The organism is Flavobacterium hauense, assembly GCF_054457175.1.
The window spans coordinates 1-56504 of record NZ_JBTKVX010000006.1 but is presented as its reverse complement, the minus strand read 5'-3'; the positions used below and the strand labels follow the sequence as shown (position 1 = coordinate 56504).

General features: G+C 39.5%; 57 protein-coding genes, 2 tRNA genes and 1 riboswitch (1 of these 60 running past the window's edge). Of the genes, 33 read left to right on the top strand and 26 right to left on the bottom strand.

The features are described from left to right. The 3 genes in view from ACX0HA_RS05515 to ACX0HA_RS05505 are tightly spaced (at most 51 nt apart) and all read left to right on the top strand, a layout consistent with a single transcriptional unit that may run on beyond the window. Nucleotides 1-559: the 3' portion of a LemA family protein gene (locus tag ACX0HA_RS05515; protein WP_458844271.1), read on the top strand. The gene continues 32 nt to the left of window position 1, outside the view; the window shows 559 of its 591 coding nt (coding positions 33-591); its start codon lies off the left edge, out of view; its stop codon occupies nt 557-559. Between the two features lie 10 nt (nt 560-569). Further along, entirely contained in the window at nt 570-1007 is a 438-nt protein-coding gene (locus ACX0HA_RS05510; protein WP_458844270.1) for a TPM domain-containing protein, read from the top strand. Between the two features lie 51 nt (nt 1008-1058). Further along, nucleotides 1059-1835, top strand: a complete 777-nt coding sequence (locus tag ACX0HA_RS05505) for a TPM domain-containing protein (protein ID WP_458844269.1) — start codon at nt 1059-1061, stop codon at nt 1833-1835. Nucleotides 1836-1888: 53 nt separating this feature from the next. On the opposite strand, the gene ACX0HA_RS05500 is transcribed toward ACX0HA_RS05505, so the two are convergent. From ACX0HA_RS05500 to era, 4 genes are all read right to left on the bottom strand, one after another. Further along, complete coding sequence (locus ACX0HA_RS05500) at nt 1889-4726, bottom strand: outer membrane beta-barrel protein (protein ID WP_458844268.1); 2838 nt, start codon at nt 4724-4726, stop codon at nt 1889-1891. A gap of 90 nt (nt 4727-4816) precedes the next feature. After that, on the bottom strand, nt 4817-7630 hold the full coding sequence (locus ACX0HA_RS05495; protein WP_458844267.1) for an outer membrane beta-barrel protein: 2814 nt from the start codon (nt 7628-7630) through the stop codon (nt 4817-4819). A 148-nt stretch (nt 7631-7778) separates the two neighbouring features. Beyond that, a complete protein-coding gene (der, locus tag ACX0HA_RS05490) occupies nt 7779-9089 on the bottom strand; it encodes a ribosome biogenesis GTPase Der (protein WP_458844266.1) in 1311 nt (436 codons plus the stop codon). Between the two features lie 109 nt (nt 9090-9198). Next, nucleotides 9199-10083, bottom strand: coding sequence for a GTPase Era (era, locus tag ACX0HA_RS05485; RefSeq protein WP_458844265.1), 885 nt, complete (start codon nt 10081-10083; stop codon nt 9199-9201). 184 nt (nt 10084-10267) lie between these two features. On the opposite strand from era, the gene ACX0HA_RS05480 reads away from it, so the two are divergent. Both ACX0HA_RS05480 and ACX0HA_RS05475 read left to right on the top strand, forming a co-directional pair. Continuing rightward, a complete protein-coding gene (locus ACX0HA_RS05480; RefSeq protein WP_458844264.1) occupies nt 10268-10939 on the top strand; it encodes a MarC family protein in 672 nt (223 codons plus the stop codon). A 150-nt stretch (nt 10940-11089) separates the two neighbouring features. Further along, nucleotides 11090-11162: transfer RNA gene (locus ACX0HA_RS05475), tRNA-Met, on the top strand. A 77-nt stretch (nt 11163-11239) separates the two neighbouring features. On the opposite strand, the gene ACX0HA_RS05470 is transcribed toward ACX0HA_RS05475, so the two are convergent. Continuing rightward, nucleotides 11240-12163: an alpha/beta hydrolase family protein gene (locus ACX0HA_RS05470; protein ID WP_458844263.1), complete on the bottom strand. Its 924-nt coding sequence runs from the start codon at nt 12161-12163 to the stop codon at nt 11240-11242. 255 nt (nt 12164-12418) lie between these two features. Here ACX0HA_RS05470 and ACX0HA_RS05465 point away from each other — a divergent pair. The 3 genes from ACX0HA_RS05465 to ACX0HA_RS05455 all read left to right on the top strand — a co-directional run bounded on the left by ACX0HA_RS05465 (nt 12419) and on the right by ACX0HA_RS05455 (nt 13883). Beyond that, a tRNA-Met gene (locus ACX0HA_RS05465) sits at nt 12419-12491 on the top strand. A 61-nt stretch (nt 12492-12552) separates the two neighbouring features. Next, nucleotides 12553-13323: an alpha/beta fold hydrolase gene (locus ACX0HA_RS05460; RefSeq protein ID WP_458844262.1), complete on the top strand. Its 771-nt coding sequence runs from the start codon at nt 12553-12555 to the stop codon at nt 13321-13323. Between the two features lie 110 nt (nt 13324-13433). Next, nucleotides 13434-13883 carry a KTSC domain-containing protein gene (locus ACX0HA_RS05455; RefSeq protein ID WP_458844395.1) on the top strand — a complete coding sequence of 150 codons (450 nt, stop codon included), beginning with the start codon at nt 13434-13436 and terminating at the stop codon, nt 13881-13883. A 60-nt stretch (nt 13884-13943) separates the two neighbouring features. Here the strand turns inward: ACX0HA_RS05455 and ACX0HA_RS05450 are convergent, their stop codons facing one another. The 3 genes from ACX0HA_RS05450 to ACX0HA_RS05440 form a co-directional block, all read right to left on the bottom strand. Continuing rightward, nucleotides 13944-14420 (bottom strand): hypothetical protein, encoded by a 477-nt coding sequence (locus ACX0HA_RS05450; protein ID WP_458844261.1) that lies wholly within the window; start codon nt 14418-14420, stop codon nt 13944-13946. Between the two features lie 86 nt (nt 14421-14506). Then, a complete protein-coding gene (locus ACX0HA_RS05445) occupies nt 14507-14965 on the bottom strand; it encodes a hypothetical protein (RefSeq protein WP_458844260.1) in 459 nt (152 codons plus the stop codon). Nucleotides 14966-14977: 12 nt separating this feature from the next. Beyond that, nucleotides 14978-15445 (bottom strand): hypothetical protein, encoded by a 468-nt coding sequence (locus tag ACX0HA_RS05440; protein WP_458844259.1) that lies wholly within the window; start codon nt 15443-15445, stop codon nt 14978-14980. Between the two features lie 259 nt (nt 15446-15704). Here ACX0HA_RS05440 and ACX0HA_RS05435 point away from each other — a divergent pair, with 259 nt between their 5' ends. From ACX0HA_RS05435 to tenA, 7 genes are all read left to right on the top strand, one after another. Further along, a complete protein-coding gene (locus ACX0HA_RS05435) occupies nt 15705-16130 on the top strand; it encodes a response regulator (protein ID WP_458844258.1) in 426 nt (141 codons plus the stop codon). A gap of 254 nt (nt 16131-16384) precedes the next feature. After that, nucleotides 16385-17185, top strand: a complete 801-nt coding sequence (locus ACX0HA_RS05430) for a TIGR00266 family protein (RefSeq protein WP_458844257.1) — start codon at nt 16385-16387, stop codon at nt 17183-17185. A gap of 169 nt (nt 17186-17354) precedes the next feature. Further along, nucleotides 17355-18197 carry a hypothetical protein gene (locus tag ACX0HA_RS05425; protein ID WP_458844256.1) on the top strand — a complete coding sequence of 281 codons (843 nt, stop codon included), beginning with the start codon at nt 17355-17357 and terminating at the stop codon, nt 18195-18197. 67 nt (nt 18198-18264) lie between these two features. Then, nucleotides 18265-18357, top strand: a riboswitch (TPP riboswitch). 69 nt (nt 18358-18426) lie between these two features. Continuing rightward, the gene (gene thiM / locus ACX0HA_RS05420) at nt 18427-19230 is read left to right on the top strand and encodes a hydroxyethylthiazole kinase (protein WP_458844255.1); all 804 of its coding nucleotides are present in this window, start codon (nt 18427-18429) and stop codon (nt 19228-19230) included. Next, entirely contained in the window at nt 19223-19858 is a 636-nt protein-coding gene (gene thiE, locus ACX0HA_RS05415) for a thiamine phosphate synthase (RefSeq protein ID WP_458844254.1), read from the top strand. Before thiM ends, thiE begins: the two co-directional genes overlap by 8 nt. Beyond that, on the top strand, nt 19855-20688 hold the full coding sequence (gene thiD, locus ACX0HA_RS05410; RefSeq protein ID WP_458844253.1) for a bifunctional hydroxymethylpyrimidine kinase/phosphomethylpyrimidine kinase: 834 nt from the start codon (nt 19855-19857) through the stop codon (nt 20686-20688). Before thiE ends, thiD begins: the two co-directional genes overlap by 4 nt. Continuing rightward, nucleotides 20675-21328, top strand: coding sequence for a thiaminase II (gene tenA, locus ACX0HA_RS05405; RefSeq protein WP_458844252.1), 654 nt, complete (start codon nt 20675-20677; stop codon nt 21326-21328). The genes thiD and tenA overlap by 14 nt, the downstream gene beginning before the upstream one ends. A gap of 149 nt (nt 21329-21477) precedes the next feature. On the opposite strand, the gene ACX0HA_RS05400 is transcribed toward tenA, so the two are convergent. Further along, nucleotides 21478-22857 carry a sialate O-acetylesterase gene (locus ACX0HA_RS05400; RefSeq protein WP_458844251.1) on the bottom strand — a complete coding sequence of 460 codons (1380 nt, stop codon included), beginning with the start codon at nt 22855-22857 and terminating at the stop codon, nt 21478-21480. A gap of 207 nt (nt 22858-23064) precedes the next feature. Between ACX0HA_RS05400 and ACX0HA_RS05395 the strand changes: the two genes are divergently transcribed. From ACX0HA_RS05395 to ACX0HA_RS05385, 3 genes are all read left to right on the top strand, one after another. Further along, nucleotides 23065-23472, top strand: coding sequence for a hypothetical protein (locus ACX0HA_RS05395; RefSeq protein ID WP_458844250.1), 408 nt, complete (start codon nt 23065-23067; stop codon nt 23470-23472). 20 nt (nt 23473-23492) lie between these two features. Beyond that, nucleotides 23493-23858: a hypothetical protein gene (locus tag ACX0HA_RS05390; RefSeq protein WP_458844249.1), complete on the top strand. Its 366-nt coding sequence runs from the start codon at nt 23493-23495 to the stop codon at nt 23856-23858. 120 nt (nt 23859-23978) lie between these two features. After that, nucleotides 23979-24695, top strand: coding sequence for an SRPBCC family protein (locus ACX0HA_RS05385; RefSeq protein WP_458844248.1), 717 nt, complete (start codon nt 23979-23981; stop codon nt 24693-24695). 14 nt (nt 24696-24709) lie between these two features. On the opposite strand, the gene ACX0HA_RS05380 is transcribed toward ACX0HA_RS05385, so the two are convergent. The 6 genes from ACX0HA_RS05380 to ACX0HA_RS05355 all read right to left on the bottom strand — a co-directional run bounded on the left by ACX0HA_RS05380 (nt 24710) and on the right by ACX0HA_RS05355 (nt 26907). Beyond that, nucleotides 24710-25384, bottom strand: a complete 675-nt coding sequence (locus ACX0HA_RS05380; protein ID WP_458844247.1) for an MgtC/SapB family protein — start codon at nt 25382-25384, stop codon at nt 24710-24712. 35 nt (nt 25385-25419) lie between these two features. Further along, on the bottom strand, nt 25420-25569 hold the full coding sequence (locus ACX0HA_RS05375) for a hypothetical protein (RefSeq protein WP_458844246.1): 150 nt from the start codon (nt 25567-25569) through the stop codon (nt 25420-25422). Between the two features lie 19 nt (nt 25570-25588). After that, nucleotides 25589-25783, bottom strand: a complete 195-nt coding sequence (locus ACX0HA_RS05370; protein ID WP_458844245.1) for a hypothetical protein — start codon at nt 25781-25783, stop codon at nt 25589-25591. 11 nt (nt 25784-25794) lie between these two features. Then, the gene (locus ACX0HA_RS05365) at nt 25795-26292 is read right to left on the bottom strand and encodes a hypothetical protein (protein WP_458844244.1); all 498 of its coding nucleotides are present in this window, start codon (nt 26290-26292) and stop codon (nt 25795-25797) included. A 101-nt stretch (nt 26293-26393) separates the two neighbouring features. Then, the gene (locus tag ACX0HA_RS05360; protein WP_458844243.1) at nt 26394-26675 is read right to left on the bottom strand and encodes a SemiSWEET family sugar transporter; all 282 of its coding nucleotides are present in this window, start codon (nt 26673-26675) and stop codon (nt 26394-26396) included. 1 nt (nt 26676) lies between these two features. After that, nucleotides 26677-26907, bottom strand: coding sequence for a hypothetical protein (locus tag ACX0HA_RS05355; RefSeq protein ID WP_458844242.1), 231 nt, complete (start codon nt 26905-26907; stop codon nt 26677-26679). Nucleotides 26908-27044: 137 nt separating this feature from the next. Between ACX0HA_RS05355 and ACX0HA_RS05350 the strand changes: the two genes are divergently transcribed. Further along, the gene (locus ACX0HA_RS05350; protein WP_458844241.1) at nt 27045-27353 is read left to right on the top strand and encodes a hypothetical protein; all 309 of its coding nucleotides are present in this window, start codon (nt 27045-27047) and stop codon (nt 27351-27353) included. 81 nt (nt 27354-27434) lie between these two features. On the opposite strand, the gene ACX0HA_RS05345 is transcribed toward ACX0HA_RS05350, so the two are convergent. The 4 genes from ACX0HA_RS05345 to ACX0HA_RS05330 all read right to left on the bottom strand — a co-directional run bounded on the left by ACX0HA_RS05345 (nt 27435) and on the right by ACX0HA_RS05330 (nt 29500). Then, complete coding sequence (locus ACX0HA_RS05345; RefSeq protein ID WP_458844240.1) at nt 27435-27692, bottom strand: hypothetical protein; 258 nt, start codon at nt 27690-27692, stop codon at nt 27435-27437. 141 nt (nt 27693-27833) lie between these two features. Then, nucleotides 27834-28076 carry a hypothetical protein gene (locus tag ACX0HA_RS05340; RefSeq protein ID WP_458844239.1) on the bottom strand — a complete coding sequence of 81 codons (243 nt, stop codon included), beginning with the start codon at nt 28074-28076 and terminating at the stop codon, nt 27834-27836. A 29-nt stretch (nt 28077-28105) separates the two neighbouring features. Further along, complete coding sequence (locus ACX0HA_RS05335; RefSeq protein WP_458844238.1) at nt 28106-28960, bottom strand: SDR family oxidoreductase; 855 nt, start codon at nt 28958-28960, stop codon at nt 28106-28108. 9 nt (nt 28961-28969) lie between these two features. Next, a complete protein-coding gene (locus ACX0HA_RS05330; protein WP_458844237.1) occupies nt 28970-29500 on the bottom strand; it encodes a YciE/YciF ferroxidase family protein in 531 nt (176 codons plus the stop codon). Nucleotides 29501-29702: 202 nt separating this feature from the next. On the opposite strand from ACX0HA_RS05330, the gene ACX0HA_RS05325 reads away from it, so the two are divergent. Both ACX0HA_RS05325 and ACX0HA_RS05320 read left to right on the top strand, forming a co-directional pair. Continuing rightward, complete coding sequence (locus tag ACX0HA_RS05325; RefSeq protein WP_458844236.1) at nt 29703-30209, top strand: hypothetical protein; 507 nt, start codon at nt 29703-29705, stop codon at nt 30207-30209. Between the two features lie 113 nt (nt 30210-30322). After that, entirely contained in the window at nt 30323-31195 is an 873-nt protein-coding gene (locus ACX0HA_RS05320; RefSeq protein ID WP_458844235.1) for a hypothetical protein, read from the top strand. Here the strand turns inward: ACX0HA_RS05320 and ACX0HA_RS05315 are convergent. Next, the gene (locus ACX0HA_RS05315; protein ID WP_458844234.1) at nt 31181-34912 is read right to left on the bottom strand and encodes a metallophosphoesterase; all 3732 of its coding nucleotides are present in this window, start codon (nt 34910-34912) and stop codon (nt 31181-31183) included. The genes ACX0HA_RS05320 and ACX0HA_RS05315 overlap by 15 nt on opposite strands. 26 nt (nt 34913-34938) lie before the next feature. Here ACX0HA_RS05315 and ACX0HA_RS05310 point away from each other — a divergent pair, with 26 nt between their 5' ends. After that, the gene (locus ACX0HA_RS05310; RefSeq protein ID WP_458844233.1) at nt 34939-36138 is read left to right on the top strand and encodes a Pycsar system effector family protein; all 1200 of its coding nucleotides are present in this window, start codon (nt 34939-34941) and stop codon (nt 36136-36138) included. A gap of 32 nt (nt 36139-36170) precedes the next feature. On the opposite strand, the gene ACX0HA_RS05305 is transcribed toward ACX0HA_RS05310, so the two are convergent. Further along, nucleotides 36171-38558, bottom strand: coding sequence for a GAF domain-containing protein (locus ACX0HA_RS05305; RefSeq protein WP_458844232.1), 2388 nt, complete (start codon nt 38556-38558; stop codon nt 36171-36173). Between the two features lie 159 nt (nt 38559-38717). Between ACX0HA_RS05305 and ACX0HA_RS05300 the strand changes: the two genes are divergently transcribed. From ACX0HA_RS05300 to hemL, 3 genes are read left to right on the top strand one after another with little or no spacing between them, the layout of a single operon-like run. Further along, entirely contained in the window at nt 38718-39608 is an 891-nt protein-coding gene (locus tag ACX0HA_RS05300; RefSeq protein WP_458844231.1) for a 1-aminocyclopropane-1-carboxylate deaminase/D-cysteine desulfhydrase, read from the top strand. A 4-nt stretch (nt 39609-39612) separates the two neighbouring features. Then, complete coding sequence (locus ACX0HA_RS05295) at nt 39613-40485, top strand: glucosaminidase domain-containing protein (protein ID WP_458844230.1); 873 nt, start codon at nt 39613-39615, stop codon at nt 40483-40485. A gap of 1 nt (nt 40486) precedes the next feature. Beyond that, nucleotides 40487-41773 carry a glutamate-1-semialdehyde 2,1-aminomutase gene (gene hemL / locus ACX0HA_RS05290; protein WP_458844229.1) on the top strand — a complete coding sequence of 429 codons (1287 nt, stop codon included), beginning with the start codon at nt 40487-40489 and terminating at the stop codon, nt 41771-41773. Between the two features lie 55 nt (nt 41774-41828). Here hemL and ACX0HA_RS05285 read toward each other — a convergent pair whose 3' ends face one another. Continuing rightward, complete coding sequence (locus ACX0HA_RS05285; RefSeq protein WP_458844228.1) at nt 41829-42200, bottom strand: hypothetical protein; 372 nt, start codon at nt 42198-42200, stop codon at nt 41829-41831. Nucleotides 42201-42296: 96 nt separating this feature from the next. Next, nucleotides 42297-42725 carry a hypothetical protein gene (locus ACX0HA_RS05280; RefSeq protein ID WP_458844227.1) on the bottom strand — a complete coding sequence of 143 codons (429 nt, stop codon included), beginning with the start codon at nt 42723-42725 and terminating at the stop codon, nt 42297-42299. 108 nt (nt 42726-42833) lie between these two features. Between ACX0HA_RS05280 and ACX0HA_RS05275 the strand changes: the two genes are divergently transcribed. From ACX0HA_RS05275 to ACX0HA_RS05260, 4 genes are all read left to right on the top strand, one after another. Beyond that, nucleotides 42834-43205 carry a hypothetical protein gene (locus tag ACX0HA_RS05275; protein ID WP_458844226.1) on the top strand — a complete coding sequence of 124 codons (372 nt, stop codon included), beginning with the start codon at nt 42834-42836 and terminating at the stop codon, nt 43203-43205. A 108-nt stretch (nt 43206-43313) separates the two neighbouring features. Then, the gene (locus ACX0HA_RS05270; protein WP_458844225.1) at nt 43314-44126 is read left to right on the top strand and encodes an MbnP family protein; all 813 of its coding nucleotides are present in this window, start codon (nt 43314-43316) and stop codon (nt 44124-44126) included. Between the two features lie 6 nt (nt 44127-44132). Next, nucleotides 44133-45194 carry a cytochrome-c peroxidase gene (locus tag ACX0HA_RS05265; RefSeq protein ID WP_458844224.1) on the top strand — a complete coding sequence of 354 codons (1062 nt, stop codon included), beginning with the start codon at nt 44133-44135 and terminating at the stop codon, nt 45192-45194. A 4-nt stretch (nt 45195-45198) separates the two neighbouring features. Continuing rightward, the gene (locus ACX0HA_RS05260) at nt 45199-46128 is read left to right on the top strand and encodes a transporter (protein ID WP_458844223.1); all 930 of its coding nucleotides are present in this window, start codon (nt 45199-45201) and stop codon (nt 46126-46128) included. An 80-nt stretch (nt 46129-46208) separates the two neighbouring features. Here the strand turns inward: ACX0HA_RS05260 and ACX0HA_RS05255 are convergent, their stop codons facing one another. Then, nucleotides 46209-47174, bottom strand: a complete 966-nt coding sequence (locus tag ACX0HA_RS05255) for a glycosyltransferase family protein (protein WP_458844222.1) — start codon at nt 47172-47174, stop codon at nt 46209-46211. A gap of 25 nt (nt 47175-47199) precedes the next feature. Further along, on the bottom strand, nt 47200-48894 hold the full coding sequence (gene lysS / locus ACX0HA_RS05250; protein WP_458844221.1) for a lysine--tRNA ligase: 1695 nt from the start codon (nt 48892-48894) through the stop codon (nt 47200-47202). Between the two features lie 156 nt (nt 48895-49050). Between lysS and lipB the strand changes: the two genes are divergently transcribed. Beyond that, on the top strand, nt 49051-49776 hold the full coding sequence (gene lipB / locus ACX0HA_RS05245) for a lipoyl(octanoyl) transferase LipB (protein ID WP_458844220.1): 726 nt from the start codon (nt 49051-49053) through the stop codon (nt 49774-49776). Nucleotides 49777-49786: 10 nt separating this feature from the next. Here the strand turns inward: lipB and ACX0HA_RS05240 are convergent, their stop codons facing one another. Next, complete coding sequence (locus ACX0HA_RS05240; RefSeq protein ID WP_458844219.1) at nt 49787-50404, bottom strand: ribonuclease HII; 618 nt, start codon at nt 50402-50404, stop codon at nt 49787-49789. Between the two features lie 222 nt (nt 50405-50626). On the opposite strand from ACX0HA_RS05240, the gene ACX0HA_RS05235 reads away from it, so the two are divergent. The 3 genes from ACX0HA_RS05235 to ACX0HA_RS05225 form a co-directional block, all read left to right on the top strand. Further along, nucleotides 50627-52567, top strand: a complete 1941-nt coding sequence (locus tag ACX0HA_RS05235; RefSeq protein WP_458844218.1) for a S8 family serine peptidase — start codon at nt 50627-50629, stop codon at nt 52565-52567. A gap of 255 nt (nt 52568-52822) precedes the next feature. Further along, nucleotides 52823-55918, top strand: coding sequence for a SusC/RagA family TonB-linked outer membrane protein (locus ACX0HA_RS05230; protein ID WP_458844217.1), 3096 nt, complete (start codon nt 52823-52825; stop codon nt 55916-55918). A 54-nt stretch (nt 55919-55972) separates the two neighbouring features. Further along, nucleotides 55973-56504, top strand: a 532-nt coding sequence (locus ACX0HA_RS05225; protein ID WP_458844216.1) for a RagB/SusD family nutrient uptake outer membrane protein, incomplete at its 3' end; no start/stop codon positions are given.

Sequence of the window (56504 nt, the reverse complement as noted above, 5' to 3'; positions counted from 1 at the left end):
TGCAGTGATTGTAATAATTGGCTTTTTTTGGGCAATGGGAATTAAGAATGGGGCTTTAGGTAAAAGCCAGGCAGTAGGAAGCGCATGGGGTAATGTTGAAACAGCTTACCAGCGTCGTAATGATCTTATAGGTAACCTTGTAGAAACGGTTAAAGGAGCTGCGAACTTTGAAAAAAGCACGCTTGTAGAAGTTATCGAAGCAAGAAGTAAAGCGACATCGGTACAGGTAAATGCTGCAGATGCAACACCTGAACAACTTGAGGCATTCAGCAGGGCACAAGCTAATCTAATGGGGTCTGTAAATAAACTTATCGGAAACGTTACGGTTGAGAAATATCCTGAACTTAAGGCAAATCAAAACTTCCTTAAACTACAGGATGAGCTTGCTTCTACGGAGAATACTATACAAACTGTACGTACGCGTTACAACGAGAGCGTACAGGATTATAATAACTATGTACTGAGATTTCCTAACTCAATGTTTTTAGGTGAGTATAAAGAGAAACCATACTTCAAGTCTGTAGAAGGTGCTGATAAACCTGTAGAGGTTAAATTTTAAATAAAGCGCTATGCCTGCAAATAATGATTTCCTAACCCCTGCTGACGAAGAAGCTATAGTTTCAGCAATACAGCAGGCCGAAAAAAATACCTCGGGTGAAATAAGGGTACATATCGAAAATCATAGTGAAAAACCTCCTCTCGAAAGAGCTCAGGAGGTTTTTCATCAATTGGGAATGCAAAACACTACCGTTCGCAATGGTGTATTGTTTTATGTTGGAGTTGATGACCATACTTTTGCCATTATTGGTGATGAAGGTATTGATAAGGCTGTAGAAACTGATTTTTGGGATTGTACTAAAGATGCTGTTATAAGTCATTTTAAAGAAAACCGTTTCAGGGATGGCCTTGTTGAAGGAATCCTGAAAGCAGGTGAAAGGCTAAAGACATATTTTCCTTATGCCGATGACGATAAAAACGAATTGCCTGATACTATATCCAGAGGATAAATGAAAAAGACACATCAATTTAATTTTATATTACTGCTAATCGCATTTTTAATGCCTTTAGCAGGATTTGCGCAGTTTGATATACCTAAAAAACCTGATTTACAAACCAGTGTTTATGATTATGCGCAACTTTTAAGCGCATCTGAAAAGAGTGCACTGGAAGAAAAGCTTGTACGATATTCAGATTCTACCTCAACGCAGATCGTTGTCATAACAGTTGAAACGATCAAAGGAGAGAGTATTGGTATACTAACACCAAAATGGGCTCATGAATGGGGTATAGGGCAGGCTGATAAGGACAATGGTATACTGATATTACTGGCCGCAAAAGAACGTGAAATCTGGATATCTCCGGGTTATGGGGTTGAAGACAAATTATCCGCAGGGATAGTTGGACAGATGACACGCGATGTGATAATTCCTGAATTTAAAGCAGGAAGTTATTATAACGGGCTTAATGCAGGTACAGATGCCATTTTTCAGTTGCTGAAAGGCAAATATAAAGAAGAACGCAAGAATCTAAAGAAAGGAGATAAAGATGGCGGAGGTGGTGGTATTTTTATATTCATCATTATATTCATTATCGTCATTGTAATCCTTTCGAAAAGAGGTGGTGGCCGTGGCGGTAACAATGGTGGCGGCTTTGGCTCTACCCTTACCGATATACTAATCCTAAGCAGCCTGGGAAGCGGCGGAGGTTCACGAGGTGGTTTCGGCGGCTTTGGTGGTTTCGGCGGCTTTGGTGGATCAGGCGGCGGAGGCGGAGGCTTCGGCGGCGGTTTCGGTGGAGGCGGATTTAGCGGAGGTGGTGCCGGTGGAAGCTGGTAATACTATGTAAAAAACGAAAGGCTGCAAATTCAATTTGCAGCCTTTCGTTTTTTTTAGAAGAACCAGAAACGGTCTTCATTATCTTTATTGTCTTTTTTAGTGCCAAACTTATCCAGTTTAAGGCTGAGTGAAAACATCACGTAGCGTTTAAGCACTGTATTTTGTGTGTCAGTTACTGAAGTAGGCGATATATAGCGTGAAGAACCCTGGTTCTGATTCAGCATGTCATATACCTTAACTTTAAACATTAGCTTGTTGTTAAGGAAGTTATACCCAAGGCTGGTATTCCATAAAAAGAAGTCTTTTTTGAAGCCGTCTCCCAAATTTGAGTTGTAAGTATAGGTAAAGTCGTTTCCAAATACAATATGTTTTGGCCAATAGCTTGTAGTCTGCAATCCGGCTTTGTGCACAAAGTTTGACTGGAAATCGGTGGCATAGTTAGTATAATGCGTTTCGTTATACTGAAAGCTGTAAATAGGGCTTATGTTAAGCAATTCGCCATAATCATAGGTAAGCCCAACTTTAGGGCCTACAGAGTAGGAATTTGCTTCATATAGCTGTTGATTGGTAATTCCTTTATCAAAACTGAAATTACCATACATTCCTAGATTAATCCTGTATTTGCTGGCACCTTCGGTTTTGATCTGTTTATTCCAGTTTCCTCCCATCCATCCATCATAGGTACCGCTTATGTTGCCATACTGTATCGTCTGTTTGGCACTGTCATCTATATCTGTGATTGTAATTACCTTGCTTGCGTTATAGCTTCCTCCTCCATAAAATGAATAGCCGCTGTTGGTCGCAAAATCATAATCATAAAAGCTTACATAAAAAGAATGCGATTCATTAGGGTCAAGGTTTTCATTACCTATGGTTGTGTACATGGGGCTGCTCAAATCAATTATTGGCAAAACCTGCGAAGCCGAAGGCATACTAACACTATAGTTGTAATTGACATATAATGATTGTGTCTTGGCAAACCTTAGATTCAGATTTGCATTTGCCCAGGGTAATAAATAGTTACGGTTTACAGTATAATCTGTGCCCATATAGACTCCAAAGTTTTTAAAGTCGATTATTGAGGTTCCCAATGATGCCCCAAAGCCATATCTCTTTTTGTTCAGGTTAAAGCCTGCAAAAGGCGTTATATATGTAGTGTTGCTCCTTGTATAATTTGTCAGCTCTTCAGATATGTCTGTATACCCATTTGTGGCATTGTCAAAATTGTAACCTTTACGGTTCTGTATGTTAGATTCAGTTCTATAGGTTGCACCAACTTTAAGTCGCAAAGAGTCTGTAATGGGCTCCGAAAAATTAAAGTTTCCTCTGTAATAATCTCTTGTGTTACCATTTGTTACTAACTGATTCCTTATATCAGCCCGTGTTTCGTCTATGCCGTCACCGTTAGTGTCTTCGTAGAAGAAGGTAGAAGAATTTGTGTACTGGGCAGCATTTTCTTTTTTGTTTTCTGAACTGAATTCAAAACTTACGGATCTGCCTTTTTTGTTCAGCATTTTTGTAGCAGTCAGTTCCGTTTCAAACGCATCGTTATCCGTTTCATTATAGTTAGAGCCATTACTTTCATTAAGCAGTTTTCCATCCTGGTTCTTAGTGTTGCTTAGCGATTCCCCTGATGTTTTTGATTTAGCTTTAGAAAATTTGGGAGCAAAATATACGGTAGTTGTAGAATCTGCCTTAATCTCAAATTCAGTATTTAAGTTATGTGCATACTTAAAGCTATTCATTCTTGATACAGACTCACTGATAAGGCTTTTGTTTACAGGAGTGCCGGGAGTAGGGTTAGCCTCTGTGGGCAGGAAAGTTTCAGACCTTGTTTTGTTATTGTTTTCAGTATCTGCACTGGTGTAGAAATAATTGATGTTCGGGTCAAGGCCTTTAAACCACTGGTCTCCATAAGTAAGTCCAAAAATATTGGTACGCGTAATACCATTGCCGCCGCCAAACTGCATTCCGTTAATCCCGAAGCTGCCATCGCCACTCATGTAGATATTGTTGCCCCTGCCGCCGCTCATGCTGTCAAAAACTTCATTCATGCTAAAGCCGGTAGTGTTTATATTGTTGGATGAAGCCAGCAGGCTTATCTTTCTGTTGCCTTTAAAGTAATTGACTAAGGCATTAGCCTCATAGCGTTTATCGCTGCCGTAGCCGCCAACGAAACGGCTAAAGAAGCCTTTGTTCTTATCTTCGTCAATGGTCAGGTTTATGCTGGCATTATTGCCCTCAGCATCTTTTCCTGTATATTCTTCTTCTTTTGTCTTTGTATCGGTTACCTGGACTTTATTGATTATTTCGGCGGGCAGGTTTTCGAGGGCAATTTTGCCGTCTTTGTCAAAGAACGGCTTGCCATTTACCAGTATCTGGTTTACTTCCTTTCCGTTTACTTTAATTTTGCCTTCGTCATCAATGGTTACTCCGGGCAATTGTTCCAGTAGGGTTTTTACATTGGCATCGGGCCTTACTTTAAAAGAGGCAGCATTAAACTCAAGCGTGTCTTTTTTTACACGGATAGGAGGTATCTCGTTCTCAATTACAAGTTCGTTTAGTTCAGTCGATTTGTCTGCGAGTTTTATGGTGCCAAAATCACGGTCTGCTTCAATGCTTGCGATTTCCTGCCTGTGGTCAGCAAGGCCTATGTAAGAGACCTTTAATAACACGGGGTTTAAAAGTTTACGTGTTTTTAATTCCCAATTTCCGTTCTTGTCAGTTATGGTATAATTTACGATTGAGGAGTCTTTTACCGAAGTGATGTAAACTGTGGCAGCCTCAAGGGCAAAATTTTGGTCATCAGTGATTTTTCCTTTGAGTATAATATTTTGTCCGAAGGCTGTAGCAGCAAACAGGCATAATAAAAGGGTAAAAATTTTGTGCATGTAAAGTGATTTAGGCTGGTTTGGTAGGTTTATACTTATAAACCGCTAAATAAACACTTTAGTATGAATAGTAATGTTAAAATTTTATATTTAATTGAAACGCATTCCTTCAAATCTTCTCTCGGGCCTGTTCTTGTTTTTCATACCTCCAAATTTTTCAAGTTTGTAAGTGAGCGAGAACATAATATAGCGTTTTAGAACAGTGTTTTCCTGATCAACAATGCTTGTTGGGCCAATAGTGCGCGAGGTAGCAAGGTTTTGATTCAAAACGTCGTATACCTTTACTTTAATCAATAAATCGTCGTTCAGGAAATTATAGCCTATGCTGGTGTTCCATAAATAGAAATCCTTCTTATAACCATCAGCAATATTTGAATTGTAAGTGTAACCAAAGTCATTGCCAAAAACTACATGTTTGGGCCAGTAGCTGGTGGTTTGCAAATTAACTCTGTGCACATAATTTGACGAAGAACTTATATTATAGTTGGTGTAATGATATTCGTTATACGTGAAGCTATACGAAGGGTTTATGGTTAGTAATTCTCCGTATTCATAAGTGAAGTTCAGATTTGGGCTAAAGCGTACGGATTCGCTATCGTACAACTCGCCGTTAAGGAAGCCTTTGTCTACATTATAACCTGCAGATCCTGTAAGGCTAAGGCGGTACGTATGTGCGTCCTTTTTAAAAGTTTTGTTCCAGTTTACAAAAAATGAATTGGTCATCACCCCGGACACGTTATGGTAGGTAGTGGTATTCTTTCCACTGTTGTCGGTTATTGTAAACTGGGTAATCTGGCTATCATAAAATGAGGAATTGAATGACACATTAAAGCCTGATTTTGAAGCCATGTTGAAATTTCGGTATGATAATCTCAATCGATGCGATTTATTTGGGTCAAGATCCGGATTACCTATGGTAGTGTTCAAAGGGTTGCTCAGGTCGGCTACAGGCAATACCTGGCTGGCTGAAGGAAAGGCAACAATGTAATTATAATTAAATGACACCGATTCGCTTTTTGCAAGTGAATACCTTGCATTCATCTCGGCAGACGGTAAAAGGTAATCTTTATTAAGTGAATAATCCTGCCCCAGGTAAGAAGCAAAGTTTCTAAATGAGGTTATATTAGTGCCTGCATTAGCATTTACATACAGTTTTCCTATATCGAAACGTAAACCAACCTTTGGTGTCAAAGTTCCCGTTTGCGAGCTGAGGTAGTTTGAAAGAGCATTATTGTAAGCGCTATAATTTCCTGTTGCGGCATCATAATCATACGTGTCACGATTGTCTACGGATTGGCTGAAATCATATCCTGTGCCGATTTCCACGGCAAGTGAATCGTTTATTGGTTCTGTATATTCAAAATCGAGGTTATAGGTGTCAGAATAGCTGTTAGTGTTTAATAACTGATCCCTGTTGTCGATTTCGGTTTCAATATCGTCGCCCGGATATTTATATTTTATAGTGTTAGACTGGTTTAGGGTCCTGTCATCATTTTTAGTATTGGTGTTGCCAAAAACTGCGCTTATGCCCCTGCCTCTGCGTGAGCGAAATTGCTTGTTATAGGTTAGCTGATTGCTAAAAGTGTTTGAATCGGTTTCGCTATTACTTGATGCCGTGCTTTCATTCATGCGTTTGCTATCAGCGATACGGTCTGAAAACTGGCTTGAATCACTTCTTGATCTTGAGTTTGTAGTGTTAAACCTTGGTCCAAAGTGCAGGGTAGAAGTTGAGTCTATCGCAAATTTAAAGTCGCTGTTTACAATGTTTGAATATCTTTCATTATCTGTCCTGGAAACAGATTGTGTAGTGTAGCTTTTATCTATCTCAGTATCCGGATTGTCATCATCTTTACTTACCGGGAGGTAATTTGTCGAGGTTGTACGGTTATTGTTTTCGGTATTTGTGCCGTTATAATTATAGCTTAAGTTTGCATCAAAACCTTTGAACCATTCATCGCTATAGTTTAAACCTGCCAGATCAGACCTGGTAATTCCCCTGCCGTTAACCATATTCATCATTCCCATTGCATTCCTGCCGCTGCCCATACTGTCAAACACTTCATTAAAGGTAAACCCGGAGGAATTGATGTTGTTTGATGCGGCCAAAAGGCTCAGCTTCATTTTGTCTTTAAAATAATTCATGAGGAGGCTGCTTTCATACCTGTCGTCGCTACCATAGCCGCCCATTGCTTTACCAAAAAAGCCTTTATTCTTGTCTTTCTTAATGGTAAGGTTAATACTCGTGTTATCGCCGCTGGCTTTTTGGCCTGCCAGTTCTTCTTTTTTTGTTTTAGTATCGCTTACCTGTACTTTGTCAATAATTTCTGCAGGGAGATTCTTTATGGCAACTTGTCCATCGGCATCAAAGAATGGCTTCCCGTTTACAAGTATCTGGTTTACTTCTTTTCCGTTCACGGTTATTTTTCCGTCCGAATCAATATCTACACCGGGCAGCTGTTTAAGCATGGTTTCTACATTGGCGTCGGGCCTTACTTTAAATGAAGCTGCGTTGAACTCGAGGGTATCTTTCTTTATCCTTATCGGAGGTACTTCGCCCTGAATTACTACTTCGTTAAGTTCGGTCGATTTATCAGCCAGTTTTATGGTGGCAAAATCGCGGTCCTGGTCTAAAGACTGGAATTGTTCTTTGTGATTTTCAAGTCCAACATATGATACTTTAAGAAATACAGGAGTGGTTATTTTTTTTGTTTTCATTTCCCATAATCCTGCTTTGCCGGATATGGTGTAATCTACCACCGACGAATCCTTTACAGAAGACAGGTAAATTGTGGCCGATTCTAAAGGGAAATCCTGAGAGTCGGTGATCTTGCCTTTCAGGCTTATGGTTTGGCTAAAGCAAATGGAGGAGCATAACAACAGTAGTAGCGTGAGTATTTTATGCATAAAATTAACTATAGGTAAGGTTATTCCTTATAAACAGCTAATTAACCATATTAGTGTGTTATAAGCAAGAATACTCATCAAAAGAATGTGTTAAAAGTGACGAATTGAATTCAAAAAAAATACCCCCGACAAAATCGGGGGCAGTATATTATTTCTGGCGGAAATAGATGTCAATCGGTACGCCTTCGAAGTTATAGATCTCACGCATTTTATTTTCAAGAAAACGCTTATACGGATCTTTTACATACTGTGGCAGGTTACAGAAGAACACGAACTGTGGGGTAGGTGTTGGTAACTGCATACAGAACTTAATTTTCACATACTTACCTTTAAGCGCCGGTGGTGGCTGATTCTCAATAATCGGAAGCATCGTTTCGTTAAATTTAGAGGTAGAGATGCGTTGTTTTCTGTTCTCAAATACTTCTACTGCTGTTTCAAGAGCTTTTAGCAAACGCTGTTTTGTAAGTGCAGAAACAAAAAGGATAGGCACATCGGTAAACGGCTGAAGCTCTTCACGTATCTTACGTTCGTAGTCACGTGTAGACATAGTATCTTTTTCTACAAGGTCCCATTTATTTACAAGGATAACTACACCTTTACGGTTCTTTTCAGCAAGCCAGAAAATGCTCTGATCCTGGCCTTCAAAACCACGGGTGGCATCTATTACAAGAATACAGATGTCGCTATGCTCAATAGCCCTTACTGAACGCATTACCGAATAGAACTCAAGATCTTCTTTAACCTTAGCTTTACGGCGTATACCTGCTGTATCAATAAGGTTGAATTCAAATCCGAAACGGTTATATTTAGTGTCAATGGCATCACGGGTAGTACCTGCAATGTCAGTAACGATATAACGGTCTTCGCCAATAAGTGCATTGATGAATGATGATTTACCTGCATTAGGGCGTCCTACAACGGCAAAACGTGGCAAGGCAACCTCATTCTCATCCGGAGCAACAGCTTCCGGCATCAGTTTTACAAGAGCATCAAGAAGCTCTCCGGTACCCGATCCGCTCATACCGGCAATGGTATAATATTCGCCAAGTCCAAGATTGTAGAATTCTACAGCATCTTTTTCACGCATAGAGTTGTCTACCTTGTTAACTGCAAGCAGAACCGGTTTAGTAACTTTTCTAAGTAATTTAGCGACTTCATCATCCATTGGGGTAATGCCTTCTTCAACATCAACCACAAATACGATAATGTCAGCCTCGTCAATAGCAAGCTCTACCTGACGGCGTATTTCGGCTTCAAAAACATCTTCAGATCCCTTGATGTAACCTCCTGTGTCTATTACAGAGAATTCTTTGCCATTCCATTCACTCTTACCATAGTTCCTGTCGCGCGTTACCCCACTAACAGAATCTACAATGGCTTCTCTTCGCTGTATCAGTCGGTTAAAAAAAGTAGACTTACCTACATTCGGCCTTCCTACAATAGCTACTATATTATTCATTACTATTTTTAAATTTTTTGCAAAAGTACGTATTATTAAGTTTATAAAGTCATAAAGTTGAAAGTCTAAAGCCGTTTATGACTGTAAACTGTAAACTGATGACTGAAAACTATTTTTGGTCATATCCAAACCTGCGCAACTGGTAAGCATTGCTTCTCCAGTTTTTGTTCACTTTTACAAAAAGCTGCAGGTGTATTTTTTTACCAAAGAATTTCTCAAGGTCAATCCTTGCTTCCATGCCCACCTTCTTAAGAGCGGCACCTTTATGGCCAATGATGATTCCTTTTTGGGTATCGCGCTCCACCATAATTACAGCACCTATACGTATGATGTTGTCGTCTTCAAGAAACTCTTCCGTTTCAATCTCTACAGCATAGGGTATCTCTTTGTCGTAATGCAAAAGGATTTTCTCGCGGATGCTCTCGTTTACAAAGAAGCGCTCCGGTTTATCGGTAAGGGCGTCTTTAGGATAGTAAGGAGGAGACTCCGGCAATAATTCCAATATACGGTTGAATACTTCTTTAACATTGAAGTTCTCAAGGGCAGAGATAGGATAAAGTTCGGCATTCGGTACTTTTTCTTTCCAAAGCTGTACTTGCTCTTCAAGCTGTTCCTGAGACGATTTATCTATTTTGTTCAGCAGTAGCAGTACTGGTATTTTAGAGTGTATGATCTTGTTGAAAAAGGCTTCATCTTTCAATTCCTTTTCGCCTGTTTCCACCATGTATATCAGTACGTCAGCATCTTCAAAGGCAGATTTAACGAAATCCATCATGTTCTTTTGTAATTCGTAGGCCGGTTTGATGATACCGGGAGTGTCCGACAGAACTACCTGAAAATCTTCGCCATTAACGATACCTAATATACGGTGGCGTGTAGTTTGCGCTTTTGAGGTAATGATGGATAAACGCTCACCTATAAAAGCGTTCATAAGGGTAGATTTACCCACATTTGGGTTACCTATGATATTTACAAAGCCTGCTTTGTGTGACATGACTGAATGTTTTTAATAGAAAAAGCCATTTATGTATGGCTTTGAAGTAAGCTGCAAAGGTAGCTAATAAAATTGATATATGATTTCAGGTTGTTAATGAAGCTGTAAAAAACGAAAGTGTGAGAGGATATATTAATAAATGTTTTATACATTTAGTTCTTTCAATATCCTATGATTACACTCTATGTTTAACGACAGTATTTTCCATAACTCATTTGTCAACCTTATATTTATAGGTATAATAGCATTGTTCCCTGTAATAAACCCCCTGGGGTCTGCTTTTTTAATAAGCCCGTACCTTAAGAACCTGACACTGGCACAAAAGAAAAATGCCGTAGGTAAGATTACGTTTTATGCATTTAGTTTTTGCGTAAGCATATTGTTGATTGGCCCTTTTATTTTAGATGCATTCGGGATTACAATTTCCATCATTCAGTTAGGTGGAGGTATCATGATCTGTAAAACCGGATGGGAATTTTTAAATTCAGATAGCGGTCAGGCAGCGGAAGAGGCACTTAAGAAAAACATAAGCGATAGGAATATTACCGATAAATTATTTTATCCCATTACTTTTCCAGTTACAACCGGCGCAGGCACCATCTCGGTATTGTTTACGTTGAGTGCACATACCAAAGCAGTGAACCAAAGCGGGTATTATCTTGATCTGGCTGCTATCCTTATAGCAATAGTGATTATGTGTGCTTTGATCTATGTGTGTTATCTTAATATACGCAGGGTATTACATTTTTTAGGTCCCCATGGAGAAGATGTTGTAAAGCGAATATGTGCTTTTCTTATCTTTTGTGTAGGCCTTCAGATAGGATTTACCGGTTTACAGGTGCTGTTGAAAATATAAACAAGGGTTGTTTTTTTCCAATTCATAAAATAATTAATAGATAAAGAAGGGTATATCAGTACTGTACAAATGATAAGGCCGGAAATAAAAGATTTTCCGTTGTTTTACTTGCAGTTGTCAGTAATGGTTGTATATTTGCACTCGAAACATCGCGGGATAGAGCAGTAGGCAGCTCGTCGGGCTCATAACCCGAAGGTCACAGGTTCGAGTCCTGTTCCCGCTACTAAGAAAAGCTTCAGAGAAATTTGAAGCTTTTTTGTTTTAGATAACTGTCCTGCCAGATGGCTGCGTAGGTTGGATTTATCTGGATACTTTAGAATTGTTAATATTCCAAGCTTTCTGTTTTATCCATTGAACTGCAATATCAAAAGGCACTGTAGTATTGCCGGAAGCAGTATTGTGCCCTAATTCTGGAAATAAGGTGTATTCAAAAGGTTTGCCCTGAACTTTAAATGTATTTAATTGCTCTATGCACAATTTTACAGGAATTTGGATATCTTTCTCACCAAAAAGCCAAAGCCCCGGAATTGAAAGTATATTCAAGAATTTTTTTGGGTCAGTAGCAGTAAATTGATATCTATCAGGATCATTTTTGACATGTTCACGAGCATTTGATTCTGTATGGTTTTCCCAAAAATTATTATTTCCGTTAGTATAAAACTGAAATCGAAGTTGCTCCAGAGTCGTAATTGTAGGGCAACTAAATAAAGCCATAAATTCTATTTGTGGATTTTTGCTGGCAGCAATGGGGATTATCCATCCTGCCTGACTGAAGCCAACTAATCCGATAGGTGTTTTTTTATCTTCCAAATAGGTTCGAAATTTATTTACTGCCGCATTTGCATCATCAGCTAATAAATTAAGATTAGTATTCTCAATATTATTCGTACCAACAGAAGGCCCTACATATACACCGCCAGATTCTCCAACTCCACGTTTGTCGTATGTTAATACGGCAACACCTTCTTTGGCGAGACGTTTAGCGAACTCTATTTCTCTTTTTACCGGATCAGACCCATGAACAATTACAACCGCAGCAAATGTTTTTTTAGGTGTTAAAATTGAGCCTGCAAGAGTGACGCCATGGCTTTCAAACTTTACATCCTTAATAGTAAAGTCAGTTGATTGGCAGAATACCATTTCCGGTAAAGCTATTAATGATAACCATAGAAATAAGTTAATGCTCATTTTTAGTTTAATAAGATTTTTTAGAATGGTCTTCATATATCATTGCCTGCAACTGGTTTATATGTGTTACACAATACGCAAAGCTATCTAATTTTTGGCAGCTTTTTTTTGATAAAGCATTATGTTCTTTTCCCATAAACAATTAATATGCACGGAGTAATATTATACTGTCTTCAATAAAACTGGGGGCATATTTGAGTGCTTCCCATTACTAAGATAGAACCTGCCGAAAATAACAATTTAATAATATAGTGCATATATCAATTAAAGTTGTATCTTTGCACCGAACATCGCGGGATAGAGCAGTAGGCAGCTCGTCGGGCTCATAACCCGAAGGTCACAGGTTCGAGTCCTGTTCCCGCTACTAAGATAAGCTTCAGAGAAATCTGGAGCTTTTTTTGTTTAAAAATTTAGCGTTTCATTATATGAAAACAGGTGTTATAGATATAAATGGTCAAAATATTTATGTTGAAAGCATAAAGACCTCCGAAGAAAGACCTACAATCGTTTTTCTGCATGATTCTTTGGGCTGTGTTGCGCTTTGGAGGGATTTTACTAAAAAGGTTGCCGAAGCTACCGGCTGTAATGTTATGGTTTATGACCGTATTGGGTATGGTAAGTCTGACCCCATGAATACTCATATCAGGAAACCCGATTATCTCGAACTTGAAGCCGATACTTTAAATGACCTGCTTGTAGCGATGCAGTTGGAGAATGTTGTTTTATTTGGGCATAGCGACGGAGGTTCCATCGCACTGATCACTGCAGCTAAATACCCTTCATATATTACTGCTGTCATTTGTGAAGCCGCTCATGTTTTTGTCGAAGATGTAACTCTAAACGGAATCGTGGAGGCAATGCATGCCTATGAAACAACCGATTTGCAGGTGCGTCTCCAAAAATATCATGGGGATAAGGTAGATACTCTTTTTAAGGCATGGACACAAACCTGGACCGGCAGCGAATTCAGGCAATGGAATATAGAACACTTTTTAAAAGATATTTCCTCTCCTTTATTATTTATCCAGGGAGAAAAAGATGAGTATGGAACCTTACAACAGGTTGATAAGACAATTGATCAGGTGGGTGGAGAAACGAAAAAATGCATATTATCCGGGGTAGGGCATACCCCTCACAAGGAAGCCCCTGAGGAAACATTACATGCTATTGTTGAATTTTTAAAGCAGTTTTTTTAAGATATTGAGGGCTAATAGTCTGATATTTTTACAATTAATATTGTCAACTCGTTCTATTTTATTACTTTTGCCGCCGCTAACAAAGGCAGAATAACAGGATTTATATGAACATGAAAAAGATTGTTGAGTACAGAAAGTTGCTTGACGTTACAAAAACAGCCACGCTTAAAGAACTGAAAACTATTTACAGGAACAGCATGAAAGATTGCCATCCTGATACTTGCACTACTGACGAAGAGCGCCACGCTGCTGAGGAAAAAAGTAAAGAGATTATTGCGGCTTACCACTTTTTGGTGAGTATAGCTCCTGAAACTGCAGAGAAGAACGCATCTGAGTATAGCAAAACTACTACTACATCAGGTATACTGGATTTCTATATGGAAAATCAGGCACTATACATCAATTTTTTAGACGGAAGCAGCTATGAGTACTTTGGTGTGCCTAAGCAGGTTTATGTAAAAATGATCAATGCTGAATCGCCGGCACGTTTTGCACGTCGCCATATTTATGGTACTTACCTTTACAGAAGTGCTATTAAAATTGTAGCTAACGCAGAATAACACTATTCGTGATAATATATAAAAAAACTCCCCGTTTTTAACGGGGAGTTTTTTTATATATTATTCGTCCTTGTCAAAGGTGAAAATCTTGCCTGTATACTTTTGTTTGATTACTATTTTCCCATCCTTTACAATAACCGGAACTGTACTTTTAGAAGAATCTTTAAACGTTGCAACTACAACCTGATTATTTTTTTTGTCACGGGTAATTTTGAAACTTCCCTTTTGTGTTTTGTCATCAACAAACATTGAGAAATTTTTTCCTTTCACTTCAAGGTAATCATCCGTGTAGTCGGCAGCTTCTCTCTCCATGCCCTCTTTTAGACCTGCGGCAACCTCTGGTTTAATTGTTTTTCCATATACCTCGTCTACAGTCGCTTTGCCGCTGGCTACATCGAGGCTTACATTGTTTACTGAATAGGTAACTAATTTCCACTTGCCTTGAAAGTCTTTTTCTGTGAAAACTTTTGCGGTTGCCTGAGCCCATAATGGCGAAATGGTAACTAATAAAAAAATAGAGAGTAATAATTTTTTCATAATTGGCTGAATGTTATTGGTTTTGTTTCATAAAAATAGAAAAAAATACCCAAATTGCAGCGTGTCTCTTATTTATTTAAATCTTATTATTTTATTCGGGCATAAATATACTTCTTAGGCTTTGTTGAGTGCAGCAGGTATAGGTTTCCGTCTACAATACTAAACGGTATCTCGTCAGTAGTTCCGTTGTCAAAAGTTGCAGAAATGTATTGCTGCCCATCTTTTTCTATGATTGTAAAGGGACCATTCCTCATGTGGCTGGAGATTAGCTGGCTAAAATTATTTCCTTTAATTTCAAGGGTCGCCATACTTAATGATTCTGTATATCCTTCCATTTCACCTATCATTTGCATTCCCATTGCAGCTGCAAGAGGGTCACTTGTCTTCTCCATGGTTGCTTTACCTGTTGGAATATCAAGGCTTATGCCTCCTACTTCATATTTTATAAGTTTCCAGTTGCCCTGCAGGTCTTTTTCTGTAAGTTTTTGCGCCCATGCTGATGTTAGAAAAATGAGCATGCTAAGGGCGAAGAAAATTTTTTTCATAGAAAACGAAAGTTAAGCTTTAGTAAATACGAACTCGGCACTTTGTCCCTGTTCATATTTAAAAATATATAATTGTGTGTCTTTGATCCATACAGTGGTTTCGGTAGTAGTTGAGTCACTCCAGGATGTTGTCATTATTTGATGTCCATCTTTGTCTTTAATGCTATACGTGCCGTTTCTTTCCTGGCCTCCCATATTTTGTTCAATACTATTACCCGAAAAAGTAACTTTTGACGCTCTCAGAGGTTCAAGGATCTGTTTTACGCTTTCATCAATCTGACTCATCATATCGGGAGATATCTGGTTTTTCATTTCCTGGGAAATGGTAACTGTTCCTGTATTTACGTCAAGGGTCACACCATTTTGATTATAGCCTGCGAGTTTCCAGTTGCCTTGTAAATCCTTATCGGTAATCTTTTTTTGGGCCGATGTTGAGATTGATATCAGGAAGATTGCAAGTAAGTAAATAAGTTTTCTCATAATTGAACTTTAATAAAAGATAAAAGTATTTCAAATTTTTAAATGGCAATGCAGTTTAACAATAAAAAAAGCAGTTACAGTATTTAATATAGGGATGTCGCTTATTGATGCAGGTCGTCGATATTTATACTAATACTGGTTATCCCGAAACTATTTTTCCTTTTTTCCCGTACCTTAGATAAGGTATAAAGATTTTACCATTACTCTTACAATCTATATATTCCTCTACAGTTTATTTAAAATTTAAATATATTTGGGTATGAAAACAAATGGAGACATAATACTCATCGAAGATGATGCTGATGACAGGGAAATCCTGATTGAAGCATTTGACCAGGTTATGACCGAAAATAATTATGACAACAGGCTTGTAGTGATAGAAGACAGCTCTGTAGTTATTAATTATCTGAAATCGACCAATACGGAGCCCTTTTTACTGCTTTCGGATATAAATATGCCTAAAGTTGATGGTTTTACATTGCGGGACCTTATAAGCAGGGACCCTGAACTTAGCGAGCGATGCTCTCCTTACCTGTTTCTTACGACATCTGATACATCTGATTATATATCCAAGGCCTATCAAAGATCTATTCAGGGTTATTTTGCCAAGCCGGTCACTTTTTCAGGATATAAAAAACTGATAGCCGATATCTTATCATATTGGAAATTAAATAAAACGGTATAACATAAAAGATTAAAATAACAAAAGCCTTTCTCTAAAGAAAGGCTTTTGCATTTATAACTAATTTCAAATTCCAAAACTTCGGTGATTGATGATTAACTCCGACTATTTTGGATATTAGTTGTCAGAAATACATTTTTGTTACAGCTGTTTCAAATTTTATTAGTCTTCTGTAACGAATGATTCGCTAATTCGTCTTATATGTTTAACAAAGAATACTATTCAAAAAAATCCAACAACCTAAAATTTAAATTAAGATGCTTGCACACGAAATTGACTACCATATTTATGGTGAAGAAATGCAATATGTAGAGATAGAGCTTGATCCTCAGGAAGCCGTTGTTGCCGAGGCCGGGAGTTTTATGATGATGGACAGTGGTATCCAGATGGAAACCATTTTTGGGGATGGCTCAAACCAGACTGAAGGTATAATGGGCAAACTATTCTCGGCAGGTAAACGCATGCTTACCGGAGAGAGTTTATTTATGACAGTATTTTTAAACCAATACCATACTAAGCGCAAAGTAAGTTTTGCATCGCCTTATCCCGGTAAGATCGTACCTCTTGACCTTCGTCAGTTTGGAGGCAAATTCATTTGCCAGAAAGATGCTTTCCTTTGTGCTGCAAAAGGAGTATCGGTAGGTATTGAGTTTTCGCGTAAGCTTGGCCGTGGCCTTTTTGGAGGAGAGGGTTTCATTATGCAGAAACTGGAAGGCGATGGCCTTGCATTTGTGCATGCAGGAGGAACTCTGGCAAGAAAAGAGCTGCAGGCCGGCGAAGTCCTTAAGGTAGATACAGGCTGTATCGTTGGCTTCTCGCAGACTGTAGATTATGATATAGAATTTGTGGGAGGTATTAAGAACACTATTTTTGGAGGCGAAGGCTTATTTTATGCCACGCTTCAGGGGCCTGGAGTGGTATATATACAATCACTTCCGTTCAGCAGGCTGGCAGGCAGAATTTATGCATCAGCACCGCAGGGTGGAGGTCAGCAAAGGGGAGAAGGCAGTATCTTAGGCGGCCTTGGTAACCTGCTGGATGGTGATAACAGGTTTTAATCTGCTACGATATAAAGATAATAAAAAGGACTTCGGTCCTTTTTTCTTTGGGTTTCGTATATTTGGCTTATAGCATGGGTAGGGTAAAAACTTAGCACGCTGTTTTTACACAAGCGGCATAACAATTGCTGTGACGATTACGTTTATTATATTCAAAGATAACTACACAATGAGGATACGTTTATTGCTTTCTGCATCATTACTATTGCTTTTTTCGGCCACAGGTTTAGCCCAGGACAAGGAAAACAATTGTGATGTAAAGCAGCTACATGTAAGTACTTACGACTTTGTACTTAAAAATCTGGATTCCATAAAAAAACATACACCAAAAGCTGAACTTATTACAGCCGAACTTGAGCTTACTGAAAATGGTAGGCTTACTAAGGTGGGCTATTATACTGCCTTTGGAAAAAAAGAGCAAAAAGAAATAAAAGTATGGAAAGGCCTTGAGACTTTTGTAAAAGAAAACTTTTCACGTTGTCCTGATTCACATTTTTATAATGGAAGGGAACACGTGCTAAATGCAATACTGCCATTACCGCTTGTAAAGGCTGATATAACCAAAGCAAAAAAACAAGTTGAGTCCGGGGCTGATTATATTGCAGCGGGAACCGGAAAAACAGAAATTCCGGCGGATAGCAAGTTTACTGTTTCAGTAAAGAGCCTTACTATAAAAAGCTCAAGGGGAGGATTGCCTTATAATATAACAATGGATCCTGTAACGAAAGATGGTAAAATGGATTACTACAAGTCTAAGATGGTTAAGCTGTCTGATGTTTTTTCCATAGGGTTTGATGTAGTAAAGGCAGGCAAGAATAATTATTTGAAATATACGTTTTACGAACGTGTAGACGGCAAGAGCTATTCACTTACAAAAGAAAGTTGGAGGCCTATAGTTAACAATAAAGTGAATCTTCAGGTAAAGGGTATAAGAGACGACCATCCGGGAGTGAGGCATATAACAGCGGGAGAAGAATTTGATTTCGATATTCAGATCACTTTCAGTAAATAAAAACAAAAAAGACAGGTATTACGCCTGTCTTTTTTCATTTTTTATAAATACTATCCATATATTTGAACTTTGGCTTTAGGGGTATTCTGAAAAGAATTGAGAGAGTCCCTTTGAACCTGATGCGGTTAACACCGACGTAGGGAAAAGCGATGGAATAGTTTATACTATTCCTTCAACTCCTTTTTGGAGACTCTATAGCCATATTTTTAATAATCATTCTTTAAAAAATATGAAAGAGTCTCTTTGGAATTCCATCCTTTCTGTGCGCGAAAACGCTCCACTTGTACACAATATTACTAACTATGTGGTTATGAATACTACTGCCAATGCATTGCTTGCGGCAGGAGCATCACCTATTATGGCTCATGCCCGCCTTGAGGTCGAAGATATGGTCTCTATTTGTGGAGCATTGGTAGTCAACATTGGTACGCTTGATGAATATTGGGTAGAAAGCATGCTTTTGGCAGCTGCTAAAGCCCATTCTTTAGGTAAACCATGGGTATTAGACCCTGTAGGTGCAGGAGCGACTGCCTACCGTGACGAAACGGTTGCACAGCTGCTATTGTACAAGCCAGGAGTAATTCGTGGTAATGCATCAGAAATATTAGCTTTGGCTAAAGCCGGTAAATCAAAAACAAAAGGAGTAGACAGCGTACACCAAAGTACTGAGGCTGTTGAAGCCGCACAATGGCTTAACGCTACTTATGGGAGTATAGTTTGTATTTCGGGAGCTACAGATGTTATTATTTCGGGAGAAAGAAAAATATTTTTAAGTAACGGACACCCAATGATGCAGCAGGTTACAGGCCTTGGATGTACTGCTTCAGCTTTAATTGGTGCTTTTGCAGCGGTTGAAGAAGATAAGTTTCATGCTACCACTGCTGCTATGGCATTGCTTGGCATTGCAGGAGAGCTCGCAGAGAAAACGAGTGTAGGGCCTGGGAGCCTTCAGCTTAACCTGCTTGACAAGCTTTACAACATTACAAAGGAAGAATTCTTCGAAAGCCTAAAAATCGAATCGCAAAATGGCTAAATCATTTTTAAGCCGCCTTTATCTTGTGGTGAGCTGGGAAGCCTGCATGGGAAGGAGTCTTGTATCGGTTACTGAACAGGCTGTTCTTGGAGGTGTAGATATGGTTCAGCTTCGTGAGAAAAAACTATTGCTGCCGGAATTTGCCGAAACAGCGATACGGCTTAAAGCTATGCTTGACAGGTATAATGTTCCGCTGATAATCAATGATAATATTGAGGTTGCGAAAGCAAGCAGCGCCTTTGGGATACATGTGGGTAATAGCGATATGCCTCCGTCTCACATAAAAGCTGAATGGGCAGACTGTAACTTACTTGGTTACTCCATTGAATATATGGAGCAGTTAACCAATAGCGAAATTCAATATGCCGATTATCTTGGTGTCAGCCCGGTTTTTAGTACCGTGACCAAAACCGATACGGTGACTGAGTGGGGATTGGAGGGTATCAGATCGATCAGGCAGCAAACCGACAAACCTCTTGTTGCAATCGGAAACATGAATGTACACAACGCTTATGAAGTAATCAGCGCAGGAGCCGATTGTCTGGCCGTGGTCTCTGCTATTTGCGGCGCTGATGATCCTGCGAAAGCGGCTGAAGCAATACGTAACCAAATAGAGAAAGCATTATGAAAAAATATAAATATCCGGTCGTCCTTACAATTGCAGGAACTGATCCGACCGGTGGGGCAGGCATACAAGCAGACCTCAAAACATTTGCAGCATTGGGATGTTATGGCATGAGCGTAATAACCGCATTGGTAGCCCAAAATACTTGTGGTGTCAGGTCTATTCACAGTGTGCCTTCGGAATTTGTAAAAGCACAGCTGGAAGCTGTACTGGAAGATATACAGCCTGATGCCATAAAAATAGGAATGGTACACAGCGTAGAACTGGTGAATGTTATTGCAGAGGTTTTGGGTAATTATCCTCAGATTCCTGTTGTGTTCGATCCCGTAATGATAGCTACAAGCGGACATAGACTGATTGAAGAAGATACCGTAGCAGCAATCGCTGAAAAGCTTTTCCCCTTGGCGAAGGTCATAACCCCTAATATGGATGAAGCGGCTTTGCTAGCCGGAATCCCGGTCAAAACGGTGGAGGATATGTACGAAGCAGCAGCCCGGATAATGTCTCTTGGGTGTGAATCCCTATTGTTGAAGGGAGGTCACCTGCAGTCACAAAAGTTAACATCAATGTTGGTAAATGCAGCTGACCTTGTAAAGGAATATTATTCCGATAAAATTGAAACTATAAATATGCACGGTTCAGGCTGCACGTTATCCTCGGCTATTGCAGCTTATTTGGCGCGAGGCCTGGAATTGAAAGATGCTGTTACCAAAGCACAGGAATATGTGCATGATGCCATTTATCACGCTGCCGATGTAATTTGTGGTAAGGGCAACGGTCCGTTAAATCACACCTTTAACCCTCAAAAAATGATTAAAAATGAAATGGTCTGAAAACGCCTGGGCTGTAGCATTGCCCATATACACTGATATTACCGAAATGCCTTTTATAAAAGAACTGGCAGCAGGAACATTAGCTGTCGAAAAGTTTACTTATTATTTGCAGCAGGATGCCCATTACCTGGAATATTTTGCAAAGACCCTGGCAATAATTGCAGCCAAAGCACAAAATATAGATATAATGCTCGATTTTATACGTTTTTCTGAAGGGGCTATTGTGGTAGAGCGTTCCCTGCACGACTCTTATTTTAAAGACTATAAGCTTACCGAACGGGTAGCAATGTCGCCTGCCTGCCACCATTATGTACATTATCTTCAGAGTACGGTTTATATGGCCGATTCTGCAGTAGGTATGGCTGCTGTGCTGCCTTGTTTCTGGATTTACAAAAGAGTAGGCGATTATATACTATCCATTACAGATGCAACAGATAACCCGTACAATAATTGGATATTAACCTATGCAGGAGAGGAGTTTGGTCAACTTGTGGATAAGGCTATTGCGATATGCGATTTGGCAGCAGAGAATAGCACTAAGGAGCAGCAAGAATATATGACCGAAGCTTTTATAAATGCAAGTCGGCTTGAATATGCTTTTTGGAATAGTGCATACAAGCTCGAAAAGTGGAGCCGATAATTTTTTTGATTAAATTCTATGTTTTGGCACACATTATGCATTACATAAGTAGCATCAATCAAAAAAGCACATAATAAGGCTTTATGCTAAAAGAATAATTTGAGTTAGTTAAGTTAATAGAAAAGGGCCTTATGGCCCTTTTCTTGATTTTATTTACTCGTAAACGACGACAAAGGTAATTCTGCACTGTTAAATATATCGGAGGTAGCGGTATTATGCCATGCATAGCGCACCTGTGTTGGGTTTCTTACTTCTTTTGAAGTCAGAACAACAGTGTTTTTAGTAATTTTTGCCTGAGCTTTATGAAATACGCCATAAGTTCCTGCAATTTCAAACTGAGATGAGGTTTTCCCTTTAAAATGAAGCCCTTCGGCATATTCAAAAGAAACGACAAGCCTGTCTTTTTCTGCTTTTACGCTTTTATACGATGGCCCGTTTACAATGCCTTTATTAAGTCTGTAAACATCCTTCAACGCTAAATTTGCCAGGCGTTCTGCAACAGGCTTTTTATTGCGCGGGTGTATATCGTCTATAGTACTTATGTCATTTATGGCTACCATAGCTGTTTTGGGTATAGCCTGTACAACCTTACGCTGGGCATCTCTTACTATAACGCCCGAGTAATCATCATTGTCGTATTTATAAGGTGCTATCTGTACAAAATAGAACGGAAAATCATCTTTCCAGGCTTCACGCCATGATTTTATCAATCCGCCAAGGGTTTTATCATACACGGCAGAGCCTACGTTAGACTCTCCCTGATACCATAATACTCCTGCAACTTTATACCCTACCAAAGGGTATATCATTGCATTATATGTTTTTCCCGGTTCTGTGGGGCTCCATGGCATAGGCGAAAGCTTTGCAGCGGCAGATGCCAATATAGGATCTTTAGCAATAAAATCTTCGGGGATCCATATTTCGGCGGGTGAGCCACCCCAACTTGAATTTATTATACCGATCGGTATGTTTTTTAATTCCTTTTGTAGCTTTTCAGCAAAAAAATAACCGATGGCACTAAAGTATTTCATCGTTTCTGGAGTGCAGGCTTTCCAGTCGCCCGGCACATTCATCTGAGGATACTGTGCTGATAGTCGCGGAACGCTGAAAAATCGGATATTCGGATAATTGGCTTTAGCGATTTCTGCTTCGGCATTATCGATGCCCTGGCTTGCCGTCCATTCCATATTAGATTGCCCTGAGCAAAACCACACTTCACCAAGCATTACATTTTTAAGTACGATCTCATTGTAACCTTTAAAACTTATAGTATAGGGTCCTCCGGCTTCAGGAGTTTTAATTTTTATTTCCCACGTAGCAGTATTTCCCGACTTAACTTTATATTCTTCCGATGTCCATGACGGTTTTATGGTAATCTCTTCAAACGGACTTGCCCATCCCCATAGCTTAACTTCGGCATTGCGTTGCAGGACCATATTGTCTGAAAAGAAAGATGGCAACAATACATTGGCAACAGCCGGAGCCGAAAATAAAAAGAAGGCCAGTATAAGGAGACTATATTTTTTCATTGTACGAATATTTTAAAACATTGCAAATTCGGAAAAAATAGCTGTAAAGTATAATAATATCCTGTCAAAACATAACTGAATTTATATCGGTTACCAAAGACTTAAAAAGTTATGTGAAATTGGGTTAAACATAGGTTAATTAATATAAATACAGTGTGTTATGAGTTTGTGTTTGGTAACTTTATAGAAAACCACAAAACATGTATCATGAAAACATCAATGTTTATGCTGATGGCAATGCTGGTTTTTGGTATTGCATCAGCGCAGGTAAATAAAGTAGATCCTGTTACAGCCGTCCCTTCTCCGGGAACACCTCCTGTAGAGAATGTTACTCAGCAAATAAACAGGCAGCAGTCAAGACAGGCTTCTCCGGCACTAGTTACGGGTACAAGAGTGACAACCACATCCCAGGCAACAACAGTGCAGCCTGTACAGCCTGCAAATCCACTAAATGGCGCAGCTTCACCATATCCGGGAGCCACAGTTGCCTATCCGCAGGCTCAGGGTGCCCTCCAGCCGGGAACTGCCATTACTACAGACGCTCCTACAGGGACTAATAATCAGATAACCACATTGCCGGGTTCCACAACTTCAAATCAGGGCAAAGTACCATAATCCATTAAAAAATTCTAATTATGAAAAAGTTATTTCTAACTATGGGTGTTATGCTTGTTTTTGGCATAGCCTCAGCTCAGACAGAACCTTCGCGAACGAAGGCAACGACAAAAAAGAAAACACAAACGGAACGTTCGACATCTACAGATACACGAACAACAACCGAACAGAAGCGCGCTGCGGAAAGGAACATTAATTCGATACAGAACAGTAATGTAACACCATTACCGCCGGCATCAGCCCCGGGAAGCGTAAACACTAACTCCTCGGCCATGCCACAGGTTACGCCTCCTGTAACTGCACCGCCACCGGGGGCATCGTTAACGCCTGGGGCACCCACGACTCCGGGATCGCCGCAGCCGGTACCAACTCCGTTAAAACCATAATTATCACAAGGCCCTCAGTAATGAGGGCCTTTTACTATAAGAGATTGTTAAAACAAAAGGAACTCCGCCGCGTGTTTCTTATTTTTATTATAGAATGTTAATTCCAATAAAATCACGTTTATGAAAAAGCATACCTACCTTGAAACTCCTAAAGCCAAAAAGAATATTGGTGACCTTGAACGTATCATATCCTTACTGGGAGGTGCTTATCTCTTGTATGATGCAATGAAGAAAGACAAGCGCAGCATTCCTGAAATAGGAGCAGCCGGATATATGATATATAGAGCTGTGAGCGGATATTGTCCTGCCGGAGATGTTGGTAAAAAACTTTTTAGCAAACCTGAAAAACCTTCGGGGTCTAACATCAATATCCATGTGAGGATGGTAGTTAACCGCCCTGTAAACGAAACCTATAATTTCTGGAGGCACCTGGGCAACCTGCCCTTGTTCATGGAGCATCTTGACGCAGTGACTGTACTTGGAGAGACACATTCTGAATGGAGGGCATCGTTACCGGGAGGTTTGGGTAAAGTAAGCTGGAAGGCCGAGATTGTTTATGATGAGCCCAACAGACAAATAGGCTGGGCATCATTACCCGGATCTGTGATAAAAAATGCGGGTAAGGTGACGTTTAAAGATGCCGGAGAGTTGGGAACACTTGTTCATGTAGTCTTTTCTTATGAAGCTCCGTTTGGGGCAGCAGGAGAGGAGATAGCGCGTTTAATGAATCCTGTTTTTGAAAAGATGGTACGCAAAGATATTCTTGGTTTTAAACGTTATATGGAAACGGGTACATCGCAAAAATTGCAACAGGAAACAGTAGCTATTTATACCTAAATGAACGTAAATGATTATTTACTCCAGGATATTTTTTTGATGTAAGATTCCGACTGGAGGCGATCTATGATATCCAGCAGGCGGTTACTGGCTGTTTTTTCCAGTTGTACTTCGATCATAAGTTCTTTTTTGTGGCGTGTGATCGAAAAGTTGGCAAAATCCAGGTCTTTATCTTCTAAAAGCTTGTTGATGATTTTTCGGGGATTTATATCACCATCGGCATGAATGGTGAGCGATTTTTGATGAAATTTGTTGGAAACCATTTTTTGTACAGGATGTAATCCCCATAAAATAATGATAGACAATACCGTTGCGGCACTTGCAGCAAAATACATTCCACCCCCGGTAGCCATTCCGATACCTGCTACCGTCCACAATCCTGATGCGGTAGTCAATCCCAGCACTGTTGCCGGCTTTCGGAACAATATGGTGCCTGCCCCGATGAAGCCTATACCACTTACAATTTGTGCAGCTACCCTCGATGGGTCAAGTTCTGCATAGGATTGTCCTACAATATCGTTAAATCCAAATGAGGAGACCAGCATAATAAGTGCTGATCCCATAGATACCATCATGTGTGTACGCATACCGGCAGCCCAGTCTTTACGTTCACGTTCAAGACCTATGGCTGCGCCAAAAACGGCTGCCAATAAAAGTCGGAGCGATATTTCTGTCCATGGTAAATCCATGAATAATTAGTTTTTTATGGGATTCTTGTAATTAATCAGTCTGTAGAATATTCCTCCGCATCATAATCATCGGGTTCTCCCGGACTGAATTTTTCGTTATCGTCTATTTGTTTCTGCTTCTTTGCCACATCAGGTTTTTCCTGTTGTTCTTTTTTCTTGTCAGGATTATCAGTGTTGGATATCATTGGGCACAAAATATTATAATTATGGTGCAGGCATTACAGTATCCGGAGATACTATGGAATCCATTTCAGTGTCAATACCATCTTTGTGAGATACGCTGATACTATCTGAAGTATATTCAGTTGAATGGCCTTCATTATTATTCTTGCCACAAGATGCCATGCAAACGCCTGCACCAAATATTGAGGCATAAATTGCTTCTTTAACTATTTTCATAACTATAGATTTTAATTTCCTTTTTGAGCTTCACGTGTTGTTACTCTTGAGTTATTACCAGTACTGCCGGTTCCTGTTCCTGATCCGATTCCTGCGTCACCACTGCTTCTTATAGGGTTTCCTTTTTTGTCTACAGCCCCGCTTTTAGCATCGCTGTTCTCTATTTGGTCAGTAATGGCCTGCTGCCTGGCTTCTTCATCTGCAGCACTGCCGGAAGCTGCTCCCGTTTTTGTTGTTCCGGTAGTTTTGGTCGTAGTCGTTTTAGTCGTCTTTCCACTCTTATTGCCACCTGAAGAACTAATTGACGTTGATGAGGTCGAATTGTCATTAATATCGCCGGTTGTTACAGTATCTTCCTCGAAGGTAGATTCATAACTGTCAGTATCCGTTGTATTCTCTTCGGTGGTTTCTGTTTTTCTGTTGCAGCTGTCGCAAGATGAATAAATATTCATGCCGGCAATAAGCAAGGAAGCGAAACTTAGCTGTTTTATTACGGTTATCGTTTTCATTTTTTAGGGTATTAGAGGTTTCTACATTAAATTTATTCAAAAGTTTAATGAGGGTTTCCTAACAAAAATCTAATTGGCAATAAAATAACATTTGCGAGTTGCTATTCATTTCTGTCGGTGGGTTGCTCATTACGGCATATAAGTTTCATAGCCAGTATAACACCGCACAATGCACCTGCAATTGAATTAGCCAGGATTAAAGGAAGATCGTTTCTTATAATACCATAAACTACCCAAAGTATCATTCCTGCAAACAGCATGGCATAGGTAGGTGCTGAAAGGCCTTTTACATCACGTGTCCTGATCACTTTTATGGCTTGCGGAATGTTGGCTATTGTTGTAAAGAAAGCCGCTGATAATCCTAAAACCTCTGTATAGTTCATATTAATCATTTAGTTTTGATTCATATTTTTCCCTGACAGACCTGCTTATATAGGTACTCAGGCCTTTCCCTTCTGCCGCAAGCCTTTTCATCTTTTCGATAGTCCGTTTTCCTGCACTGGCATAGGTATAGCGGTATACCACCTCATGATTAAATTCTACCATGATACTTTCTTCATCTATCTCATAGGATGTCACTCCTGAAGTGCCTGTTATATCATAATATTTTTTCATGGTATATAAAGTTAGTCATACCTTAAATTTCAGGTATTTTAATTAACTCATGATTAACTAGTGATTAACAGGGTATAGGTTTTTGATTTTGTAACTTGTTGATTGTAAATGAAATATTTAATGTAAACTAAAAAATTATGAAAAAGATACTCCTGACCATGGCAGCTATACTCGTGTTAGGTATAGCCTCAGCCCAAACAGATCCGAAGCAGGTTCCCCCAGCACCATCTACTCCGATGCCTCCACCTAAAACGGAGCTAAAAGATAAACCCGTAAAAGATGAAGAAATTCAAAAAGACGCAGTTAACAGGCAGCCTAAGAAACAAGGGGAGATCCAGCCACGTAAAGATGAGCTAAAGACACAGAATCATGTTAAGAGTACTCCGCAACCTTCAACACTAAACGATACTGTTAAGCCTGTAAAGAAGGCAAAAAGAAAAGGATAGGGTGTAATAGCATAAAATAAAAGGGGCTCTTAGGCCCCTTTATTCTTTTTTTAGTAAAGTTGATTAATCATAAACCATTTTTTAGTCCAGATGGTTATCTGTTATGGTAATGTTCTTGCCGTCCCTTACCGGAGTCCTCCTGTTCACTAAATGGCTTTCATGATGAGGGAAAGCTCCATTGTGAGAAGGGCAGGTTGTTTTAGGGAAGGATGCCAGTTCGTCCGGATTGATGATCGCCGGGTCTTCATACGGAAAAGTAAAATTGTCGTATGAATTCATGTTGTTAGGGTTTCCGCCAAGGTCTCCCAGATCGTGGCGGTTCATTGCATAATTTGCCATAATCGTTTGATTTATAGATTAAATGTACAAATTATTTACATAGAAATAATATTCCATGTGTTAAGTTTTTTATGAAAAAGATATTTTTTGTCATTCTAAATAATAATAGTACAAAAAAAAGAGCCATTAAGGCTCTTTATCTTACATAAATCCGTCATTGTCGGGATTGTTGTCAGTGCGGGTTATATTTCGCCCTTCCCTTACCGGGGTTCGCTTGTTTACCAAATGGCTTTCCCTTTCATGTTCCACTTCTTTAGCATCTGTTATTTCAGAGCTTTTAGGAAATGAAGCCAACTCTGTGGGGTTCGTAATTGCCGGGTCCTGGTATGGTAGTGGAAAATCTTTTTTTAGATTATTTTCCTTGTTGTTTGCATTTTTATCCATGATGTATATTGATTTAATAATTATTCGGTTTATCCGCCAACAATTTCGCCTCCGTTAATATGTATTACCTGGCCGCTTATATAGGATGCGTCTTCACTTGCAAGAAAAACATAAGCAGGCCCTACTTCGCTTGGCTGTCCGGCTCGTTTCATAGGTGTATCCTGTCCAAATTTGGCTACCTCTTCGGCTTCAAATGTAGAAGGTATAAGCGGTGTCCAAATTGGGCCGGGTGCAATTGCGTTTACCCTGATGCCTTTTTCGGCCAGCATTGCCGATAACGAACGGGTGAATGTTACTATGGCACCTTTGGTACTGCTGTAATCTATTAGATGCCAACTACCCCTGTAGGCTGTAACTGAGCTTGTGTTTATAATGTTGTCGCCTTTTTTCAAATGCTTCAGGGCTGCGTGAGTTATATAAAAAAAGGATAATATATTGGTTTCAAAGGTTTCCCGTACCTGATCCCCTGTGACTTCTGCAAAGTTTTTTTGAGGGTACTGAACTGCTGCATTATTAACCAGGATGTTGAGGTCGCCTAAGTCATCAACAGCTTCTGATACGGCCTGTTTGCAAAAATCCTCATCTTTAAGGTCGCCACATATCAGCAGGCATTTTACACCTTCTTTCTCAATAAGATCCCGTGTTTCTTTGGCATCTTTATGTTCGTCATAATAAATAATGGCAACATCTGCACCTTCACGTGCAAAATGTAGTGCTGCACTACGGCCGATACCGCTGTCACCACCTGTTATAAGCGCTTTTTTGCCTTTAAGCTTCCCGCTGCTTTTGTAATTTTTATTGATGATTTCCGGCTCAGGGGTCATTTTATACTCATAACCGGGCTGACTTTGGGTTTGTTCAGGAAAAGATTCGGGTTTTGCCATGGTTTTAGTTTAAATTTCTTTATCGGCTGCTTCAATATTAATGTGCGATTCTGCAATATGGGATAATGAGAGATCGGCCAGTTTTTCTTCTTCAAGCGTTTGCTCAAGCAATCCCACTATATCCTCTTCTCTCAGGGCAATTGCGTATGCTCGCATTGTTCCGTAGCATGCGATCTTATAGTGTTCTATTTTTTGGAGTACAGCAATAATAGCAGCATCCCTTACTACACCGGAACGTATTTGCATTACGATATTTAACGCTTCCTGCATAAGGCATTCCAACGAAGGATAGGGTAATGCATTTTTGGCAATGCCCATGGCTTCAAAAATAGCTTCGAGTCTGGAAGTATGATTAAAAATTCCAATCCTCTGCTTCTCTAACTGGCTAATGAGGTCCTTTGAAGTACTGTCATATATGCATTTTTCAAGCATAGTTGGCATAGCTTGTTCTGACCATAAAAGTTCTTTGAGCTGCTTTTCAAAAAGCCCTCTTAGCTCACGGGCTTCGTCATTATGCTGATGGGCAATATTCTGTAGCATTCGGGATATATTTTGTTTTATAAAGTTACCCATAGGAGAGTTCAATTTCTCATAAAATAACTATAATTAACGCTTGATTAACAGCTGTATATGTGCTGCAGTTAATCGTATAAAAACGCTTTTTATCGTTTTTATGATTTTTTTTTAAGAACGAAATAAACACACGTGTATGTTTGTGATAATAACGCTATGAAATTGAGGTATGAAAAAGATTATAATGCTCCTTGTATTTACAATGGGGTTAGGAGCGTGCTCCACGGATAATGAAGATGAATTTTTGCAGGAGGAATATAGTGCAGCGGAAATGGTTACTACAGAAAGTGTACCCGCATCAGTCTTGCCTTCGTGTTTTACGAGCCTTACAGCAAGAGTAAGGGTAGATGTGTCTAACGGTATTGGAAATCCGGTTGTTGTATTTATTCCGGTAATTGCAGGAACAATTTCGGAAGCGTCAGCTTTTAAGGTAAGAGTAGAGGTACAGCCGCTGGCAGATTGTGATGATTTAGATAGTAATACAGGCACTCCTTTTCGTTTTGGCCCAACGGGAACTGTGCAAAATGTTGTGGCATCTCCTCCTTCAATTTCTGTAATGCCTGCGAATATGCCTTTGTGTTATAAATGGAGGTTTATTTTTGAAGGTGTTTCAGGTAAACAAAGCAATCCGGCATGCTATGCAACATCTATTTGGTATGAATCACCATTGTTCTAATTTTTGATTTTTAATAGTAGAAGAACCATCGTTTAGGCGATGGTTTTTTGTTTTTTAGCTATAAAGCTGTGATGTAAAGAAAATGCTCTTTACTTTTACAAAAAAACATTCCCATGAAACGATTACACCTCCTGGCCTCATTGATTTCTGTTTTTTTTATGTCCTGCTCAGGCAACAGCCAGCAGCTGACCGTACTTGGTACTACCGATCTTAAAGAATTGTCGGCACTGGAATACCTCCCACAATCTAAAACATTATGGGGGCTGGAAGACAGCGGCAATAAAAATAAAATATACAAAATCGGCAAAGACGGGAAAACACTCTCGTCTCTAACAATAAGTAATATCGCTAATATTGACTGGGAAGAAATGACATCTGATGCTCAGGGCAATCTATATATTGGTGATTTTGGAAATAATGATAATACCAGGAAGGATTTGGCTATTTATAAAATTGACAGGAATCAACTCTTAGGAAAGACGGCTGTTACATCGGCAAAAATTGCATTCTATTACCCGGAACAGACTGAGTTTCCTCCAAAAAAATCAAAGATGATGTTTGACTGTGAGGCTTTTTTTGAGTTTAAGGGCAATTTTTATCTGTTCACTAAAAACAGGAGCGCAAAATTTGACGGTAGCTTTTTTGTATATAAAGTACCCAATACCGAAGGGAAACATAAGGCTCAGTTTTTAGGCAAGCTAAGCACATGCAATATCTATAAAAAATGTGCTGTAACAGCAGCCGGTATTAGTCCTGATGGAAAAACGGCTGTATTGCTCACAGGAGATAAAGTGTTTGTTATGACAAATTTTGGAACAGGCGATTTTGCAAAATCCAAAATGCAAATGCATGAGCTGGGCTTTGCGTCACAAAAAGAGGGTGTTTGCTTTATTGATAATAACACCTTACTTATTGCCGATGAAAAAGACAAACAAACAGGAGGCAGGTTATATCAGTTTAAGCTCCCAGGCCTAAAAGCCAAATGAGAAGCCCAGGGATACACGTCCACCTTCGTCACCAAGAAAATAGAATACTTTTCCGGTAGCAGCTTCGGCAATATTTAGCCATAATCCGCCACCATAGCTGGTGTGCCATTTTTTAGAAGTGTCATTGTCTATCCACACACGGCCATAATCGAAGCCACCATAAATACCATACTGCATAGGTAAAAAGGTATTTCGCCAACGGCCTAATGATAACCTGAGGTCACTCGTTTGGGCATAAGACTGTTTACCTGTAAATCGCTGTTGCCTAAAACTTCTAAGCCCATTGTCTCCTCCCAAGGCAGCTGCCTGATAAAATTCATATTGATTGTTAAACAGTACTTTACCGTTAAAAGTTGTCGCGAATACAAGAACATCATCATGTGTTATCTTATGCGTGATGTTTAGCGAACTCTCCAGATAATGGAAATTACGCTCAAACTGGTCAAGACTTGTCTTCCAGCCTCCAAGAATATTAAAACTAAGCCCTAATGCAGGGAGCGAATGATTGTCATAAGTAGAGAAGCTGTAGCGTGCTACTAAAGCCGCATACAAACGATGCTCAAAAAGATAGTCTCTCAAAACTCCCGGTTCAGACACATAGCGACCCGGAGTATCATCAACCTCAATGGTTTCAAAAGGTACTTTAAATTCGATAGTGCTTCCGTTACGGCCGTCTTTAAACAAAGAAGGAGCTACATGAAATACTTTTAGCTTTACCCTGTTGTAATCCATACCAAGATCATCATCAATATTATCAGTCTCGTTACCATAACCAAAATAGTTGATACTAAAATTTGGGCTGGTATATAATACATCAAGGCCAAGATTCCATTTACTGGCTACGTTCATGAAGCGGCCACGATAGCCAAGTTCAAATCCGTTAGTAGCAAAAAAATATGTTCCTCTTATGGCATGCTTTTGAGAATACGGCCTCCTGTTAAAACTGTTTACGGTATAATTGGCCAGTACTCCAAGTTTTACGCCGTCGTCAGGGTTATAACCCGCCAGTGGATAACCTGCCCAAACGTTATATGTCGGCCTTTCATAATCATAGGTGTTCGTTTCATAATCGTCTGTAAGCAATAGTTTTGTTTTCCTGTCGGTAGTGTAAGTGTTTTCTTTACTGGCAAAATCATATACTTTCACTTTTTTTCCATTCTCAACCCTATAGGTGTCATGGTTTTGCCCGCCAAGCAGGCGCACGATCATTGCATTGTCGGGTTCGCCTTTTACTTCAAAGATGTCATCATCATCAAGGCCATATATCCATATTTCTTTAGTATGAGATCTGTTATAGGTTTTATCATGGGCTAAAACTTCACTACCGTCTTTTTTAGTAGTATACATTTTTACTTCGGTGTTGCCGTCAGGCAGCCTGGTAATGAAGAATTTTTCTTTTTTGTCGGTTCCGGTAATGAGAACGGTTTTAAGAAGGACATCATGATATTCTATGGCATATTCTTCAATCTTTTCCCTGCGTTTTTTCAGTGTTTGCTTAATGGTGGTCAGCGTCTCGTCATGTACCTCTTTTGGCAGCACTGCAAACGCTTTTTCAATAGCTTCATCAGTAAGCTGTTTTTGCAGTTCTCTGGCCTCTTCTTTCCATACTTCTATACCTGATTTAGTTATGAATGCCAGATCCTGAGGGTAAGGTTCCCTGTTGAACCATTTTACATTCTTAATATCATCTTTATAGCTTTGCATGTGGCGCACTGCAGGTATATTCATTACGAAATACAGTACTGCCCCGTCATATTTTGCAAATGCCTGATCACGATCACGCGGTATAGGACGGTATACAACACTATCCTTTTGATTAAAGCGAGCCCAACGCCACTGGTCAGAATGCCTGTCCCAGTCACCTATAAGCATATCAAAGAGGCGGGCTTTTATGTAGGCTCTTTCATCAATAACATATTTTTTGTCTTTTTGCAGGTTTAGCAATACATCATCGGTGCTTTCAATAGCATCAGGTTTACCAAAACTGGCCATGTCTTTATGGCTGTCAGTAGGGCGTTCTTCAACCATGTAAAGCTCATCACCATAATCTTTATTAAACTCTCCAAGCGCATTTTGTTTAGGAATGTAATACAACTTAGGGTTGCTGTGGTATATGCCAACGCTTTCGGAAAGGCCTGCTATTGCAAAAGGGGTATAGGGATGGTTGGTAGTATAAAAGTCAAGAAGGAAATCCTCTACATAGGTGCCTTCATAAGAATCGCCAATGTATCGGGTCTTGAAGGCTACCGACTGTAAGAACTTTGTAGCACTTTTTTTAAGTCCACGCATTACATATTCCTTGTCGTTTTTATCCAGTAGGCGCAGTGATTTTGACTGGTGTCCGCCGCCGGCTTTCTCAACTGTAAGGCCGCCATGTAATGTATCAAGTGAAGCAGAGGGTACTTCAACAGGCAGGCTGTAATATTTACGGAAATGTTTTCCCATAAAGAAATTATAGGCCTTACCTTTTTTTGTCATTTCAGGCGTATATACTGTTTTTGTTACAACAGGCGGGAAATGGTCCGGGTATGTTTTTATCTCCGGCTTTTCCCTGTGGAGCATTGAGGTTTCGAACAGTTTTGCCTCTACATTATCCTTAACGCCATAATAGGTGACTTTAGCACTTCCGTCCGCAAACAGGTCAAGTACTGCATAGCCGTTGCCGCCATAGCTGAAATCATTTGGATTTACCGCCTTTGCAGCTTCTTCTTTAGAGCCTGAGCCGCTTATTATCTGGTAGATATTGTCTTTTTGGATGTATTGCAGGTTATGGTCATGTCCTGAAACTACAATTACGTTATTCTTATTTTGTATCAGGGTTTTTATACGGTTGGACAGCGTAGTATATATTTTGCTCTGCTGATCCTGGGTGCTCATGCCTCCTGTTTTTCGAAGTACATTTATTACAGAGCCAATTACAGGTAGCGGAATATCTTTTTCTAATGGGAACAACTGTTTTCTTACCGAAAATTGCCCTCCGTGGCTACCATTGCTCAGTAAAGGATGATGTATCGCAACCAGTATGGTCTTGTCCGGGTATTTGTTGAGCAGGCTTTCAAACTCTTCAAAAAGGCCTTCGCGGGTTTTTATAGGGCAGTCGTCATTTATCGTAGGATACTTGTCCCAGTTCTCAATATACCATTGACTGTCTATGGTTATAAGTACCGCATTATCGTTTATTTTAACGTCGTTTATGGCACAGCCTTTGCCTGGCAAAAATGCCTTTTTGTCTTTCAGTCCGGCCTTTACAAAATCTTCTTCTTCCTCAAGGCCTTTCAGTCCGTAATACCAGTCATGGTTTCCGGGAATAAAATAGGTCTTGCCGTTAACGTCTTTGGCAAGTTCCATTTGGCTGTTAAGTGAAGCTTCTGCCTGCTGTCTTTCTTCTGTTTTATCTTTTGGAGGCATCCCTAAAGGATATATATTATCCCCCAGATAAAGCAGCGAAGTGTTTTTTCCGGAAGCTTTAAGCCTTTCACTGACAATTTTTAGTAGATCCTGTGAATTAGGCCTGCTGGCATAGCCTGCATCGCCTATAAGAAAAATTGTGCTTTCGGGTTTTGAAGTGTCATGATTAGCCTTCTGATTAGCAGGAGCAACGTTTTCGCCATACTGAGGCTTGTGTGTGGCACATGAATTCAGCACTAAAGCAATAAAAAGGCAAACAAAGAGTTTTATATTTGCCGCTACCATTATGTTACGCCAAAAGAATTTCATAATTTGGTGGTGTTAAATTCCTGCCTATGAATATTGTTCAAAAAGCCGAAAATTTTGTTTTTGGTTTATTCAAAGATAAACTATCTCCGGATTATATCTACCACAATTTTAACCATACTTTACGGGTAGTTAATAACGTGCGCCTTATTGCTAAAGCAGAGGGTGTGAGTGAGCAGGATACCGAGATATTACTCCTGGCGGCCTGGTTTCACGATGCTGCTTATATAGAGGGGCCACTAAACCATGAAGAGCGCAGTGGCGTTATAGCCGGTGATTTTCTTAGAGAAAATGGTTTTTCGGGCGAGGTTATTGACCGTGTGGCATCGCTTATCAGGGTAACAAAACTGGGAACAAATCCGGAAACGAGGGACGAGAAAATCATGAGGGATGCCGACTGCTCCCACTTTTCGGATGAGAACTATTGCGATTTGTCACAACTACTTCGTGAAGAGTGGCGAATAACGCAGGGAAAAGAATTCAGTGATCTTGAATGGGCACTGATCAACAGGAATGTACTGATACATGAGCACCGTTTTTACTCGGATTATGCCAAAGAGAAGCTGCAGCCGTTAAAAGAAGCTAATATTGCAAGGATCCAGAATATAATCTCAGAGATAGAGCTTAAAAGCAAGGATGAGTCCAGGGATAAGGAGAAGAAAGAAAAAAAGGAAAAGGATAAGAAAGAAAAAGATATCAAACCTGACAGGGGTATAGATACCATGTTTAAAGTTACGCTGGGGAATCATACACGCCTAAGCGAAATTGCAGACAGCAAAGCCAATATTCTTCTTTCGGTTAATGCTATTATCATCTCGGTATCACTGGGTACGATCATACCTAAGCTTGACAGTCCAAGTAATGCGCATTTGGTGATTCCAACCTTTATTATGGTCTTTTTTAGCGTGGTGTCTATCATTTTTGCCATACTCTCTACAAGGCCTAAAGTTACCAGTGGAGTCTTTACCCGAAAGGACATTGAAGACAAAAAGGTTAACCTGCTTTTCTTTGGTAATTTCTACAAAATGCCACTTGCCGAATATGAATGGGCAGTAAATGAAATGATGAAAGACAAGGATTATTTATATGGCTCAATGATCAAAGACCTTTACTATCTTGGATTGGTACTTAACCGAAAATATAAATTACTAAGAACAACCTATACCATTTTTATGATAGGGATCATTATATCTGTAATTGCTTTTGTATATGCCTTTAAGGCGATTTAAAATACTAAAAATGCCGCTTTAAGCGGCATTTTTTATTTATTAGAAAGTTCTTTCAGGAGATTTTCATAGCTCAGCATCTCGTGGCTGTTCAGGTCATTGTTGTAGAGAATCCCTACACGCAAAGCTTTTAGCCCTGTTACACCCTGAAGGTCTTCTACCTCAAAGTTTTCGATACTACCGTCCAGCATATTGTTGTGCTGCAGATATTGTATGTACCTTCTATACTCGGTTTCTTCCTGTTTATGAGAATACACGATCGTGATCTTCCCTTTTTCGGTAATGCGCTGCGTAGTTCCTTTTATAAAGGCTTTATCAATCCTTTTCTTCACAACTTCATACCTGGCGTTATAAGTACCGTCTACGTCAAAACGTTTTTCGTCCATCCTGAAACGGATCGATATCGGAGAACTGAAGACAAGTACAAGCGATGTTACATCAAGGTCATAGGGCAATGATGGACGGAGCCTGTAATATTCATTTTCCATTTCGCACATAGCCTGCAGTTGCCATAATCGCAGATTGCTCAGGTATAGCGGGCTATAGTTTTGTTTTGGAGCAATAGAGGCACCAATATAAAGGTTATGTTCTACACCATCAGTCTTAAAACGTTCGTAGTAGTGCGGAAAGAAAGCCTGTGCTTCGGTTTGTTTTCTGTCAAGCACTTCTGCCATCTGTTTATTGATCATGGACAGGGTCTCATCAAAATCTTTGCGGCTATCGTATATCATTTTGACCTTAGAGTCCAATGTGTCAAAATAACCGGCTATTTTTTCGTGAATTTCACTGTTTGAGCTGTCAAAATGCTTTAGGACAGGATGTATCTCATTAACAATATAACTTTGAACAATAGATTCAGTATCGGCCTTAAGTGAGGTTTTCAGTTCGCTCTCCATGTTTTCAAGCTCATAGATGTGCTGCTGGATTAGCGGCAGCTTTTCCTGATTATTGATAAAGCGGAATACCGAAAGCAGTTTTTCTATCTGTCGGATAAGGTCTTTTTCGATAGACTCATTCCTTGCGGTAGATGAGCCTTTTATATCGATCTGTCCGTAAAGCGGGTAAACCTCTTTAAAAACGATTTCTTTATAGGCCAGGTCTTTATTGTCGGCACTTACAATATGCTTTAATGCCTCTTCTTTAAATTTCCAGTATACGCTGTGGTGTATTGCTGTATATTCATTCTGGATTATGGCATCGATCTCATTTTGAAGCTCAGAATAATTACGGTCTATAGTATCGGTAAGGTAAGGCAGTACATAGTCCAGCTTAACTGCATTAATACTGTTCAGTTCCCTTGGCCTCGAAGAAACCAGCTCAAAGAATCCTAAAAGCTTATCATTCTTGATTATCGGGGCTAATATACAGCTCCTGATATTTTGCGAAAGTAAATGTTCGGCAAAACCGGCATCGAGTTCATTGTTGGCAAGATAGGCTTCAACGTCAGAAATAATAAGGCTTTTTTTCTCGGTCAGCATTTTTTGAAGCGTTTCCTGGCAAAAAACATCATCACACTTGATTTCGTCGCATCCCGAAAGAATGTAACTTTTTAAAGGTTTAAATGGGGCGATCTTAAACATGTTGTCTTCCATGTTTATTTCTGTATATCCTATATGCAAGTCCTGCAGCCTGTAAATCGACTTGAAAATATCTTCAAACCGTTCTTTAATGGCACCTTTGTCATTAGCATTACTGCTTGCAAGCAACAGGTTGGTTTTTAGGTTAGAAATGGCAATCTCGCTTGTAGCATCAAATAATGATATGATGCCAAAGCCTTTTACTTCCCAGCTTTCCGGGGGAAATTTTTCCTTCCATAGGGCAAGATCATCAAAATTATTCATGAGGAGCGTTATGTCCTCAGGGGTAATTTTTACGGCTTTATCCGTAGGGATTATTTCGAGAAAATCGGCGTTATATAAAATTCGGTAGTGCCTCATAACGCCATCCTGGTCAGGGATGTCATAAAACAATGGCCTGCTGAAGTCAAAATTCTGACCGTAATACGCATTTAAGACCAGACAGCAACAGAAGATGTAGAACTCGTGCTCTTCAAAATTCCTGATGGCCATGCCAAAATCGTCTCCGGCATTGGCAAGTATGGTGTTAAAGCGTTCAGTACGGTTAAAGGTAAAATTAAAAAAAGGTATGGCTGCAGCCTTAATCTCATTTTTCTGCAGGGCAGTGGGAAAAAGGTCGGCAAGTAGGTTTTTTATTAAAGCTTCATGCTTATCCAGTAACGAAAGATCGGTAATGCCGTCACGCAACTCGGGATAAGGCTCGGTATGTTTAAGCAGTGCTTTTGCATAATCCGATCGGTAATCAACATCCGAATCGGCAATTCTTTCCAGGGATTCTAAAACTTTATGGAAAGAAATTCGTGCAATGAGCGGGCTTAAATTTTCATTTTCATGATCGATTTTCATACAGGAAAATATATTTATTACAAAGGTAGCTAATTTTAGTTTTCAATAATAAGCATGACACATTTCCTGTCATAGATTAAGATTAATTATCAGCGCCTTACGAAGGAATTTTGAAGAATTGTTATTTTATGCTTATTTTGCATATATCATACCATTTTCATGAATCAGCCCGTAAACTTATCTTTCCCTGACAAAATTTCACTTACCATAAAAAGGGAAGATCTGCTGCATCCCCATATTTCCGGAAATAAGTTCCGAAAACTCAAATACAACATACTTGAGGCCAGGACTGAAGGCAAAAAAAGCCTGCTTACTTTTGGAGGAGCTTTTTCCAATCATATCGCTGCTACGGCAGCAGCGGGTAAAGAATATGGTTTTGCCACTATTGGCATAATCAGGGGAGAAGAGTTGGTTAATAAAATTGGGGATAACCCAACCCTGGCTTTTGCGCAAAGCTGCGGGATGGTTCTTAAATTTGTAACAAGAGATCAATATCGCCTGAAAACAGAACCTGAGTTCATAGGGGGACTAAAAGCTGAATTCGGTGATTTTTATCTTGTTCCCGAAGGCGGAACCAATGATTTGGCCGTAAAAGGCTGTGAAGAAATATTGACTGCTGCAGATAGTGATTTTACTCATATCTGTTGTGCAGTAGGAACCGGCGGTACCATCTCCGGATTAATACGTTCGGCGAAGCCACATCAGCATGTGCTTGGCTTTCCGGCACTCAAAGGCGAGGGATTGTCAGGCGATATTTGTAAATTTGCGCCAAAGGGCAATTGGGAGCTGGTGACTGATTATCATTTTGGAGGCTATGGTAAAGTAACAGAGGAACTTATAGTTTTTATGAATGATTTTTTTGAAAGAACCGGTATTCCGTCAGACCCTGTTTATACGGCAAAGATGCTTTTTGGCGTTATAGATTTGATCCATAAAGGTTATTTTCCTGAGAATTCTGATATCTTGCTTATCCACACCGGAGGATTACAGGGAATAGCAGGAATGAACAGGGAATTACTAAGAAAGAAATTACCCATAATTAAAACCTGATACAATGTTAAAAAAAATTCTGGCTTTAGTTGTAATGAGCTTTTTTTTGATAAGCTGCGGAACGTCTAAGTCCCGTGTCAAGACAACAAAAAACGGTACAGCGAAAACACGGACAACTAGAAACACGAAGCCTGTTATAAAAACGACTACAGGCACGGCGTCTACATCTACAAACAAGACCGAAACGCTTGAGTCTACTTCTAAAACAGTTGTTTATGCTGAAGTTGTAAAAGCTTATATTCAGAATTTTAAAGATACTGCTAAAGATAATATGAGGCGTCACGGTATACCTGCAAGTATTATTCTCGCTCAGGGAATACTTGAATCTGGTGCAGGGAAGGGAACACTATGCCTGTCGGCCAATAACCACTTTGGAATTAAATGCCATTCAGACTGGACCGGTGATAAAGTATACCACGATGATGATTCTGAACAGGAATGTTTCAGGAAATATAAAGATCCTGCCGGGTCTTATGATGACCACTCATTATTCCTGACCACACGCAGCAGGTATGCTTCGTTGTTCAAACTTGAAAAAGACGACTACGAAGGCTGGGCCAATGGCCTTAAGGCAGCAGGCTATGCTACCGATCCTAAATATCCGGCCAAGCTTATCGGGCTTATTGAAAATTACGGACTGGCGCAATATGATGCTGAGGTGCTGAACAAAAAGTATGTAGCTAAAGAGCCTAAACCTAAAGCTCCTCCTGTACCTGCACCTGCCCAGACACCAGCTTATGGTATGTATACTGTAGAAAAAGGTGATACGCTATATTCAATATCAAAAAAACACAATCTTACCGTAGACCAGCTTATGCAGCTTAACAATATGTCAGGCAATGCGATTTCAATAGGTCAGGTATTAAAAGTAAAATAATATGTTATATCAAAGAAGCAGCCAGCTGTTCGCAGAAGCAGAACAGGTAATTCCGGGCGGCGTAAATTCTCCCGTGCGTGCCTTTAAGGCAGTTGGGGGAACTCCAATTTTTGTAAAAGAAGCTAAAGGAGCCTATCTGTATGATGAAGATGGCAACAAGCTGATAGATTATATCAACTCATGGGGGCCAATGATACTTGGGCATGCTTATGAGCCTGTAGTCAATGCCGTAATCGAAAGAGCTAAAAAAGGAACTTCTTTTGGTATGCCAACCGCACTTGAAACTGAAATTGCTACCCTTGCGGTTTCAATGGTGCCAAATATCGACAAGATACGTTTTGTGAATTCTGGTACCGAAGCATGCATGAGTGCTATCCGCCTGGCAAGAGGCTTTACTAAGCGAGATAAGATCGTAAAATTTGCAGGCTGCTACCATGGCCACTCCGATTCTTTCCTTATACAGGCAGGCAGCGGTGCGGTAACATTCGGAACACCTAACAGCCCTGGCGTAACGGCCGGCACAGCCAAAGACACACTTTTAGCTACTTATAACGACCTGCAGAATGTTGCAGAGCTGTTTGCAGCTAACAAAAATGAGATTGCAGCAATAATCATTGAGCCTGTAGCGGGCAACATGGGTTGTATTCCTCCGGCAGAAGGATTTTTAGAAGGTTTAAGGCAGCTTTGTGATGATAATGGTACGTTGTTGATATTCGATGAGGTAATGACCGGATTTCGCCTTGCAAAAGGTGGAGCACAGGAACTCTACGGAATAAAGGCCGATATAGTTGCTTTTGGAAAAGTTATCGGTGGAGGGCTTCCGGTAGGTGCTTTTGCAGCCCGTAACGAAATCATGAATTATCTTGCACCACTCGGGCCGGTCTATCAGGCAGGAACATTGTCGGGAAATCCTCTGGCTATGGCTGCAGGTCTTGAAATGCTCAAGGCACTGAATAATGACACGGGTATATTTGAAAGGCTTGAAGAGAAGACAGCTTATCTTGAAGCAGGAATCCGCCAAAAGCTGGATGCTAAAAATATAACTTACACGATAAACAGGAGGGGTTCGATGATATCAGTGCATTTTGATGCTGATCCTGTAACCGATTTCAAATCGGCTTCTAAAGGAGATAACGATACGTTTAAGAAGTTTTTCCACGGTCTTTTGAAAGAAGGGGTATATATAGCGCCATCGGCTTATGAAACATGGTTCATAACCGATGCCCTGACATATCAAGATCTAGATGATACGATAGCAGCGATAGAAAAAGTGGCAGCTACGTTATAAAAAAATAAAAGCTTCAGTTGAAACTGAAGCTTTTATTTTTTTGAGAATATTGCTCTTAGTGAGTAAGGGAGTTCAATAATTGAGTATTTCCTTTAAGCTTGGTTAACTGAGCAGGCTCTAAAACCGATTTCAGTTTTGCTTCGATATTTTTAGCCAGGATCGTTTTGCGCTCCTCGCTAATGTTTTGCGCATACATGCGGTGTTTTTCAGTAAACAATGATTTAAGCGTAACTTTTTGATCAGCGCTAAGTTTCACCAACTGTGAAAGTGCTTCAACATCTTTGATGCCTGCATTATCAAAAGAAGCTTCTTTACTTACTGCTTTTTCCTGATTCACAGCCGGCTTCGCCGCTGCTTTTTTGTCTTGTGCATTTGCGCTAAGCCCAAAAGCAAGCATAACAATAAAAAGAGGGATTATTCTTTTCATAATTTTAAAGTTTAATGGTTTTACGTTAGTAGTTTAATGTTTAATATGTCAAATCTAACTAATTTGCTTACTAACGCAAAACTTTACACAAAAAACTTATCTTCTGTTACGGATTTTATGATTTCTTTCCCTTTTCTTTAATTCGTGGTGTCTCTCTTTTTTTATCTTTTCCAATCTCACAAACTGTTCAGGTGTCAGGATCCTTTTCATTTCTGCCTTCATTGCAATCCTCTCGTCGAGTATTTTGCTTTTCATTGCAAAGCGTTCATCAGCTGTCGGCTTTTTTCCGGCATGTCTTTCAGCTATGTGTTGCCTTCTGAATTCTGCACGCTGTTTGCCGTTTTCGATTAGCAATTGTCTTACTTCTTGCTGTTGGTTTTCATTCAGGTCGAGGGTCAGCGTCATTCTCTTGGCTTGCAATTCGGCTCTATGTTCCGGCTTAAGGGGTTCACGGTGCTCTTTTTTGTCTTGTGCATTAGCTCCTGTACATACTATCATCGCCATTGCTAAAATCCACATTTTCATGATATTAAGTTTTAAAAGTTATATGCATAAGACATTGTGGTGAATAAAAGGTTTAATTTTCTTTGGTGTTAATTTTTTTAAATAAGATTCGCCTACTACCTTTGCCTCGTGAAAAAAGCAGTATTCATAGTAATTGTTATAATGTTCTTAAGGCCGGTAATGCCGGTTTTGGAATACATTGTCAATTATGATTATATTGCTAAAGAGCTTTGTGAAAATAAAGCAAAGCCCCAAATGCACTGTAATGGTAAGTGTCACCTTATGAAGGAACTTGCTAAAGCAGCCGAAGAGCAGAAACAGGAATCGGATAAAAAATCGGCACAGCAAAATGCTGAAGTTTTATTCTGTGAAGTTTTTAGCGATTTCAGTTTTTCACCGGCAGTTACAATTCCAATAATCAAAAACGAAACGGTTTACAATAATTTGTATTCTCACAATAGTGCTGTTTCTTTTTTCCACCCACCGGCTCTTATTTCTTAAAGTATCGTTCAATGCTGTACAGATTCTGTATGGTATGGCTTTGTATGCCAACCGTTAACCCGTAGATAATCCTGCGGAAAATTATCTCATACTTTAAAAATAAACCAAATGAAATTCCAGATTAAATATATAGCAGCCGTAGTAGCGGCCGCAAGTTTTTTTGTATCATGCAGTAGCGATGACAACACTAAAGTTGCCGAAGGCACAGTAGGCGATGCCGAACTGTATTTTGATAACGGCGTTGCCGGAGATGCACTTATTTTAGGCAATACCTACACTAATTCTAACGGGGAATCCCTTACCATAAACAGGCTTAGTTATATTATTAGCAATCTTGTCTTTATAAAAGAAGACGGCACAGAATTCGTTTACCCAAAAGAAGAAAGTTATTTTGTGATCAGCCAGGAGGCAGGTTTGTTTACGGTTCATCTTGAGAATGTTCCTGCCGGAGATTATAAGAAAGTTCGTTTTGGGCTTGGAGTAGACCAGCAGCGCTACCTTCAGGGTGAAACCGCACAACAGAGTTTTTGGGACCTTGCCGCACAAAATAATCTGACATGGACGTGGTCTACGGGATATAGGTTCATCAATTTTGAAGGAACATTCGGTACTGATGCCAAGCCTTTCCAGGTACATCAGGGAAGCAATACGGCAACTGATAACTACAGGGAAATTACCCTTAACCTGCCTACTACTGCAAGGGTTAGGGAAGGTGAGCAGCCGAGTATTCACATAAAGACAAACGCTAATGTGCTTCTTGACGGTGATACAAAAATAATACTGCAAAACAATCTTAACGGTGCCGGCACAGCTGCTGCAATTATGGGTGGACAAAACCTTATTGATATTGCTGCTAACTCACTTAAGATGTTTGAGGTAGATCATGTGCATAATGGTTCGGGCAGCCATCACGAAGAATAATTCCTGATGAATTTGCTGTTTTGTAAAGGGAAGTTCCTGTTAGTTCTTCCCTTGCTATTCTTGCTGCTGTCTTGCAGTGATGATACAGAATATAAAGAGCTGAATGCCAAAATGGACTTCAGGATTCCGACTAATTTTCCTGCACTTGCCCAAGATGTTGAAAATAACTATCCTACACAAAAAGGATTTGAGCTCGGCAGAAGATTGTTTTACGATGCCCAATTGTCAGCCGACAATACGGTCTCGTGTTCGTCCTGCCATGAACAGGCATTTGCTTTTACACATCATGGACATGCATTGGGTCATGGTATAAACGATCAGGAAGGCATTCGTAATGCTCCTGCAGTTCAAAACCTTGCTTTTCTGAATGATTATTTTTACGATGGCGCTTCAAACAGTATCGAGATGCTGTCTATCAATCCAATTCATAATCCTGTTGAGATGGCCGAGACACTCGAAGGGATTTCGGCGAAATTGAAAAAAGATAAATCCTATGTGCAAATGTTTACTGCTGCATTTGATGGAGGAGAAGTATCGTCGGGTAATATCCTGAAAGCTTTAGGCCAGTTTATGACCATGATGGTTTCGGCCAATTCAAGGTATGATAAATATGTGCGCAATGAACCGGGAGGTACAATGACGGCACAGGAATTAAACGGGATGAAAATTTTTGCAGAAAAGTGTGCCTCTTGCCATAAGACAGATCTTTTTACAGATAACTCTTTTAGAAATAACGGACTACCGCCAAATCCTAACCTCGACGATAAGGGTAGGGAAGTAGTCACGGGATTTCCGGCTGACAGGTATAAGTTTAAAGTGCCAAGCCTTCGTAATGCAGCACTTACTGCGCCTTATATGCACGATGGTCGATTTGGCAGCCTTGAATCAGTCCTTAATTTTTATGCAACGGGAATGAGGAGTTCTGAAACACTCGACCCTTTGCTAAATAAAGATGGGGTGTTAGGTGTAGCACTTTCGCAGGATGAAAAAGAAGCTATCATAGCTTTTATAAAAACCCTTACAGATGATGAGTTCGTTAAGAACCCGTTATTCTATTACAAGACATAAAAAAATGAAAAAATATATAATACTATTGCTGATGGCCTGCCAGTTTGGTTTTGCAGGTACGCCGCCAACTAATTTTAAGAAATACCTTGATGATGATTGCGATGCCTGTGGTTGCTCGGCAAGCGGCGGCGGAATGGGATTCAGTTCTATGCTTAACCAAAATTTTGTAGGGTTACGTTATATGTATCAAAGCTATACAAGCCGCGAAGGAATATTTAATAACTCGCCTTGGATAGATGAGAATTTCAATACTGTACAGGCGTTGGCAAGAATACCTGTATCTAAGAACTTTCAAGTATCTGCGTTGGTTCCCTATCATTTTAATAATCGGACACCTTCTACGGGAAAGCAAACGATTGACGGGATAGGTGATATAACAATATTAGGTTTGTATACCCTTTATCAAACGCATAAAGACAGTACATTTTTTGTGCATACATTACAAGGTGGTGCTGGGGTTAAAGCACCTACCGGAAAATATAACGGTGCAAATAATGGGAGTGTTAACCCCAGTTTTCAGTTAGGAACTGGTGCATGGGATTATATGCTGGCTACAGAATATGTGCTTAAACATAAGCAATGGGGACTGAATACCATGCTTAATTATATTTTTAAGACTGAAAATGACGAGCATTATCAATTTGGGAATCAGTTCAATTATGTAGGAACATTGTTCTATGTAATAGAAAGGGATAAATTTACTGTTGTTCCGCAAGCCGGTATAGCCGGCGAGGTGTATGCTACCAATAAACAATATAATGAAGATGTGCCTGATACTGCCGGTGATATACTTTTTGGTAAAGTAGGTGTAGAGGCTGGGAGCGGAAAATTTTCGTTAGGCGTAAATGCAATGTTGCCGATAAACCAAAATCTCACAGGAGGTAAGGTAGATGCGAATTACAGGTTAGCTATAAATCTTAATTATAGTTTGTAAGCAAAAAATACCAGATATAACAGCAAAAGGCTCCTTGTTGGAGCCTTTTGTTATTTTTGAGTCTGAATTAGGATAATATATTACCCTTCAATAAAGACTGATTTAAATTTTTCCATTACTTCTTGCGGAGAAAATTCTTTCGAATAGGCATCCCAGTCTTTTGCAGGGTCAGGTGTAAAGCCAAGGAGTAACTCTTTAAGAGAATTCTTGTCACTGTATAATAATGCTTTATCTCCTAAAATATCAATATGTGAGTTTTCTCTTGAGCCTGTCCATGTGATTACCGGTTTATTGCGCACTGAAAATTCACCAATGGCTATGCCAAAGCTTTCTCCCTGTTTGCGTGCGTGCAGATAGGCATCACAGGTATTTATAAAACGTGATTTATAGGTCTCGTCTACTGTCGCAGGTAAGAATATGACGTTTTTATAAGGCCTGAAAATGTTTTTCGATAAAAATGAATCAGTTCCCATGAAAAGAAAATAAACATCCTTTCTTCTTCGGGAAATCTGTTTCACTACGCTTTTGGCAAAAGATATATCAAAAGTGTTACCTCCGCCATGCCTGCCAAATACGATAGCATCTTTAGGGATACCAAGTTCCTGTCTTAAATCTGTATCATTTGGCTCAACATAGATCATGTGAGGAACATAGGGTGATTTACCGCCGGTCATCTCTTCACTAAGCCATTTTGAAACATATGCATAGACGTCTCCATGTGGTTCATTTGCTTTAAAAACGGTATGAATACAGGTTTTGCAGCATTTTACCTCTACACCGTCTTTCTTTCCCATTTTAATGGCATAAAACATCTGAGCGTTTTCCTGCCTCACTAAATCTTCGATCTCTGAGATCGTGTCGTATGCAATAACCTTAAAACGTTCTTTAAAGCGTTCTATAGCCGGGCCATAATTGTTTTTATTAGTCCCATTATACATAATAACAGATTCATTACCCAATAGCTCCTCATTAAATACGGCATAGTTATATAACGCATTAGAAGTGCCTCGGTAAGCAAGCTGGTTTTCATGTAAGATTATCTTCATAGCGACAATGCGTGCGGATTTAGCCTTATCCTTTATATTCGACTGTTTTAGAGTCGCCTTCAACAGTTACTTTTACAAGTCCGTGTTTTGCAAGTCCTTTCATAGCTGCATCCCATTTCTTACCGCTTAATGCTGCCTGTGTTTTAAGAGCATCGAGTGCAAGCTGTCCGCTGGCTTTAAGCAATTCTGCAACTGCTTTTTCATCTTCGCTAAGCTCGGGACCTTTTTTCTCAGGACGCATCTGAGGGAAGAATAATACTTCCTGTATCGATGGGTTGTTGGTAAGGAACATGATTAGCCTGTCCATGCCAATACCTAAGCCTGATGTAGGAGGCATACCGTACTCAAGAGCACGAAGGAAGTCATTGTCAATAAATTGCGCTGCTTCTACATCGCCGCGTTCAGAAAGTTTAAGCTGAGCTTCGAAACGCTCTCTCTGATCAATAGGGTCGTTAAGTTCAGAGTAAGCATTTGCGATCTCTTTACCACAGACCATAAGTTCGAAACGCTCTGTAAGCTCCGGATTGTCACGGTGTTCTTTACATAGCGGGCTCATTTCTTTCGGATAATCGGTAATAAATGTTGGCTGAATGAAGTTTCCTTCACATTTTTCGCCAAATATTTCGTCAATAAGCTTGCCTTTGCCCATGGTGTCATCTACATTGATACCCATGCCTTTAGCGGCTTCGTATAATTCTTCTTCTGTTTTGCCTGTAATATCAAAACCTGTAAATTGTTTGATGGCATCGGTCATAGTGACACGTGCATAAGGCGCTTTAAAGTTAACTTTATGCTCGCCGAATGTTGCTTCGCTCGTTCCGTTAACTGCTGTAGCACAATGCTCAAGAAGGTTTTCGGTGAACTCCATCATCCAGTTGTAGTCTTTATAGGCTACATATATTTCCATAGCGGTAAATTCAGGATTGTGCGTCCTGTCCATACCTTCGTTGCGGAAATTTTTAGAAAACTCATAAACACCATCAAAACCACCTACGATCAGTCTTTTCAGGTAAAGCTCATTGGCAATCCTCATATATAGGGGAATGTCAAGGCTGTTGTGGTGCGTGATGAATGGCCTTGCTGCTGCACCACCTGGTATAGGTTGTAATATTGGTGTTTCGACTTCAAAATAGCCTTTGTCGTTAAAGAAACTACGCATTGCGTTGAATAGTTTTGTCCTCTTTACGAATACTTCTTTAACCTGTGGGTTAACCACAAGGTCAACATAACGCTGGCGGTAACGAAGCTCAGGATCGCTGAAGCTGTCAAATACATTACCATCTGCATCTGTTTTAGGCATTGGGAGCGGTCGAAGCGTTTTGCTTAAAAGCGTAAGTTCTTTTACACGGATAGATTTTTCGCCAACCTGTGTTGTGAAAAGCTCTCCTTTTACGCCTATAAAGTCACCAAGATCGATAAGTTTCTTAAATACTTCGGCATAAAGGGTTTTGTCTTCGCCTGGGCAAATCTCGTCACGGTTTATGTAAACCTGTACACGCCCTTCGCTGTCCTGGATTTGTGCAAAAGCCGCTTTTCCCTGGTCACGGATAGACATTAAACGTCCTGCCGCGACAACCTGTTTACCTTCAGAAAAATCGTTCTTCACCTGTTTAGACGTATGGTCTACAGGATAAAGGTTTGCGGGATACGGATTAATGCCGAGATTTCTCAGCGCATCCAGTTTTTCTCTACGAATGATTTCTTGTTCTGAAAGCTGCATGATTTATAATGTTTTTAAGCCTGCAAAGATAGTGATTATTAACAAATAATCAATTGATAGACTTCACCTGAAAAGGGTTAATTGTTGTGATTTTAGATTATGTAATCCCAAGCAATAAGTTTTGTAAATTTGTAGAGCGATTTTAGCGATACTGACATGAATAAAAAAGTTGAGTTTTCTGATCTGGGTATCAGGGATTACAAAGAGACGTGGGAATTTCAGGAAAAGCTTTTTCAGGAAATTTTAGATATAAAAATAAAGAACAGGAGGGAAGAGCTTTCGCTTGAAACGCCGAACCATTTGTTATTTGTAGAGCATCCGCATGTGTATACGCTTGGTAAAAGCGGAGATATTGAGAATCTGTTGATCAACGAAAAGCAGCTTGAGGCAAAAGGAGCTACTTTTTATAAAATAAACAGGGGAGGAGATATTACATACCATGGCCCGGGTCAATTAGTAGGGTATCCCGTGATTGATCTTGAGAATTTCTTCACCGATATTCATAAATATCTGAGGTTTTTAGAAGAAGTGATAATCAGGGTGCTTGCTGATTATGGTCTTAAAGGAACCCGTAGCGATGGCGAAACCGGAGTTTGGCTTGATGTAGGTACACCATTTGCAAGAAAAATATGCGCAATGGGGGTAAGGGCATCACGATGGGTAACTATGCATGGCTTTGCTTTTAATGTTAATGCTGACCTTGGATATTTTGATAATATTGTTCCTTGTGGGATTAAAGGTAAAGCAGTCGCAACCCTTAATGCTGAGCTTAGGGTAGATAAGGTTGATGAGGCTGAGGTAAAGCAAAAAGTCCTAACCTATTTTGCTGAGCTTTTTGAGGCAGAAATTGTCTCAGCAAAAAGTGAATCTTTACACCTATAATATATAGGTGTTATCCTGAGTAGTCAAAACCAAAATCAAATTCAAACTGTTCGGGTAAAAGCCTGAACGATTTTCGGTGGTATTTTGTAATACCGTATTTCCTTATGGCTTCTCTATGCTCCATGGTGGGGTAGCCTTTATTTTTCTTCCAGTTATACATAGGGTACTCCTCATGTATCATATTCATATAGTCATCACGATATGTTTTTGCTAAAATAGATGCGGCTGCAATACTCAGGTATTTGCTGTCCCCTTTTATGATGCAGCTGTGGGGTATATTGTCTACAGGCTTAAAACGATTCCCGTCAACAATGATGTAGTTGGGTATTGGCGTTAGTTTGATGATGCATTCCTGCATTGCTCTTATAGAGGCGTTTAAAATATTTATCTCATCTATAATTTCAGGCTCGATATTTGTAATATGGTAGCAAAGTGCTTTTTCCTGAATAATAGGGCGAAGGTGTTCTCTTATTTTTTCTGAGAGTTGTTTTGAGTCATTTAGTAATGCCAATTCAAAATCTTCAGGGAGAATAACTGCTGCTGCTGTTACGGGGCCGGCAAGGCAGCCTCTGCCTGCTTCATCTGTACCGGTTTCATATTGCAGGCCTGAAAAATTTGATAAAAGCATAATGTTGAGCGAGTTGTGTTTATGTTGTGTAAGGAAGCAAAAATAGGATATCGACGGTGAATATAAAACATTTACAGGCTAATTTATAATTATTAATACTGTGGTATAGATGTTTATAGAGAATAATTTGATACTTTTGCTTTTCTATTAAAAAAAAACACGTTTTGCATCTTGTTTTGAATAGAGCTATTAATACGATTAAATAATTTTAAAAAAACAGTTATGAAAAAAAATACTGTGAAGCTTTTCGTTCTTGCTATAGCATTAGGAAGCAGCCTTGTGGTTAGTGCACAGGAAATGAAAAGATCGAGAGCCTTCAAGGATAATGTAGTTGAATCTAAAATGCGAGCTGAAAAATTTAGTATTGAAGATGCGGCAAGGGAGAAAGAGGTTACTGAGTTTGCAAGGCTAAATAACCTGCCTATGGAAATTAGGAAAGATAACGTTTACATGAGACTTACCTATGTTCGCAATGGTGAGCCAATATATACTAAGACATTTAATGAAGAAACGGCGATAACTTCGCGTGTTGATAAATTGCATCCTAATGGTAGTTCAGGATTAGGTCTTACAGGTAGGTATTATGATAACCCTGATGCTAATGCAGATCCTGAGCGTATTAATATAGGAGTTTGGGATGGAGAGTATCCTAAAGTTACGCACCCTGAGTTTACGGGAAGATTTTTTCCGATAGACGGACCTGCAAATAATCCGCAGGATCACCCTACCCACGTGCTAGGGACACTGATAGCAACGGGTATTGATGCTGATGCAAAAGGTATGGCGTATGAGGGATTTGGAATGGTAGCTAATTTTGCAAATGATTTTGGTGAAATGGCTTTGAATGCAGGTTCTTTAGTTTTGTCTAACCACTCTTACGGTTTGGCTGAGCCTAATAATTCTGTTACGGGCGTTTATTTTGGAGGTTTTGCGAAAAGAGTAGACCAGATAACTTTTGATCATCCTTATTATCAGCCTGTGTTTGCTGCGGGAAATGAGGGTGATGGTACTTATGATAATTTGACAGATAGGGGACTGGCTAAAAATGGTATTACTGTGGCAGCTATCAATAAGCTTAACTGGGTTGACCTTAATACACCACAGATTGCCAGTTTCAGTAACTGGGGTCCTGCTGATGATAACAGGATTAAACCGGATATTTCTGCTGCGGGTGTAAATATTTATTCTACCATGGCACATCTTCCTGTAAACCCGGTAGATTATGATAAGATGTCGGGTACATCAATGGCGTGTCCGAGTATTACCGGAGCTCTTGCTTTAATACAGCAGTATTATGCAATACAGCATACTCCTGCAGACGATATTGGTTTCTCCAGAACATATATGCTGTCTTCTTCGCTTAGAGCGTTGATGGCGCATTGTGCTACTGAGGCAGGGGCAGTTGGTCCTGATGCTAAATTTGGCTGGGGTGTTATCAATGCTGAAAAAATGGCTGACGTTATAACTAAAGAGGGTACTGAGTCAATGATTCTTGAAAATACACTTACATTGAATCAGGAGTATACATTAGAGGTAGAAGCTTTAGGAAGTGAGCCGCTTGTAGTTACTCTGGCATGGACTGATCCTGCTCCGAATATTTCAGACTGTCCTGCTAATGATCCTTTTTGTTCTTCAGCTTCTATTGCGCTGGTAAATGATCTTGATATTACTGTAGTAAAAGGTTCTACGATAAATTATCCATGGAAACTTACGAGTAATCCTGCATCTCTTGCTATAAAAGGTAATAATAGTGTTGATAATATCGAAAAAGTTGAAGTAGCTAATGCTTCAGGTACATATACGATAAAAATTAAGCATAAAGGAAATACTCTTGTTAATCCTGCAAATCCTTCTCAGCAGCAGCAGGTTTATTCACTTGTGGTAACGGGTGTAGATTCTCCACTTGCAGCTGGTGATTTTACAAAAGACAGCTTTAGTGTTTGGCCTAATCCTGCTCAGGATCGCTTAAATATATCTATGGCATCTTCTTTGGAAAATGGAGCTAACGCTACTGTTTATGATATCCAGGGTAGAGTTGTTCTTGTAAGCAAAATATCGGCTGCCGATACAGAATTAAACATTGAGAGCTTAAATACTGGTGTTTACATGGTTAAAGTTGTAAATGGCAATAAAACTGATGTAAAGAAGTTTATTGTGAAATAAATTTCCAAAAAATATATTTATTTACGCAACCTTTTAAGAAAGTTTGCATCTAAAAAGAAACGTCGGCTTAATTGTTGGCGTTTCTTTTTAATTTAAAAAAAGATGCAAAATGTGGGCAATAATTATTAATCTGTTGTGGATTTTACATTTACGTTAAAAAATATGAAAATTTAGCGTTGCCAGGCAATGTTAAAAGTTTGTTATATTAAAATAAATTAATAGATTTGCAACTTAACTAACTCAAATTAATTAAATATGAAATCAAAGTTTACTTGGATTTTTACGCTGTTACTAGCGTTTTTTATTCAGTTTTCCTTTGCGCAGGAGAAGACCATTACTGGTGTAGTTACCGATATGGATGGTTTTCCGATTCCGGGAGCTAACGTAGTTATTGCCGGTACTTCGCAAGGTGTTCAGACTGATATCGATGGAAAGTATTCAATTTCTGTCGCAGTTGGACAAAAATTAGTATTTTCATTCGTAAGTATGCAGGCGCAGACAGTTACTGTAGGTGCTTCGGGTACTGTTTCGGTTCAGCTTATGCCTGAAGAACTGGAAGGTGTTGTTGTAGAGGCGTATAGGACTACTACAAAAGCACAGTCGAATGTAGCTGTTACAACAATTACTTCGAAAACTATTGAAAACAGGCCAAATGCTACCTTTATACAGACGTTACAAGGTCAGGTACCTGGTTTGAATATTTCTACAGGTTCAGGTCAGCCGGGAGCTAACAGTACTGTTATCCTTAGGGGTTATGGTTCTATCAACGGTAATGTTGAGCCACTTTTCGTTATTGATGGTGTGCCGTTAAACTCTGATAACTTCAGAAGTATCAACCCGAATGATATTGAGTCTATCTCAGTTCTTAAAGATGCTGGTGCGACTTCAATCTACGGTAACAGGGGTGCAAACGGTGTTATCATCGTTAAAACTAAAAAAGGTGGCTTTGAGTCTCCTCTTAATGTTAAGTATTCTGGTACTACAGCCTTTACTACAATTCAGGATAACAAGTATAACAGAATGAATGCTAAGCAGTTGTTAAGGCTTGAGAGAGATTATGGTAGAGGTTTAGGTTATACAGGTGGTGCTGCTGGTGGTGCTATGACTGATGCTGAAATTGATGGTTATAACGTTAATACTGACTGGTATGATGAAATTTTCCATACAGGAGCATCTCAAAACCACGTTTTAAGTTTAACAAGTGGTGGTAAAAACCTTTCTTCATTTACATCTTTTGGTTACTATGATATGGAAGGTATTGTTAAAGGTTCTGATCTTAAGAGATTCAGCTTTAGAAACAACCTTACAGGTAAAAGTAATAATGACAGGTTCAACTATAGTACTTCGATAACTGTTAACTACTCTGTGAGAAATGAAGTAAGTAACCTTGGTTCTGGTAACGTTAATATTAACCCGATTATTGCTGCTAATGGTGGTGCTCCTTATTTAAGCCCATCTTGGTATACAAACGGTTTTGATCTTAATAGCTGGTATGAATCAGGTATTCCGGTTGCTGCTGCAGCTAACCTTGGAGCTCCAACTATTGCAAGCTCAACATTATTGTTGACTCCGCTTATGCTTATGGATATCCAGAAAACGGGTACTAACCAAACTAATGAGCTTAAGATGATCGCTAATGCTCAGGCTACTTATAAGATCACTGATGATATTACTTTCGGTGCTACTTTAGGTTCTGACTTTACTGAATCAATTGGTCTTCGTGTGCAGGATCCAAATTCATTCAACTCATTCCTGTTCCAAAGAACCAATGAAGAATGGCTAGGTTTTCAAAATGAGATATTTTCAAGAGATTTTGCATTTAATGCAAATACCAGTTTAAATTATAATAAGGTTTTTGCTGATAAACACACTCTTGATGTTTCAGTATTTACTGAGTATTATAAAGCACACCTTAAATCATTCCAGTATACTCAGCTAGGTTTGAACCCTAAGGTATTTGTACCTGGTAATGGTGCAGGTTATATTGATTTTGCTCCGGCGACATCTCCTTTCTATGTTCCGCTTGCGAGTTCAGGTAAGGCTACTGCTGGTCTATTCTCTTACTTTGGATCTGCTGATTACGATTATGATAAAAAATACGGTGTTGGTGTAACTGTACGTAGAGATGCTTCTTACAGATTTAGTGATACTAACAAATGGGGTACTTTCTGGTCGGTTTCAGGAAGATGGAATATCGACAAGGAAGAGTTTATGCAGGATACTCCATTTAATATGCTTAAGCTTAGGGCTTCAATTGGTACTGCTGGTAACCAGAATATCCTTGGTCAGAGTATTTTCGCAGCTCCAAACAGCTCAAGAACGTTATTTGATGCTACGACAGGTTATGCAGGACTACCTGCTTATTCACTTGTACAGATTGGTAACTCAGACCTTAAATGGGAAACTGTTGAGCAGGCAAATATTGGTTTAGATTTTGAAGTTTGGAATAGCAGACTAAGAGGTAATCTTGATGTTTACAGAAAAACTACTAAAGATCTTTACCAGGCTTCTCCAATCTCAGCTATCAACGGTACATATAGTATTTCTGCTAACAACGGAAGCATGAGAAATAGCGGTATTGAGGCGTTAATCTCTTATGACGTAATTAAAGGTCAGGATTTCAAATTGACATTAAATGCTAACGGATCTTATAACAAGAATGAAATCCTTGATATTCCAAATGATGAAGGTTTAGTTGATAATGGTACTCAGGCTAATGCTGAAGGTGGATCTCTTGGACAATTCTATATGATTCCTTACGCTGGTGTTAACCCAACAAATGGTAACCTTTTATTCTATAAAGCAGACGGTTCTCTTACTGAAAACCCGGATCCGGAAGTTGACAGAAGGCTTACAGGTAAATCTCCGATACCTAAGTATCAGGGAAGCTTTGGTTTTGAAGCTGATTACAAAGGTTTCTTCTTAACGACTCAGTTTAACTTTGTTGCTGATATTTACAGAGTTGATGCCGATCTTGATAATCTTCAGGATCCAAGTGATATCGGACAATTCAATAAATCATCTGATTTATTAAATGCGTGGACACCTGATAACAGGACTACAGATATTCCTTCATTATTCTTAAGTAACAAAGGATTTGATTCTCAGTCTGACAGATACCTTAAAGATGCTTCTTATTTGAGACTTCGTTATACTAGTCTTGGTTATAACTTCACAAGCGCTATGCTTGATAAAACTCCATTCACTGGAATCAGGGCTTATGTTCAGGCAGAAAACCTTGTTACATGGTCTAAATGGAGAGGATGGGATGCTGAAAGTAACAGAAGTGGTGATTTTAACCAATATCCTACACCGAAAATCTTCTCTCTTGGTATAGAAGTTCAATTTTAATTAAAAATTATTATGAAAAAAATAAAAGTATTTTTATTAGTTGTTGGGGCTTCCATGTTTGTAGCCTGCAACGATGCGATAGATATCATTCAGCCGAGCGAATTGCTTCCTGAAGATACTTATGAGACTGTTAAGGATATGCAATTAGGTCTTAATGGTGCTTATGGTGCTCTTCCCGGTGAGAACTCTATTTATTTCACTTCTATGTTTACTGACGAGGTAAGACTTGGTAGAAGTAATGGTGGACAGGGTACTGATGGAGAACTGGCTTTTCAGTTAAACAATAGCTCTAGTGATGCTGCATCTATTTGGCAAAGCAATTATTATGCTATCAATCTTGCAAACCGTCTGATACTTGGAGCAAAAGGTGTTGTTCCAGCAGATGAAGATGAGTTAGCTCAATATAATTCTATCCTTGCTGAGGCTTACTTTATCAGAGCTTTTGCACATTTCCAGCTTATCTCTTATTTCTCACCAAATATGGAAGATGACAATGCATTGGGAGTTATTTTAGTTGATTTTGTTCCTACTATAGAAATGAAATTGCCTAGGAGTACTAATGGTGAAATTTATGCGCTTATTAACG

What these genes read in the sequence shown, in the direction of transcription:
- ACX0HA_RS05330 (WP_458844237.1), bottom strand. Translation starts at nt 29,500, where the DNA reads ATGCTACAGAATATTGCCCATCAGCATAATGACGAAGCCCGTGAGCTA.
- ACX0HA_RS05365 (WP_458844244.1), bottom strand. Translation starts at nt 26,292, where the DNA reads ATGAAAACGATAACCGTAATAAAACAGCTAAGTTTCGCTTCCTTGCTT.
- ACX0HA_RS05400 (WP_458844251.1), bottom strand. Translation starts at nt 22,857, where the DNA reads ATGAAAAAATATAGTCTCCTTATACTGGCCTTCTTTTTATTTTCGGCT.
- ACX0HA_RS05285 (WP_458844228.1), bottom strand. Translation starts at nt 42,200, where the DNA reads ATGAAAAGAATAATCCCTCTTTTTATTGTTATGCTTGCTTTTGGGCTT.
- ACX0HA_RS05315 (WP_458844234.1), bottom strand. Translation starts at nt 34,912, where the DNA reads ATGAAATTCTTTTGGCGTAACATAATGGTAGCGGCAAATATAAAACTC.
- thiE (WP_458844254.1), top strand. Translation starts at nt 19,223, where the DNA reads ATGGCTAAATCATTTTTAAGCCGCCTTTATCTTGTGGTGAGCTGGGAA.
- ACX0HA_RS05370 (WP_458844245.1), bottom strand. Translation starts at nt 25,783, where the DNA reads ATGAAAATAGTTAAAGAAGCAATTTATGCCTCAATATTTGGTGCAGGC.
- ACX0HA_RS05310 (WP_458844233.1), top strand. Translation starts at nt 34,939, where the DNA reads ATGAATATTGTTCAAAAAGCCGAAAATTTTGTTTTTGGTTTATTCAAA.
- ACX0HA_RS05280 (WP_458844227.1), bottom strand. Translation starts at nt 42,725, where the DNA reads ATGAAAATGTGGATTTTAGCAATGGCGATGATAGTATGTACAGGAGCT.
- lipB (WP_458844220.1), top strand. Translation starts at nt 49,051, where the DNA reads ATGAATAAAAAAGTTGAGTTTTCTGATCTGGGTATCAGGGATTACAAA.
- ACX0HA_RS05270 (WP_458844225.1), top strand. Translation starts at nt 43,314, where the DNA reads ATGAAATTCCAGATTAAATATATAGCAGCCGTAGTAGCGGCCGCAAGT.
- ACX0HA_RS05375 (WP_458844246.1), bottom strand. Translation starts at nt 25,569, where the DNA reads ATGATATCCAACACTGATAATCCTGACAAGAAAAAAGAACAACAGGAA.
- ACX0HA_RS05425 (WP_458844256.1), top strand. Translation starts at nt 17,355, where the DNA reads ATGAGGATACGTTTATTGCTTTCTGCATCATTACTATTGCTTTTTTCG.
- ACX0HA_RS05435 (WP_458844258.1), top strand. Translation starts at nt 15,705, where the DNA reads ATGAAAACAAATGGAGACATAATACTCATCGAAGATGATGCTGATGAC.
- der (WP_458844266.1), bottom strand. Translation starts at nt 9,089, where the DNA reads ATGAATAATATAGTAGCTATTGTAGGAAGGCCGAATGTAGGTAAGTCT.
- tenA (WP_458844252.1), top strand. Translation starts at nt 20,675, where the DNA reads ATGAAATGGTCTGAAAACGCCTGGGCTGTAGCATTGCCCATATACACT.
- ACX0HA_RS05500 (WP_458844268.1), bottom strand. Translation starts at nt 4,726, where the DNA reads ATGCACAAAATTTTTACCCTTTTATTATGCCTGTTTGCTGCTACAGCC.
- thiD (WP_458844253.1), top strand. Translation starts at nt 19,855, where the DNA reads ATGAAAAAATATAAATATCCGGTCGTCCTTACAATTGCAGGAACTGAT.
- ACX0HA_RS05380 (WP_458844247.1), bottom strand. Translation starts at nt 25,384, where the DNA reads ATGGATTTACCATGGACAGAAATATCGCTCCGACTTTTATTGGCAGCC.
- ACX0HA_RS05360 (WP_458844243.1), bottom strand. Translation starts at nt 26,675, where the DNA reads ATGAACTATACAGAGGTTTTAGGATTATCAGCGGCTTTCTTTACAACA.
- ACX0HA_RS05355 (WP_458844242.1), bottom strand. Translation starts at nt 26,907, where the DNA reads ATGAAAAAATATTATGATATAACAGGCACTTCAGGAGTGACATCCTAT.
- thiM (WP_458844255.1), top strand. Translation starts at nt 18,427, where the DNA reads ATGAAAGAGTCTCTTTGGAATTCCATCCTTTCTGTGCGCGAAAACGCT.
- ACX0HA_RS05305 (WP_458844232.1), bottom strand. Translation starts at nt 38,558, where the DNA reads ATGAAAATCGATCATGAAAATGAAAATTTAAGCCCGCTCATTGCACGA.
- era (WP_458844265.1), bottom strand. Translation starts at nt 10,083, where the DNA reads ATGTCACACAAAGCAGGCTTTGTAAATATCATAGGTAACCCAAATGTG.
- ACX0HA_RS05300 (WP_458844231.1), top strand. Translation starts at nt 38,718, where the DNA reads ATGAATCAGCCCGTAAACTTATCTTTCCCTGACAAAATTTCACTTACC.
- ACX0HA_RS05320 (WP_458844235.1), top strand. Translation starts at nt 30,323, where the DNA reads ATGAAACGATTACACCTCCTGGCCTCATTGATTTCTGTTTTTTTTATG.
- ACX0HA_RS05335 (WP_458844238.1), bottom strand. Translation starts at nt 28,960, where the DNA reads ATGGCAAAACCCGAATCTTTTCCTGAACAAACCCAAAGTCAGCCCGGT.
- ACX0HA_RS05235 (WP_458844218.1), top strand. Translation starts at nt 50,627, where the DNA reads ATGAAAAAAAATACTGTGAAGCTTTTCGTTCTTGCTATAGCATTAGGA.
- ACX0HA_RS05470 (WP_458844263.1), bottom strand. Translation starts at nt 12,163, where the DNA reads ATGAAGACCATTCTAAAAAATCTTATTAAACTAAAAATGAGCATTAAC.
- ACX0HA_RS05255 (WP_458844222.1), bottom strand. Translation starts at nt 47,174, where the DNA reads ATGAAGATAATCTTACATGAAAACCAGCTTGCTTACCGAGGCACTTCT.
- ACX0HA_RS05455 (WP_458844395.1), top strand. Translation starts at nt 13,434, where the DNA reads ATGAAAAAGATTGTTGAGTACAGAAAGTTGCTTGACGTTACAAAAACA.
- ACX0HA_RS05480 (WP_458844264.1), top strand. Translation starts at nt 10,268, where the DNA reads ATGTTTAACGACAGTATTTTCCATAACTCATTTGTCAACCTTATATTT.
- ACX0HA_RS05395 (WP_458844250.1), top strand. Translation starts at nt 23,065, where the DNA reads ATGAAAACATCAATGTTTATGCTGATGGCAATGCTGGTTTTTGGTATT.
- ACX0HA_RS05495 (WP_458844267.1), bottom strand. Translation starts at nt 7,630, where the DNA reads ATGCATAAAATACTCACGCTACTACTGTTGTTATGCTCCTCCATTTGC.
- ACX0HA_RS05265 (WP_458844224.1), top strand. Translation starts at nt 44,133, where the DNA reads ATGAATTTGCTGTTTTGTAAAGGGAAGTTCCTGTTAGTTCTTCCCTTG.
- hemL (WP_458844229.1), top strand. Translation starts at nt 40,487, where the DNA reads ATGTTATATCAAAGAAGCAGCCAGCTGTTCGCAGAAGCAGAACAGGTA.
- ACX0HA_RS05440 (WP_458844259.1), bottom strand. Translation starts at nt 15,445, where the DNA reads ATGAGAAAACTTATTTACTTACTTGCAATCTTCCTGATATCAATCTCA.
- ACX0HA_RS05390 (WP_458844249.1), top strand. Translation starts at nt 23,493, where the DNA reads ATGAAAAAGTTATTTCTAACTATGGGTGTTATGCTTGTTTTTGGCATA.
- ACX0HA_RS05295 (WP_458844230.1), top strand. Translation starts at nt 39,613, where the DNA reads ATGTTAAAAAAAATTCTGGCTTTAGTTGTAATGAGCTTTTTTTTGATA.
- ACX0HA_RS05240 (WP_458844219.1), bottom strand. Translation starts at nt 50,404, where the DNA reads ATGCTTTTATCAAATTTTTCAGGCCTGCAATATGAAACCGGTACAGAT.
- ACX0HA_RS05260 (WP_458844223.1), top strand. Translation starts at nt 45,199, where the DNA reads ATGAAAAAATATATAATACTATTGCTGATGGCCTGCCAGTTTGGTTTT.
- ACX0HA_RS05340 (WP_458844239.1), bottom strand. Translation starts at nt 28,076, where the DNA reads ATGGATAAAAATGCAAACAACAAGGAAAATAATCTAAAAAAAGATTTT.
- ACX0HA_RS05230 (WP_458844217.1), top strand. Translation starts at nt 52,823, where the DNA reads ATGAAATCAAAGTTTACTTGGATTTTTACGCTGTTACTAGCGTTTTTT.
- lysS (WP_458844221.1), bottom strand. Translation starts at nt 48,894, where the DNA reads ATGCAGCTTTCAGAACAAGAAATCATTCGTAGAGAAAAACTGGATGCG.
- ACX0HA_RS05450 (WP_458844261.1), bottom strand. Translation starts at nt 14,420, where the DNA reads ATGAAAAAATTATTACTCTCTATTTTTTTATTAGTTACCATTTCGCCA.
- ACX0HA_RS05510 (WP_458844270.1), top strand. Translation starts at nt 570, where the DNA reads ATGCCTGCAAATAATGATTTCCTAACCCCTGCTGACGAAGAAGCTATA.
- ACX0HA_RS05350 (WP_458844241.1), top strand. Translation starts at nt 27,045, where the DNA reads ATGAAAAAGATACTCCTGACCATGGCAGCTATACTCGTGTTAGGTATA.
- ACX0HA_RS05345 (WP_458844240.1), bottom strand. Translation starts at nt 27,692, where the DNA reads ATGGCAAATTATGCAATGAACCGCCACGATCTGGGAGACCTTGGCGGA.
- ACX0HA_RS05460 (WP_458844262.1), top strand. Translation starts at nt 12,553, where the DNA reads ATGAAAACAGGTGTTATAGATATAAATGGTCAAAATATTTATGTTGAA.
- ACX0HA_RS05325 (WP_458844236.1), top strand. Translation starts at nt 29,703, where the DNA reads ATGAAAAAGATTATAATGCTCCTTGTATTTACAATGGGGTTAGGAGCG.
- ACX0HA_RS05445 (WP_458844260.1), bottom strand. Translation starts at nt 14,965, where the DNA reads ATGAAAAAAATTTTCTTCGCCCTTAGCATGCTCATTTTTCTAACATCA.
- ACX0HA_RS05430 (WP_458844257.1), top strand. Translation starts at nt 16,385, where the DNA reads ATGCTTGCACACGAAATTGACTACCATATTTATGGTGAAGAAATGCAA.
- ACX0HA_RS05505 (WP_458844269.1), top strand. Translation starts at nt 1,059, where the DNA reads ATGCCTTTAGCAGGATTTGCGCAGTTTGATATACCTAAAAAACCTGAT.
- ACX0HA_RS05385 (WP_458844248.1), top strand. Translation starts at nt 23,979, where the DNA reads ATGAAAAAGCATACCTACCTTGAAACTCCTAAAGCCAAAAAGAATATT.